Source organism: Mycobacterium sp. E2327, assembly GCF_001672675.1.
Lineage (GTDB): Bacteria > Actinomycetota > Actinomycetes > Mycobacteriales > Mycobacteriaceae > Mycobacterium.
On sequence record NZ_LZKE01000255.1, the window covers coordinates 1 to 48097 of the forward strand.

General features: G+C 68.1%; 50 protein-coding genes. 23 read left to right on the top strand and 27 right to left on the bottom strand.

The features are described 5' to 3' along the window. Positions 1–2250, bottom strand: a 2250-nt coding sequence (gene purL / locus A5712_RS29285; protein WP_068113903.1) for a phosphoribosylformylglycinamidine synthase subunit PurL, incomplete at its 3' end; no start/stop codon positions are given. A gap of 17 nt (positions 2251–2267) precedes the next feature. Further along, positions 2268–3056, bottom strand: coding sequence for a helix-turn-helix domain-containing protein (locus A5712_RS29290; protein ID WP_068113906.1), 789 nt, complete (start codon positions 3054–3056; stop codon positions 2268–2270). A 126-nt stretch (positions 3057–3182) separates the two neighbouring features. Here A5712_RS29290 and A5712_RS29295 point away from each other — a divergent pair, with 126 nt between their 5' ends. Beyond that, positions 3183–3578 carry a nuclear transport factor 2 family protein gene (locus A5712_RS29295; RefSeq protein ID WP_068113909.1) on the top strand — a complete coding sequence of 132 codons (396 nt, stop codon included), beginning with the start codon at positions 3183–3185 and terminating at the stop codon, positions 3576–3578. A 53-nt stretch (positions 3579–3631) separates the two neighbouring features. On the opposite strand, the gene A5712_RS29300 is transcribed toward A5712_RS29295, so the two are convergent. Together A5712_RS29300 and A5712_RS29305 are read right to left on the bottom strand one after the other, a co-directional pair. Next, on the bottom strand, positions 3632–3979 hold the full coding sequence (locus A5712_RS29300) for a VOC family protein (protein WP_068113912.1): 348 nt from the start codon (positions 3977–3979) through the stop codon (positions 3632–3634). A 14-nt stretch (positions 3980–3993) separates the two neighbouring features. Then, the gene (locus tag A5712_RS29305; RefSeq protein ID WP_197519532.1) at positions 3994–5250 is read right to left on the bottom strand and encodes a M18 family aminopeptidase; all 1257 of its coding nucleotides are present in this window, start codon (positions 5248–5250) and stop codon (positions 3994–3996) included. Positions 5251–5301: 51 nt separating this feature from the next. Here A5712_RS29305 and A5712_RS29310 point away from each other — a divergent pair, with 51 nt between their 5' ends. Together A5712_RS29310 and A5712_RS29315 are read left to right on the top strand one after the other, a co-directional pair. Further along, positions 5302–6321 carry a Dyp-type peroxidase gene (locus A5712_RS29310; protein ID WP_068113915.1) on the top strand — a complete coding sequence of 340 codons (1020 nt, stop codon included), beginning with the start codon at positions 5302–5304 and terminating at the stop codon, positions 6319–6321. Beyond that, the gene (locus A5712_RS29315; protein ID WP_068113919.1) at positions 6318–7115 is read left to right on the top strand and encodes a family 1 encapsulin nanocompartment shell protein; all 798 of its coding nucleotides are present in this window, start codon (positions 6318–6320) and stop codon (positions 7113–7115) included. Before A5712_RS29310 ends, A5712_RS29315 begins: the two co-directional genes overlap by 4 nt. A 3-nt stretch (positions 7116–7118) precedes the next feature. Here A5712_RS29315 and A5712_RS29320 read toward each other — a convergent pair whose 3' ends face one another. Then, positions 7119–8819: an MOSC and FAD-binding oxidoreductase domain-containing protein gene (locus A5712_RS29320; protein WP_068113920.1), complete on the bottom strand. Its 1701-nt coding sequence runs from the start codon at positions 8817–8819 to the stop codon at positions 7119–7121. Positions 8820–8969: 150 nt separating this feature from the next. Between A5712_RS29320 and A5712_RS29325 the strand changes: the two genes are divergently transcribed. From A5712_RS29325 to A5712_RS29355, 7 genes are all read left to right on the top strand, one after another. Next, positions 8970–9842, top strand: coding sequence for an alpha/beta fold hydrolase (locus A5712_RS29325; protein ID WP_068113922.1), 873 nt, complete (start codon positions 8970–8972; stop codon positions 9840–9842). Positions 9843–9917: 75 nt separating this feature from the next. Then, positions 9918–10610 carry a TetR/AcrR family transcriptional regulator gene (locus A5712_RS32265; protein WP_068113925.1) on the top strand — a complete coding sequence of 231 codons (693 nt, stop codon included), beginning with the start codon at positions 9918–9920 and terminating at the stop codon, positions 10608–10610. Beyond that, positions 10607–11257, top strand: a complete 651-nt coding sequence (locus A5712_RS32270; protein ID WP_231982276.1) for a TetR/AcrR family transcriptional regulator — start codon at positions 10607–10609, stop codon at positions 11255–11257. The genes A5712_RS32265 and A5712_RS32270 overlap by 4 nt, the downstream gene beginning before the upstream one ends. 159 nt (positions 11258–11416) lie before the next feature. Next, positions 11417–12463 (top strand): zinc-binding dehydrogenase, encoded by a 1047-nt coding sequence (locus A5712_RS29340; protein ID WP_068113928.1) that lies wholly within the window; start codon positions 11417–11419, stop codon positions 12461–12463. Positions 12464–12503: 40 nt separating this feature from the next. Then, the gene (locus A5712_RS29345; protein WP_068113932.1) at positions 12504–13196 is read left to right on the top strand and encodes a haloacid dehalogenase type II; all 693 of its coding nucleotides are present in this window, start codon (positions 12504–12506) and stop codon (positions 13194–13196) included. 3 nt (positions 13197–13199) lie between these two features. Further along, a complete protein-coding gene (locus A5712_RS29350) occupies positions 13200–14654 on the top strand; it encodes an NAD(P)/FAD-dependent oxidoreductase (RefSeq protein ID WP_068113934.1) in 1455 nt (484 codons plus the stop codon). Positions 14655–14657: 3 nt separating this feature from the next. Beyond that, the gene (locus A5712_RS29355; protein WP_068113937.1) at positions 14658–15125 is read left to right on the top strand and encodes a cupin domain-containing protein; all 468 of its coding nucleotides are present in this window, start codon (positions 14658–14660) and stop codon (positions 15123–15125) included. Here A5712_RS29355 and A5712_RS29360 read toward each other — a convergent pair. Next, complete coding sequence (locus A5712_RS29360; RefSeq protein ID WP_068113939.1) at positions 15119–15517, bottom strand: VOC family protein; 399 nt, start codon at positions 15515–15517, stop codon at positions 15119–15121. The genes A5712_RS29355 and A5712_RS29360 overlap by 7 nt on opposite strands. Before the next feature lie 2 nt (positions 15518–15519). Then, entirely contained in the window at positions 15520–16107 is a 588-nt protein-coding gene (locus A5712_RS29365; protein WP_068113944.1) for a TetR/AcrR family transcriptional regulator, read from the bottom strand. Between the two features lie 57 nt (positions 16108–16164). Between A5712_RS29365 and A5712_RS29370 the strand changes: the two genes are divergently transcribed. The 3 genes from A5712_RS29370 to A5712_RS29380 all read left to right on the top strand — a co-directional run bounded on the left by A5712_RS29370 (position 16165) and on the right by A5712_RS29380 (position 18061). Continuing rightward, complete coding sequence (locus tag A5712_RS29370) at positions 16165–16566, top strand: nitroreductase/quinone reductase family protein (RefSeq protein ID WP_068113946.1); 402 nt, start codon at positions 16165–16167, stop codon at positions 16564–16566. A gap of 101 nt (positions 16567–16667) precedes the next feature. After that, entirely contained in the window at positions 16668–17138 is a 471-nt protein-coding gene (locus tag A5712_RS29375) for a YbjN domain-containing protein (RefSeq protein ID WP_068113950.1), read from the top strand. Positions 17139–17245: 107 nt separating this feature from the next. Next, positions 17246–18061 (top strand): lysophospholipid acyltransferase family protein, encoded by an 816-nt coding sequence (locus A5712_RS29380; protein ID WP_068113953.1) that lies wholly within the window; start codon positions 17246–17248, stop codon positions 18059–18061. Between the two features lie 22 nt (positions 18062–18083). Here the strand turns inward: A5712_RS29380 and purQ are convergent, their stop codons facing one another. From purQ to A5712_RS29395, 3 genes are read right to left on the bottom strand one after another with little or no spacing between them, the layout of a single operon-like run. After that, positions 18084–18758, bottom strand: coding sequence for a phosphoribosylformylglycinamidine synthase subunit PurQ (purQ, locus tag A5712_RS29385; RefSeq protein ID WP_068113956.1), 675 nt, complete (start codon positions 18756–18758; stop codon positions 18084–18086). After that, entirely contained in the window at positions 18755–18994 is a 240-nt protein-coding gene (gene purS, locus A5712_RS29390) for a phosphoribosylformylglycinamidine synthase subunit PurS (RefSeq protein ID WP_068113959.1), read from the bottom strand. Before purS ends, purQ begins: the two co-directional genes overlap by 4 nt. A 37-nt stretch (positions 18995–19031) precedes the next feature. After that, positions 19032–19763 (bottom strand): ATPase, encoded by a 732-nt coding sequence (locus A5712_RS29395; protein ID WP_068114045.1) that lies wholly within the window; start codon positions 19761–19763, stop codon positions 19032–19034. Here A5712_RS29395 and A5712_RS29400 point away from each other — a divergent pair. After that, positions 19740–20378, top strand: a complete 639-nt coding sequence (locus A5712_RS29400; protein ID WP_068113963.1) for an MBL fold metallo-hydrolase — start codon at positions 19740–19742, stop codon at positions 20376–20378. The two genes, A5712_RS29395 and A5712_RS29400, sit on opposite strands and share 24 nt — an antisense overlap. 71 nt (positions 20379–20449) lie before the next feature. Here the strand turns inward: A5712_RS29400 and A5712_RS29405 are convergent, their stop codons facing one another. After that, positions 20450–22126: an FAD-binding dehydrogenase gene (locus A5712_RS29405; protein WP_068113966.1), complete on the bottom strand. Its 1677-nt coding sequence runs from the start codon at positions 22124–22126 to the stop codon at positions 20450–20452. A gap of 48 nt (positions 22127–22174) precedes the next feature. Further along, positions 22175–22879: a DUF2334 domain-containing protein gene (locus A5712_RS29410; RefSeq protein ID WP_068113970.1), complete on the bottom strand. Its 705-nt coding sequence runs from the start codon at positions 22877–22879 to the stop codon at positions 22175–22177. A gap of 183 nt (positions 22880–23062) precedes the next feature. Between A5712_RS29410 and A5712_RS29415 the strand changes: the two genes are divergently transcribed. Next, positions 23063–24685, top strand: coding sequence for a DHA2 family efflux MFS transporter permease subunit (locus A5712_RS29415; protein WP_068113973.1), 1623 nt, complete (start codon positions 23063–23065; stop codon positions 24683–24685). Here the strand turns inward: A5712_RS29415 and A5712_RS29420 are convergent. Then, complete coding sequence (locus A5712_RS29420) at positions 24682–25245, bottom strand: TetR/AcrR family transcriptional regulator (protein WP_068113976.1); 564 nt, start codon at positions 25243–25245, stop codon at positions 24682–24684. The genes A5712_RS29415 and A5712_RS29420 overlap by 4 nt on opposite strands. 91 nt (positions 25246–25336) lie before the next feature. Here A5712_RS29420 and A5712_RS29425 point away from each other — a divergent pair, with 91 nt between their 5' ends. Then, entirely contained in the window at positions 25337–25783 is a 447-nt protein-coding gene (locus A5712_RS29425; protein WP_068113981.1) for a DoxX family protein, read from the top strand. Here A5712_RS29425 and A5712_RS29430 read toward each other — a convergent pair. Both A5712_RS29430 and A5712_RS29435 read right to left on the bottom strand, forming a co-directional pair. After that, on the bottom strand, positions 25712–27874 hold the full coding sequence (locus A5712_RS29430; RefSeq protein WP_068113984.1) for a S9 family peptidase: 2163 nt from the start codon (positions 27872–27874) through the stop codon (positions 25712–25714). The two genes, A5712_RS29425 and A5712_RS29430, sit on opposite strands and share 72 nt — an antisense overlap. Then, a complete protein-coding gene (locus A5712_RS29435) occupies positions 27871–28764 on the bottom strand; it encodes a phosphoribosylaminoimidazolesuccinocarboxamide synthase (RefSeq protein ID WP_068113988.1) in 894 nt (297 codons plus the stop codon). The genes A5712_RS29430 and A5712_RS29435 overlap by 4 nt, the downstream gene beginning before the upstream one ends. 60 nt (positions 28765–28824) lie before the next feature. Between A5712_RS29435 and A5712_RS29440 the strand changes: the two genes are divergently transcribed. After that, positions 28825–29445 carry a hypothetical protein gene (locus A5712_RS29440; RefSeq protein ID WP_068114048.1) on the top strand — a complete coding sequence of 207 codons (621 nt, stop codon included), beginning with the start codon at positions 28825–28827 and terminating at the stop codon, positions 29443–29445. Positions 29446–29450: 5 nt separating this feature from the next. On the opposite strand, the gene A5712_RS29445 is transcribed toward A5712_RS29440, so the two are convergent. The 4 genes from A5712_RS29445 to purB are packed head-to-tail and all read right to left on the bottom strand — an operon-like array spanning position 29451 to position 34114. Then, positions 29451–30407 (bottom strand): alpha/beta hydrolase family protein, encoded by a 957-nt coding sequence (locus A5712_RS29445; protein WP_156766831.1) that lies wholly within the window; start codon positions 30405–30407, stop codon positions 29451–29453. Between the two features lie 55 nt (positions 30408–30462). Continuing rightward, entirely contained in the window at positions 30463–31455 is a 993-nt protein-coding gene (locus tag A5712_RS29450; protein ID WP_068113990.1) for a tellurite resistance/C4-dicarboxylate transporter family protein, read from the bottom strand. Beyond that, positions 31452–32699, bottom strand: coding sequence for a cytochrome P450 (locus A5712_RS29455; RefSeq protein ID WP_068113993.1), 1248 nt, complete (start codon positions 32697–32699; stop codon positions 31452–31454). The genes A5712_RS29450 and A5712_RS29455 overlap by 4 nt, the downstream gene beginning before the upstream one ends. Next, positions 32696–34114, bottom strand: a complete 1419-nt coding sequence (gene purB, locus A5712_RS29460) for an adenylosuccinate lyase (protein ID WP_068113996.1) — start codon at positions 34112–34114, stop codon at positions 32696–32698. Before purB ends, A5712_RS29455 begins: the two co-directional genes overlap by 4 nt. Before the next feature lie 104 nt (positions 34115–34218). Between purB and A5712_RS29465 the strand changes: the two genes are divergently transcribed. Then, the gene (locus A5712_RS29465; RefSeq protein WP_068114000.1) at positions 34219–34947 is read left to right on the top strand and encodes a DUF429 domain-containing protein; all 729 of its coding nucleotides are present in this window, start codon (positions 34219–34221) and stop codon (positions 34945–34947) included. A 4-nt stretch (positions 34948–34951) separates the two neighbouring features. Here the strand turns inward: A5712_RS29465 and A5712_RS29470 are convergent, their stop codons facing one another. Next, positions 34952–35569, bottom strand: a complete 618-nt coding sequence (locus A5712_RS29470) for a TetR/AcrR family transcriptional regulator (RefSeq protein WP_068114004.1) — start codon at positions 35567–35569, stop codon at positions 34952–34954. A gap of 61 nt (positions 35570–35630) precedes the next feature. Here A5712_RS29470 and A5712_RS29475 point away from each other — a divergent pair, with 61 nt between their 5' ends. Both A5712_RS29475 and A5712_RS29480 read left to right on the top strand, forming a co-directional pair. Further along, complete coding sequence (locus A5712_RS29475; protein ID WP_068114007.1) at positions 35631–36530, top strand: esterase; 900 nt, start codon at positions 35631–35633, stop codon at positions 36528–36530. Positions 36531–36672: 142 nt separating this feature from the next. Then, positions 36673–38256: a gamma-glutamyltransferase family protein gene (locus A5712_RS29480; RefSeq protein ID WP_068114009.1), complete on the top strand. Its 1584-nt coding sequence runs from the start codon at positions 36673–36675 to the stop codon at positions 38254–38256. Here A5712_RS29480 and purD read toward each other — a convergent pair. Both purD and A5712_RS29490 read right to left on the bottom strand, forming a co-directional pair. Continuing rightward, positions 38253–39521, bottom strand: coding sequence for a phosphoribosylamine--glycine ligase (gene purD, locus A5712_RS29485; protein WP_068114012.1), 1269 nt, complete (start codon positions 39519–39521; stop codon positions 38253–38255). The two genes, A5712_RS29480 and purD, sit on opposite strands and share 4 nt — an antisense overlap. 24 nt (positions 39522–39545) lie before the next feature. Further along, complete coding sequence (locus A5712_RS29490) at positions 39546–39953, bottom strand: MarR family winged helix-turn-helix transcriptional regulator (protein ID WP_068114017.1); 408 nt, start codon at positions 39951–39953, stop codon at positions 39546–39548. 93 nt (positions 39954–40046) lie between these two features. Here A5712_RS29490 and A5712_RS29495 point away from each other — a divergent pair, with 93 nt between their 5' ends. Further along, a complete protein-coding gene (locus A5712_RS29495) occupies positions 40047–41132 on the top strand; it encodes an aldo/keto reductase (RefSeq protein ID WP_068114019.1) in 1086 nt (361 codons plus the stop codon). Positions 41133–41184: 52 nt separating this feature from the next. Here A5712_RS29495 and A5712_RS29500 read toward each other — a convergent pair whose 3' ends face one another. The 5 genes from A5712_RS29500 to A5712_RS29520 form a co-directional block, all read right to left on the bottom strand. Further along, a complete protein-coding gene (locus A5712_RS29500; RefSeq protein ID WP_231982278.1) occupies positions 41185–42372 on the bottom strand; it encodes an IS30 family transposase in 1188 nt (395 codons plus the stop codon). A 144-nt stretch (positions 42373–42516) separates the two neighbouring features. Next, positions 42517–42954: a carboxymuconolactone decarboxylase family protein gene (locus A5712_RS29505; RefSeq protein WP_068114025.1), complete on the bottom strand. Its 438-nt coding sequence runs from the start codon at positions 42952–42954 to the stop codon at positions 42517–42519. An 11-nt stretch (positions 42955–42965) separates the two neighbouring features. Then, on the bottom strand, positions 42966–43820 hold the full coding sequence (locus A5712_RS29510; protein ID WP_068114028.1) for an NAD(P)-dependent oxidoreductase: 855 nt from the start codon (positions 43818–43820) through the stop codon (positions 42966–42968). Between the two features lie 75 nt (positions 43821–43895). Beyond that, a complete protein-coding gene (locus A5712_RS29515) occupies positions 43896–44645 on the bottom strand; it encodes an SDR family oxidoreductase (protein ID WP_068114030.1) in 750 nt (249 codons plus the stop codon). 9 nt (positions 44646–44654) lie between these two features. Further along, positions 44655–46124, bottom strand: a complete 1470-nt coding sequence (locus A5712_RS29520; RefSeq protein WP_068114033.1) for an aldehyde dehydrogenase — start codon at positions 46122–46124, stop codon at positions 44655–44657. A gap of 184 nt (positions 46125–46308) precedes the next feature. On the opposite strand from A5712_RS29520, the gene A5712_RS29525 reads away from it, so the two are divergent. After that, the gene (locus A5712_RS29525; protein ID WP_068114036.1) at positions 46309–46929 is read left to right on the top strand and encodes a TetR/AcrR family transcriptional regulator; all 621 of its coding nucleotides are present in this window, start codon (positions 46309–46311) and stop codon (positions 46927–46929) included. Further along, on the top strand, positions 46926–48097 hold a 1172-nt coding region (locus A5712_RS29530), incomplete at its 3' end, for a cytochrome P450 (protein ID WP_068114039.1). The genes A5712_RS29525 and A5712_RS29530, both read left to right, overlap by 4 nt.

Sequence of the window (48097 nt, forward strand, 5' to 3'; positions counted from 1 at the left end):
CTCGCGCAGTTCCGCCAGCGACACGGTGAACAGGCCCTGAACCTCGACGGCGTCCGAGGCCTGATCGACGACGCCGATTCGGGTCGCGGGCAGGCCCCGCGCCTCGCACATCGACCGGAATCGGCTCTCCTCGGTGCGCGGGACCGCGACCAACACCCGGCCGGCCGACTCGGAGAACAACATCACGAACGGGTCGGCGTCGTCGGGAAGCACGATGCGGCAACCGGTTTCACCCGCCAGCGCGGATTCCACGATGGCCTGGGCGAGGCCGCCTTCGGAGAGGTCGTGCGCCGCGGACACCAGCCCGTCGCGTGACGCCGACGTCAGCACCTCGGCCAGGAGTTTTTCGCGCGCCAGGTCCACCGCGGGCGGCAACCCACCGAGGTGGTCGGCGGTCACCTGCGCCCACACCGAACCGTCGAGCTCGTCGCGGGTGTCGCCCAGCAGCAGCAGGGTCTCCCCCGGCTCGGCGCCCAGGCCGGTCGGGATTCGCCGCGCCACGTCGTCGATCACGCCGAGCACGCCGACCACCGGCGTGGGCAGGATCGCCGCCGACCCGGTCTGGTTGTAGAAGCTGACGTTGCCGCCGGTTACCGGAATCCCAAGGGCCGCACAGCCATCCGCGAGGCCGTGGACGGCCTGCGAGAACTGCCACATCACCCCGGGGTCCTCGGGGGAACCGAAGTTCAGGCAGTTCGTCACCGCCACCGGAGTCGCGCCCGTGACGGCGACGTTGCGGTACGCCTCGGCCAGCGCGAGTTGGGCGCCGGCGTAGGGATCCAGCAGCGTGTAGCGGCCCGACGCGTCGGTGGACACCGCGATGCCCCGCCCGGTCGACTCGTCGACGCGCAGCACGCCGCCGTCGGCGTGCTCGGCGAGCACCGTGTTGCCGCGCACGTAACGGTCGTACTGCTCGGTGATGAACGCGCGGCTGCACAGGTGCGGACTGCCAAGCAGCGCAAGCAAAGTCGCGCGCAGCTCGTCGCCGGTGGCCGGCCGGGGCAGGCCCGTCGAACGGTCCGCGTTCAGCGCGTCCTGCGATTCGGGGCGCGCGACGGGACGCTGATACACCGGGCCCTCGTGGGCCACGGTTCGCGGGGGCACGTCGACGACCGTCTCGCCGCCCCAGGTGATCCGCAACCGGTCGCCGTCGGTGACCTCGCCGATGACGGTGGCCAGCACCTCCCACTTGCGGCACACCGCCATGAAGGCGTCGACGTTCTCCGGCGCGACCACCGCGCACATGCGCTCTTGCGACTCGCTGCACAAAATCTCGGCGGGCGTCATCTCCTTGGCCCGCAGCGGGACGTTGTCGAGCTGAATCGCCATCCCACCGTCCCCGGCCGAGGCCAATTCCGATGTGGCACAAGATAATCCGGCGCCACCGAGGTCCTGGATGCCGATCACCAGTCCGCCCGCGTAGAGCTCGAGGCAGCACTCGATGAGCACCTTTTCCATGAATGGGTCGCCCACCTGAACCGACGGCAGCTTCTTGCGCGAATTTTCGGCGTCGAACGTGTCCGAGGCCAGCACCGACACCCCGCCGATGCCGTCCAGCCCGGTGCGCGCGCCGAACAGGATGATCTTGTTGCCCGCACCCGACGCGAACGCCAAATGCAGGTCCTCCTGGCGCAGTACGCCGATGCACATTGCGTTGACCAACGGGTTGCCCGCGTAGCACGCGTCGAACACCGTCTCGCCGCCGATGTTGGGCAGGCCGAGCGAGTTGCCGTAGCCGCCGATGCCGCGGACCACGCCGTCGACGACGCGGCGGGTGTCGGGCGCGTCGGCGGCGCCGAACCGAAGCTGATCCATCACGGCGACCGGGCGCGCACCCATGGCCATGATGTCGCGGACGATGCCGCCCACACCGGTGGCCGCGCCCTGGTAGGGCTCGACGTAGGACGGGTGGTTGTGCGACTCGACCTTGAAGGTGACGGCCCAGCCGTCGCCGATGTCGACGACGCCGGCGTTCTCGCCGATGCCGGCCAGCATGCCGGCGCGCATCTCGTCGGTGGTGGTCTCACCGAAGTAGCGCAGGTGGACCTTCGACGATTTGTACGAGCAGTGCTCGCTCCACATCACCGAGTACATCGCCAGCTCGGTGTCGGTGGGCCGCCGGCCCAGGATCTCGCGGATCCGCTGGTATTCGTCGTCTTTGAGCCCGAGTTCGTGAAACGGTTGCGGCTGGTCAGGGGTGTTCGCGGCGTGTTCGACGGTGTCGATGACCTGGGTGCGCGCGGTTGTCACGGGAACAGTCTAGAGAGCTAGTCCCCGCGCAGCAGGCGGGCGCTTTCGGCGTCGGCCGGATAGAACAGCTCGACGGCGAGCTCGGCGAGGGTGACGTCGAGCGGGGTCCCGAAGGTGGTGAGCGTCGTGAACATCGACAGCTTTTGTCCGCCACCGGCATCGAGTTCGAACGGCACCAGCAGGGCCGCGTTGTCCTGGGGCGAGCTCCACGCCCTGGCGGCCGACGCGACTCCCGGGTACCCGCGCACCTCCGCGTCGATCGCCCGCAATGCCGGGTCGCCGGTGAGCGCGATGGTGCGCCGCAGCTGGCCCAGCAGGTAGCCGGCCCATTCGGGGAAGTTCAGGGTCCGCGCGGCCAGCCCGTCGGGGTGCAGGGACAACCGGTACACGTTGGCCGGCGGCCCGCGCAGGTCGTCGGGCAGACCCGCGGTCAGGGCGGACGCCGCGGCGTTGGCCCCGACGATGTTCCAGCAGCGGTCGATGACGATGCCCGGGTAGGGGTCGTGTGCGTCGAGCAGGCGCTGCACCGCGTCGCGCGCCGGGGAGAGCGCGCCGTCCTCGAGCGGGCGCGACTGGTAGCGCGGGGCGAACCCGGCGGCGAGCAGCAGCGTGTTGCGCTCGCGCAGCGGAATGTCGAGCCCCTCGGCGAGGGCGAGCACCATCTCGGGGCTGGGCCGGGCGCGTCCCGTCTCGATGAAGCTCAGGTGCCGCGCCGACACCCCCACGCTGAGCGACAGGTCGAGCTGGCTCACCCGTCGGCGCGCCCGCCAGTCGCGCAACAGGACACCCACCGTCGCCTGGCTCACGAAGCCACGGTAACCACGCGCGGGTACCCGTCGCGATGACCTCGGAGGTAATTGTGCCGCCGCAGGCGTCCCGCCCAGGCTTGAGATGACGCGCTCGACAGGGAGCGCCCGAGTCAAGGAGGAACGATGACCGACGTCCAATCCGCCCCGAAGTTCAGCGCCGAGGTGTTCGCCGCGTACTGGGCCGCGCCCACCATGTCGCGCGGCTTCGACATCCTGGCCGACGACATCGTCGGCTACTGGCCGGGCGACGCCGAGCCGGTGCGCGGCATCGAGGCATACACGGCGAAGATCGGCGAATTGTTAGACGCTGCACCGGATTTGACGCTCGACGTGGTGGACAGCGCGACGGTTCCCGGCGCCGCCGAGGGCGAGGAGCTGGTGTTCTTGCACTATGTGGGTCGGGGCACCGGCCCGGACGGGCCGTTCCAGATCCGGGGGATCGACCGGGTGCGCACTCGCGACGGAATTGTCGTGGAGAACGTCATCCGCTACGACCCGCTGATCCTCACCCAGGGCTGAGCGCCGGGGCTGAGCGCTTGGGCTGAGCGTGCGCCCAGTGCGCACACCCAGCGCTACTGCTTGACGATGCAGAAGACGTTGCCCTCGGGGTCGGCCAGCACCACCCATCGGAACGTGTCGCCGAATTGGTGCCGGCCGACCTCGCTGGCCCCGGCCGCCGTCAGCCGCGCCACTTCGCCGTCGACGTCGGCCGCGCTCAGGTCGAGGTGCACCCGGTTCTTTCCCGGCGTCGGATCGGGCACCTTCTGAAACCCGAGCCGCAGCCCCTCCGGGAACGTCACCGCGGTGAACTCGTCGGCGAGGATGACGTGCGTCTTGCCGCCGAACTGCTCGGCCCACCAGCCGGCCAGCCCCGCCGGATCGCCGCAGTCGAACGTCACCATTTCCACGTTTAGCGCCATGGCCGGATCGTAGGTCAGCGGGGCGACAGAAACGCTTGCAGTGCCGCCGAATAGGCCGCCACGTCGCGCGCGCCCATCAATTCCCGCGCGGAGTGCATCGCGAGCTGCGGGGCGCCGACGTCGACGGTCGGGATGCCGGTGCGGGCGGAGGCCAGCGGCCCGATCGTCGAACCACACGGCAGGTCGGCGCGGTGCTCGTAACGCTGCAACTGAACCCCGGCCTGCCGGCAGGCGAGCTCGAAGGCCGCGGCGGTGCGCCCGTCGGTGGCGTACCGTAGGTTCGGGTGCACCTTGAGCACCGGTCCGGCGTTGACGTCGATCAGGTGGCCGGGCTCGTGCCGCTCCGGGTAGTTGGGGTGGGTGGCGTGGGCCATGTCGGCCGAGGCCAGCAGCGACGCCGGCAGCCGGCGCAGGAAGTCTTCGCGGGCGCCACCGGCCGCGAGCACGATCCGCTCGAGGACGGTGCTGAGCAGGTTGGACTGCGCGCCGCGGTCGGAGGTCGATCCGACCTCTTCGTGATCGAAGAGCACCAGCACCGGCACGAAGTCGCTCGGTTCGGCGGCGACCAACGCCTGCGTCCCCGCGTAGCAGCTGGCCTGGTTGTCCAGCCGGGGCGCGCTGATGAGGCTGGCGTCGGCGCCGATCACCGTCGACGGCGTCAGGTCGTGTGTCATCAGGTCGGCGCTCAGCACATCCGTCGCCGCCACCCCGGCTCGCTCGGCGACGTAGTCGAGGAACGAACCCCGTTGTTCCCCAACGCCCCAGACCGCGTTGACGTGTCGCTGCGGGTCCAGCGTCACCGACTTGCGATCCTCGGCCAGGTGGATCGCCAGCTGCGGCACCCGCAGGATCGGGTCGTCGATCCGGACGAGCCGCTGGCCGACCCGGGCACCGTCCCGCACCGATAGCCGCCCGCTGATGCCCAGGTCTCGGTCCAGCCAGGAGTTGAGCCAGGCGCCGCCGTACGGCTCGAGCGTCACCACCCGCCACCCGGCGACCAGCCGGTCGGGGCGCTGCTTCACTCGCAGGTTGGGACTGTCGGTGTGGGCGCCGATGATCCGGAACGGCCCGTCGGATCCGCTGGAGTTCCAGGCGACGAGCGAGCCGGCCCGTACCACGAAGTAGCGGCCCGGTCGGTCCGGCCAGCGGTCGGTTTCGTCGAGTTCGGCGTAGCCGGCCTCGACCAGGCGAGCGGACACCGTCGCGCAGGCGTGAAACGGCGACGGTGATGCGTCGATGAATTCGCAGAGGCCTGCGGCGCTGGCCGGCATGGTGACCATCATGGCTGTCGGCCTCTCCGTCGCCACGATAGGGTCGGCAGCGTGCCTCCGGTACAGCCCCAGCCCATTCTCCAGCCGCTGACACCGGCTGCGATCTTCCTCGTGGTCACCATCGGCGCCGGCGGGGAGGCGACGGTGCACGACGCGCTCCCCGGAATCTCCGGGCTGGTGCGCGCGATCGGTTTCCGTGAGCCGCCGAAGCGGCTGTCGGCGATCGCCTCGATTGGCTCCGACGCGTGGGATCGCCTGTTTTCCGGGCCGCGTCCCGCCGAACTGCATCCGTTCATCGCGCTGAAGGGCCCGCGGCACACCGCCCCAGCCACACCGGGGGATCTGTTGTTCCACATTCGGGCCGAGAGCCTGGACGTCTGCTTCGAGTTGGCCGACCGCATCCTGCGATCGATGGCCGGCGCGGTCACCGTGGTCGACGAGGTGCACGGGTTCCGGTACTTCGACAACCGCGACCTGCTGGGCTTCGTCGACGGCACCGAAAACCCCGACGGCCCAATCGCCGTCAGCGCCACCGCGATCGGCGATGAGGATCCCGACTTCGCCGGTTCGTGTTACGTGCACGTGCAGAAGTACGTGCACGACATGTCGTCGTGGAACTCGCTGTCGGTCACCGAGCAAGAACTGGTAATCGGCCGGACCAAACTGGAAGACATCGAACTCGACGACGACGAAAAGCCCGACAACGCTCACATCGCCCTCAACGTCATCACCGACGACGACGGCACCGAGTTGAAGATCGTCCGGCACAACATGCCGTTCGGCGAGTTGGGGAAGGCCGAGTACGGCACCTACTTCATCGGGTACTCGCGGACGCCGACGGTCACCGAGCGGATGCTGGAAAACATGTTCCTCGGCGACCCGCCGGGCAACACCGACCGCATTCTTGATTTCTCCACCGCCGTCACCGGCGGACTGTTCTTCTCCCCCACCGTCGACTTCCTCGACGACCCACCGCCCCTCCCGGCACCCCTGGCCACGGCGCGGCCAGCCGCTCCCGCCTCCACCGACGGTTCACTCGCGATCGGCAGCCTGAAAGGAACCTCTCGATGAACAACCTCTACCGCGACCTGGCACCCGTCACCGAAGTCGCCTGGGCGGAGATCGAATTGGAGGCCACCCGCACGTTCAAGCGCCATATCGCGGGGCGGCGCGTCGTCGACGTCAGCGAGCCCGGCGGACCGGTCACCGCGGCGGTCAGCACCGGCCGGCTCCTCGATGCCGACGCGCCCACCGACGGCGTGGTGGCGCACTTGCGAGAGAGCAAACCCCTTGTCCGCCTCCGCGTTCCGTTTACCCTGTCGCGCTATGAGATCGACAACGTCGAGCGCGGCGCGAACGACTCCGACTGGGACCCGGTCAAAGAGGCGGCCAAGAAGCTGGCGTTCGTCGAGGACCGCGCCATCTTCGAGGGCTACGCGGCCGGGTCGATCGACGGCATCCGCACGTGCAGCTCCAACCCGACGTTGAAGTTGCCCGAGGATCCACGTGACATGCCCGACGCCATTTCCCAGGCGTTGACCGGGCTTCGGCTGGCCGGCGTCGACGGCCCGTATTCGGTGCTGCTGGCCGCCGATGTCTACACCAAGGTCAGCGAGACCACCGAACACGGCTATCCCATCCGCGAGCACCTGAACCGTCTGGTGGACGGGGACATCATCTGGGCGCCGGCCATCGACGGCGCCTTCGTGCTGACCACCCGCGGCGGCGATTTCGATTTGCAGCTGGGCACCGACGTCGCGATCGGCTACCTCAGCCACGACGCCGACACCGTGCAGCTGTATCTGCAGGAGACGCTGACGTTCTTGTGCTACACCGCCGAAGCGTCGGTCTGCCTGGCCCCCTAGCCGCTATAGGTCCAAAACGAGGTCGCCGTCCGGCGCCGCCGAGCAGATCAGCACTTCGCCCGCGCCGGGCTCCTCCAACGGTGGCTGGACGTACGTCGTCGCCCCGGCGACGACGCCGGTGACACACACGTGGCACACCCCGCTTCGGCACGAAAAACGGGTCGGCACGTCGCAGGCTTCGGCGAGGTCGAGGATGCTCGCGTAATCGGGCGACCAGTTCACGGTCAGCCCGCTGCGCGAGAACGTGACCGGCGGTCCGGTGCCCGGTGTCCCGGCCGGCGGGTGGGGCGGCCTGTGGTCACCCGTCTCGACGACGCCCGGGTTGATCGCCGGTAGCGCACCGAACAGTTCGCTGTGAATGCGGTTGGGGTCGAGTCCGAGGATGGTGAGGTGGTTGCGCATGTCGGCCATGAATTGCGTTGGGCCGCAGAGGTAAACGGTGGCATCGGACGGGAGGCCGAGGGCAGCGATTGAGTCCCGGTTAAGACGCCCCTGCGTCTCGGTGTAGAAGACCCGCTGCCGAGCGTGCGGCAAGGACTCGACGAGGGCCGCCACTTCGGCCGCGAACGCCTGGGTTTGGGGATTTCGGGTGGTGTGGACCCACCAGATGTCGCGGCCGCTGCCGGCGGCCGAGAGCGCATGCAGCATCGCCAGCACGGGCGTAGCACCGATGCCCGCCGAAATGAGGACGACGGGATTGCCTTCCTCGATGAGATAGAAGTCACCGCGTGGCGCGGCCGCGTCTATCACCGCGCCCGGCTGGATGTGGGCGTGCAGCCAGGCGCTCACCAGGCCATGATCTTCGCGTTTGACGCTGATCCGGTAAACCCCCTCGGTGGGATCACCGGAAAGCGAGTAGCTGCGCAGGGGCGCCGGCTCCCCCGCCCCGGCGAGTCGCACCGGCAGGTACTGGCCGGGCAACGCAGGTGGCAACGGGGAATGGTCCTCGGACTCGAGGAGGATGGACAGCACCTCAGGGCTTTCCCTGCGTATCTGGCTGACCCGCAACGGACGAAACCCGCCCCACGCCGGTTCGGCGCCGGCTTGTGTTGCCGCGCCGGCCGGTTCGGCCAGCATGCCACGGAAGGACTGTTGCCAGCCGGGGCTGAGCGCCGGGACCTCGACGACCTTCCGGAGTAGCTCGATGTCGCGGTTGGGCAGATACAACAGCGCGTCGACGTCGGCGACGCTGAGCTCGTGATGGCCGCGCCGGGTCCGCACGATGGCATCGCCCGCGCAAACCCTGCCCTCGCTGATCACCCGGAAATAGAAGCCTGGGCGATGCTGGGACACAAGCAGATTGGGCATCTTCGGTTCGTTCAGTCGCATGCCGACCCGGAAGCAGGTGACGCGCGGCTGGGTGACCTCGAATTCCGCCTCACCGATGCGATAGCGATCACCGATGCAGACCTCGTCGTCGGGGAGCCCGCTGATCGTGAAATTCTCGCCGAATTGACCCGTTTCCAGGTCGTCACGACCGAGGTGGGTCCGCCAAAAGTCATACGACTCAACCTGATAAACCATGACCGCGCGTTGCTCGCCGCCGTGCCCACCGAGGTCGCCCTGACCGTCACCGTCGATGTTGAGGCGGCGCACCATGACCGGCCCGTCGACCGGTGTCTTCCATATCCCCGTGTATACGGTTTGGTCACGCCATTGGACGTCCTTGGGCATGCCCACATTGACCGAAACAAGTGTGCCCACCGTGTCACCGCCCGCAGCGTGGTCAGTCTGGGATGATCGGCCCACACTATGCCCGCACGACGCGCAGGGCAACTCGTGACCAGCCTGTTGCGAGCCACCGCTCCTGGTGCATACTGGGTTGTGCGACCCAGAATGCGGGAGGAAATACCTATGGCGACTGTTCATCATCGCTACATCACGGTTGACGGTCACCGGCTGTTCTTCCGCGAGGCCGGCGACGCGGGTGCTCCCGCTCTGGTTCTGTTGCACGGCTTTCCCACCAGCTCCTACATGTTCCGCGGCCTGATCCCGGCGCTGGCCGACCGCTACCACGTGATCGCGCCCGACCACCTGGGCTTCGGCCTCTCCGACGCGCCCTTCGTGGACGAGTTCGACTACACATTCGACTCGCTCACCGACCTGACCGCGGGCCTGCTGCGCACGCTCGGCATCGACCGATACGCCATCTACGTGCAGGACTACGGGGCCCCGATCGGCTGGCGCCTGGCCCTGCGCGATCCCTCCGCCGTCACCGCGATCATCACCCAGAACGGCAACGGCTACGACGCGGGATTCGTCGAAAGCTTCTGGAAAGTGGTGTGGGCCTATCAAACTGAGCCCACGCCCGTCACCGAGGCTCCGGTGCGGCAGTTCCTCACGCTGGACGCCACCCGGTGGCAGTACGTCACCGGCGTCCGCGATGAGACCCTGGTGGACCCGGAATCCTGGTATCACGACTACGCGCTGATCTCTCGTCCCGGCAACGACGAGGTGCAGCTGAAGCTGCTGCGCGACTACGCCACCAATGCGCCGCTCTACCCGCGCCTGCACGAGTACTTCCGCGCGACCCGGGTGCCGTTGCTGGCGGTGTGGGGCCGGGGTGACGAGATCTTCGGCCCGGCCGGCGCGCAGGCGTTCGCCGACGACCTGCCCGACGCCGAGATCCACCTGCTCGACGGCGGGCACTTCCTGCTCGAGTCCGCACTCGACGAAGTCACCGAGCTCATCCGCAACTTCCTCGCGAAGGTCCTCGTGGCCGCCTGACGGGCCGGCGGGCGCCGCGGCATCAATGGGTTGAATGTCCCATAGTCCGCGGCGCCCGCGGGTTAGCCTGACGCGATGGCCCATCCCGATGTTCACGTCGAACAACGGTTGACCGCCAAGGGGCGCGCCACCCGCGACAGGATCGTGGAGGCGGCCGCCCACCTCATCGTCACCGAGGGCCTGTCCGCGGCGAACATGGAGAACGTGCGCGGGGCGGCATCGGTCAGCGGATCCCAGCTCGCGCATTATTTCGCCGACAAGGGCGCATTGATCCGCGCGGTCATCAAGCGCCAGATCGGCGTGGTTTTGGACTTTCACCGGCAGCCCAGGCTTGGCGGCCTGCGGTCGTTCGACGACTTCGAGCGGTGGGTCGACCTCAACATGCGCTACCTGCGGCGCATCGGATACTTCGGCACGCCCACCTACCACGCCCTCGCCGCGCAGTTGGCGAAGTCGGACGATGTGACGCGGGGGACGCTGGGCGAGGGCTATTGGCAGTGGATCGAGCTCCTCGAGGAATCGATCCGGCACATGAAGGACGACGGCCTCCTGGTCGGGGATGCGGACCCTCGACGCATAGCGCTGGTCATCGTCAGCGCTCATCAGGGCGGCGGCACCCTGGCCTTCACCTATCGGGCCGAGTGGCCGCACGCCGAAGCGGTCCGTTTCGCGGTGAACTATCTGCGCATGTTCGCCACCGATGCCGCGGAACGGGTGCCGCGGCCCGCCCGCCGTGCCCGGGGCCGACGCAGGACGGCAGCGACGTGAGCGACGCCGGCGAATCGCGGTTGACCCGCAAGGGAATTGCGACCCGGGCGCGAATCATCGACGCCGCGGCGCGGCTGATGTTCGAGCGGGGCGTCGCCAACACCAGCATCGAACAAGTGCGGCGCCGCGCCGGCGTGGGGGGGTCGCAGATCTCGCACTACTTCAGCGACAAGCGGGACCTGACCCGGCACGTCATCGCCGCGCGGCGCGACGACGTGCGGGCCTTTCACACTCGACCGTCGTTGGGGGCGCTCGACAGTTTCGATGCGCTGCAGGCGTGGGCCGACGCCGTCGCGGCCGACATCGACACCGTCTACCGGGTCGGCGGTTGTGTCTACGGCTCGTTGGCCGGTGAGCTGATCGACGCCGACGACGAAATGCACGACGACCTGTCCGCCGGCTACGACCTGTGGATCGGACTGTTTCAGGCCGGGCTCACGGCGATGCGGGACCGCGGCGAGCTGCGCCCCGACGCCGACCCCCGGCACCTGGCCACGTCGCTGGTCGTCGCACATCAGGGTGGTGCGACGGTGACCTATGCCACCGGCGATCCGGAGCCGATGCGCGCCGCCGTCTTTGCCGCCGTCGACTATGTGCGTTCCTTCGCGCCGCCGCCCCGCAAGACACGCCGCAAAGCCAAATCCTGACCCGACGAACGCAGACCCCCTAGACAGACTGGGTCTCATGACCCATAATATTGGGTTAGATAGCCCATTCACCATGGCTGGCGGACGGGGATGATCGCTTCGGTTCGGCGCCGCATAGCCATATCCAAAGGGCGCCAACAGATCTAGGAAGAGGCAGCAATGTCCGTCAGCACTTCACCCCAGCTGCCCACCGCGCCCGCCGTGGTTCGAGAACAGCCCGGCGGCGCCACCATGCGGGCGATCATCCTGACGGGATTCGGCGGCCTCGACAGGCTGGTCTATACCGACATCCCCAAGCCGTTGCCCCGGGACGGCGAAGTGGTAATCGAGGTCAAGGGATTCGGCATCAACCACGCCGAGATCCACATGCGCCGGGGGGAATGGGCGGAAGCCGCAGAAGTCAGCGGCATCGAATGCGTGGGCATCGTCGACTCGTGCCCGGGAGGTGAGTTCCCCGTCGGCGCCAAGGTGGCGGCCCTGATGGGCGGCCTGGGACGGACGATCAACGGCAGCTATGCCGAGTTCACCCGCGTCCGCGCGGCCAACGTCGTCCTCATCGAGTCCGACCTGCCGTGGTCAGCGCTGGCCGCGCTCCCGGAAACCTACGCGACCGCTTGGACATGCCTATTCCGTAACCTCGAATTGACCGCAGGACAAACGCTGGTGATTCGCGGCGCGACGTCGGCGTTGGGGCAGGCGGCACTGAAAATGGCGGTGGCCACCGGTGCGAACGTCATTGCCACCGCACGCAGCCGCGATCGTTTTCCCTTGCTCGAGAACATCGGAGCCGTCCGCGTCGAGTTGGAGCGCACCGACCTTGCCGCCCACATCGCCGAAGCCAAGAACATCGACGCCGTCCTCGATTTCGTCGGCAACAGCACCATCCTGGACTCGCTTGACATGCTGCGCCGCGGCGGTTCCGCCTGTCTGGCCGGGTGGCTCGGCGGACTTGCGCCCATCGGCGATTTCAACCCGCTCGCGCGGATGGCCAGCGGTGTGAACTTCACGTTCTTCGCCAGCCCCGTCTTTGGCAATCCCGGCTTCCCGGTGTCGGACGTGCCGCTGAGTGACATCGCACGGCAGGTGGCGGAGGGCAAACTCGATGCAAAGCCGGCACGCGTCTTTTCGTTCGACCAGATTCACGAGGCCCACCGAGTGGCGGAGTCCGGAGAGGCTGGCGGCAAGGTGGTCGTCGTGATGGACTGAGGCCGGAGATTCACACACCGAGGGATGCCAAAGGTTAGCCATGCCGACTACCACGCCGTCCGTGCTCGTTTTCGACGTGAACGAGACGCTCATCGATATCCATTCGCTGGCACCGCTTTTCGCTGAGAAGTTCGGCGACGAGCGGGTGCTGCGCGAGTGGTTCGCGCAGCTGATCATGTACTCGATGGCCGTCACGCTGGCCGATAGTTACGTGAATTTCCCAACGCTCGCCCAGGGCGTGCTGCGCATGCTCGGCGACATCTACGGCGTAGCCGTCACGGACGACGACCTGCAGCGCCTCAAGACCGGCCTGCTGACGATGCCGGCGCACCCGGACGCGGCCGCGGGGCTTGCCGCTTTGCGCGACAACGGATTCCGCCTGGTCACCCTGACCAACTCGCCGCCCAACCCGGACGGGCCGACGGCGCTGCAGAATTCGGGGCTCGCCGAGTACTTCGAGCACCAGTTGAGCGTCGATTCCTGCCGCGCCTTCAAGCCCGCTCGGTCGGTGTACCGGCACGCGTGCGAGACGCTCGGGGTGGCACCCGCCGATTGCATGATGGTGGCCGCGCACGCGTGGGACACCCTGGGCGCGCAACGCGTCGGCTACAGCTCCGCTCTCATCACCCGGCCCGGCAATCCACCGCTGGCGGTCGACGGGTTGCCGCAACCGGACCTCGTGGTGAGCGACATCCGCGAGCTCGCCGAGCGACTCGTCGAGTGGAGGCGCTGACGGATGGGAGCAGATATCGAACGGGGCTACGACGTCATCGTGCTCGGCGCCGGGCCGATCGGTCAGAACGCCGCGGAACGTGCGCGGGCGGCGGGTCTCAGCGTCGCGGTGGTCGAGCGCGAGCTCGTCGGTGGCGAATGCTCGTATTGGGCGTGTGTGCCCAGTAAAGCGTTGCTGCGCCCGGTGATTGCCGTTGCGGACGCGCGGCGGGTCGACGGCGCCCGCGAGGCGATCAGCGGTTCCATCAACACCGAGGGGGTCTTCGGCCGCCGCAACCGCTACGTCACCGACTGGGACGACAGCGGCCAGGCCGACTGGGTGGCTGGCATCGGTGCCACGCTGATACGCGGGCACGGGCGGTTGGACGGTCCGCGACGAGTCGCCGTGAGTACGCCCGCCGGCGATCAACCGGTGCTGAGCGCGCGGCACGCGGTGGTGGTCTGCACCGGCAGCCGGCCCGCGCTGCCAGATTTGCCCGGCATGGCCGAGGCCAGACCCTGGACCAACCGTCAGGCCACCGACAGCAGCTACGTCCCGGAGCGGCTCGCCGTCGTCGGCGCCGGCGGCGTCGGCGTCGAAATGGCCACCGCCTGGCAAGGATTGGGCGCACGGGTGACCCTCCTCGCTCGCGGTTCTGGCCTGCTGCCGCGCATGGAGCCCTTCGTGGGCGAGCTGATCGGCCGCGGACTCGCCGAGGCGGGCGTGGACGTGCGCATGGGGGTGTCGGTCCGAGCGCTGCGCCGGCCCGACGGCGCCCGTGTCGTCCTCGAATTGGACGACGGATCCGAATTGGAAGTCGACGAGGTGCTTTTCGCGACCGGGCGGGCCCCGCTCACCGGCGACATCGGCCTGGACACGGTGGGGCTGACGCCGGGCAGCTGGCTCGACGTCGACGACACCTGCCGGGTGCGAGCCGTCGAGGACGGCTGGCTCTACGCGGCGGGCGACGTCAACCACCGCGCCCTGCTGACCCATCAAGGCAAATACCAGGGACGCGTCGCCGGCGCGGCCATCGGCGCCCGGGCGGCGGGAAAGCCGCTGGATACCGCGCCATGGGGCGTGCACGCGACCACCGCCGACCATTACGCCGTGCCGCAGGCCTTCTTCACCGACCCGGAAGCCGCCGCCGTCGGCCTGACCGCCCGGCAGGCCCAGGTAGCCGGACACCGCGCGCGGACCGTCGACGTGGAAATCGGCGAAGCCGTGATGGGGGCCAAGCTCTACGCCGACGGCTACACCGGTCGAGCCCGGATGGTGGTCGATGCGGATCGCGGCCACCTGCTCGGCGTCACACTGGTCGGACCCGGGGTCACCGAGATGCTGCACTCCGCGACCATCGCCGTCGCCGGCCAAGTTCCCATCGACCGGTTGTGGCACGCCGTGCCGTGCTTCCCGACTATCAGCGAAGTGTGGCTGAGGTTGCTCGAGGCCCACCGAGACGCCGCGGCCGATAATTGACTCATGGCGACTTCAGACGGATTCCACCCCGACTTCGACGACGCGGCCCCCGAGGTGGCCCGCAACCGCGTGCACCACGTCAAGGCCTCGGACATCAGTTCCGACACCGCACAATCGGAGGGCCTGCGCCGGTTCGCCGCCCTGTCCGGCAAGTCGGTGGGCGCCGAGAAGCTGTGGATGGGTGAGACGCACGCGTCACCGGCAACCGCCTCGTCGAACCACCATCACGGCGAATCGGAGACCGCGATCTACGTCCGAAGCGGCAACCCGGAGTTCGTCTTTCACGACGGCGTCCACGAGGTGCGCATCGCCACCGCGCCCGGCGATTACGTCTTCATCCCGCCGTATCTGCCGCACCGGGAGGAAAACCCCGACCCCGACTCCACCGCTGAGGTTGTGATCGCGCGCAGCACCCAAGAGGCCATCGTCGTCAATCTGCCCGAGCTGTATCCGCTGATCGAGGATCAGTAGACCGCGATTTCGACGAGGTTCCCGTCGACGTCGCGGCAGTAGTGCGAGGTCATCGGCCCCAAGGCGCCGGTCTTGGTCACCGGCCCGGAGACGATGTCGACCCCGCAGGCGGCGAGGTGGGCGCGAACGTCGTCCGGCGTCGCCTGTGTGACGAAGCACAAGTCCGCGGAGCCGGCCGCTTCGACGGTACCGGTCGTCCAGTCCGGATCGTCGGCCAGCGCCCCGACCGGTCGCAGGTTGATCTTCTGGTTCCCGAACGTCACCGCGGTTCGCCCCGACGGCCCGAACGTCTCTCGCCTCATGCCCAGCACCCGCTCATACCAAGCCGCGGTGGCCTCAATATCGTTGCAGTTCAACACGATATGGTCGATGCGTTCCACCGCGAAGCCCACTGTCACCCCTCCTCATCCGCGCGCAGCTGCGTCGCGAGCGCGGCCGCCAGCTGGTCGGCGGCACTCTCGTCGAGCGCCTCGTGAGCGAAAATCATTCTGTACCAGAGTAATCCAAACACCTGATCGACAACGGTCGCCGGCGGTTCGGCGGCGGAGATCTGGCCGCGGGCTCGCGCGCGGGCGAGGATTCCAGCCAACTCGTCCCGCCTCGCGGCGGTGAATGCCGCGAGCCGATCCATGGTGGCGTCATCGGCAAGCGCCTCCCGCAATACCCCGAGGAGCAGGCTGCGGTTATCGGGCGCGGCGGTGAAAGTGGCGCGCAAAAACAGGCGTAGGTCGGAGTGCAGGTCGCCGCCGTCCGGTGCCGGCGCGACCTGCCGCGCCCGGTGGATCATCGCGTCCAGCAGCACCGCGCTCTTGGAAGGCCACCAGCGATAGATGGTCTGCTTGCCGACGCCCGCCCGCTCGGCGATGGCGTCGACACTGATCGGCCCACCGCCGTCGGCAAGCAACTCGGCCGCCGCCTGCAGGATCGCCCGCTCCGCCGCGTCGTTACGTCGGTTACCGGTGTGCGGCCGTCGGGGCGTCACAGCCTGAAGGCTAGCGTTCCTGTTGACGAGACCGCTAGTCTCGACAATGCTTGCGCCATGACCACCTCAACCCGCGAACGCAAACGTCGCCGCATCGGCTTCTTCCATCGACGCATCGCCAACCCCGTCACCCGGCGGCTGCCCACCCAGGTGCTGCTGGAGACCATCGGCCGCAACAGCGGGCGACCCCGACGAACGCCGATCGGCGGGCGACTCGACGGCGCCACGTTCTGGCTGGTGGCCGACCACGGTGAGGCGTCCGACTACGTGCGGAATATCAAGGCGAACAACAGGGTTCGGATTCGTCTCCGTGGCCGCTGGCGGGCCGGGTCCGCCACGCTGCTGCCCGACGACGACCCACACGCCCGCTTGGCAACGCTACCGCGATTCAACAGCGCGATGGTGCGCGCGTTGGGCACCGACCTGCTGACCATGCGGGTCGACCTGGATCCGACGTAGGCGGGCGGAATCCGGTCGCTCAGCAAATTCTCAACAATTTCTTCGCTTCCCGCTAGCTCGGCACAAAGGATCCGCCAAGCCACCGGCCTCAGTATCGACTCATGACGAACGAGCCGCTCTGCGCAGAGCTGGTCGAGCGGTACCTGTGCACCCGCGGCAGCCGGTATTTCCGGGGCCGGCACGACGGCGAGTTTTTCTACGTCGCCAACACCCGACCGCGGCGGCTGCACGTCCACCTCGAGGCCTGCCCGACGCAAAGCGACGTGCTGATCATCCGGGTGACGCCCGCGTGCTTCTTTCCCGCTGCCGAGCGTCCCTGGCTGGTGCACTTCGCCGACACGTGGAACGCGCAGGACCGCGGCGTCGTCGCGGTCGTGCACGGCTCGTCCGACCCGCAGCGCATCGGCGTGGTGGCGCGCAGGTCGCAATGGATCCGCGAGGGCGTCTCCTTCGAGGACTTTGCCGCCTTCGTCGACGCCGCCATCGCGGACGCGATCGACCTGTTCGGTCAGCTGGCGCCCGTCGACGAGTTACCGCCGACGACGCCCCCGTTGCTCTGTGACGCCGGCTGAGGGGAGGCCGAGCGTAACGCCACGGCGAAATTCTGGGCGGTATTTCGCGGTGGCGTTACGCTCGCGCCGATGTTTAGGGCCTGCGTCACATCGGCAATCCGTTGCGAATGGCAGGCATCAAACAGCCGGCGGCCCAGAATCACGAGACGGCGAAATGGGACCCGCAGTTCACCCGACAGGTCGCTAAGGCCGTCGGGCCCCTGGTCAAGCGGTGGTATCGCGCGGAGGTGCGAAACGTCGAGAACGTCCCGTCGACCGGTGGGGCGCTCGTGGTGTCCAACCACTCGGGCGGCATGTTCACGCCGGACGTGTTCATCTTCTCGCCCGCCTTCTACGACAAGTTCGGCTACGACCGGCCCGTCTATACCCTGGCCCACTACGGCCTGTTCATGGGCCCGCTGGACGGCTGGCTGCGCCGCCTCGGCGTGATCGAGGCGAAGCGGGAAAACGCCGCGGCGGCGTTGCATTCAGGCGCTGTAGTTTTGGTCTTTCCGGGCGGCGACTACGACGCCTACCGGTCGACCTTCAGCGCCAACACCATCGACTTCGACGGGCGCACCGGCTACGTCAAGACCGCCATCGAGGCCGGGGTGCCGATCGTGCCCGCCGTGTCCATCGGCGCCCAGGAGACGCAGCTGTTCCTGACCCGCGGCAACTGGCTGGCGCGCACATTGCGACTCACGAAGGCCCGGATCAACATCCTGCCGGTCAGCTTCGGCTTCCCGTTCGGCCTCAGCGTGGTCTTCCCGCCCAACCTGCCGCTGCCGGCCAAGATCGTCACCGAGGTCCTCGAACCCATCGACATCGCCGCGCGCTTCGGCGAAGACCCCGACGTCGACGAGGTCGATGCGCACGTGCGCGCGGTGATGGAGGCGGCGCTGAAGCGGCTGGCGGCCGAACGCCGATTCCCCGTCCTTGGCTGAATCCCGTTGTGCTGCTGAGGGTTTAGGCGGCGAGCACGGCATCCAGCGCCGAATAGAACAGGCCCAGCCCGTCGTCGGAGGGTCCCGTCAGCGCCTCGATGGCGTGCTCGGGATGCGGCATCAGCCCGACGACGCGACCGTTGGCCGAGCTGATGCCGGCGATGTCACGCTGCGAACCGTTGGGGTTGTCGTGGTAACGGAAAACCACCCGGCCCTCGCCCTCCAGCTCGTCGAGCACGTTCGCGGGCGCGACGTAGCGACCCTCGCCTGACTTCAGCGGCACCAGCAGGTCCGCGTCTGGCTCGAAACGCGAGGTCCACGCCGTCGAGGTCGACGTCACCCGGAGCCACACGTCGCGGCACACGAAGTGCAAGCCCGCGTTGCGGGTCAGCGCCCCGGGCAACAGCCCGGCCTCGCAGATCACCTGAAAACCGTTGCAGATTCCCAACACCGGCATTCCGCGTCCGGCGGCGTCGACCACTTCGGCCATCACCGGGGCGAATCTGGCGATCGCGCCGGCGCGCAGGTAGTCGCCGTAGGAGAAACCGCCGGGGACCACCACGGCGTCGACCCCCTTGAGATCGGCGTCGGCGTGCCATAGCGCGACCGCTTCGGCGCCGACGCGACGCGCCGCCCGGGCGGCGTCCACGTCATCAAGCGTCCCGGGGAAGGTGATGACTCCGATCCGCGCCGTCACTGCGTCTCCCGGCTGATCGTCCAGTCCTCGATCACGGTGTTGGCCAACAGCGACTCGGCGATCTCGGCGAGCGTGGCGTCGTCGACGGACTCGTCGACCTCGAGCTCAAATCTCTTGCCCTGCCGTACATCCGAGATCCCAGGGTGGCCGAGCCGACCCAGTGCGCCGACAATTGCCTGACCCTGCGGGTCCAGAATCTCCGCTTTGGGCATTACATGAACGACCACCCGGCTCACCGGCGCTCCTCCTCAGGGTTCATCTCGGCACCCAACTCTACGGGCACGAGGCGATATAGGCGTCGCACAGGGGCGCGACCATGGAGTTCAGCACGGAGTCGTCCGCCATCGCCGGCCAGGACACCTGCGGCGGCCCCTGCGACCACAGCGTGAGCTCGCTGACCGTGCTGCTCGCCACGTGGGCCACCAGGTAGGTGTGCATGATCATCGGGCCGCTGACCACCGCGGCCATCCGGTTCGGCTCGTCGCTGGTGATCGACGGCGACTGCGCCGGGACGCGTTGCTGGCAGCCGCGCAGGGCGGCGACGGCGGTGCTGAACACCCCGGCCGCGATGGAGCCGCCGCGGGCGGTGTCCCCGCGCCAGTGCAGTATTTCGGCCTGCAACTGCCACTGACCGTCCGGGTGGGTGACCGTCACGCGGGCCGCGACCGCCGAGGCGCGGGCGTCCTGCAACGCCTCCGGCGAGGCACACAGGTCCTCGAAGCGAAATCTCGCCGTCCCGGTGCCCGTCAACGGAACCGATGAACCGGCCAGCGCCGGCCAGTGGTAGACCGAATCCAGCGGCACCGCACGCTGCTGAATCCAGGCGCTGTTGGGGATCTGGTCGCACACCGGCGGGCAGGTCTCCGGGTCCGCATGGGCGGGTACCACCACGATCAGAGCCACCGCGAAGCCGCCGGCAGCCAGCATCGCCGCCAGGATCACCCGCATCGGCATCACCCCCGTCAGGGCACAATCGTAGATATGCAACTTACGCACTTCGGCCATTCCTGCCTACTCGCCGAGTTCGACAACACGCGTGTGCTTTTTGATCCCGGTTCCTTCGCGCACGGCTTCGAGGGAATCACCGGCCTGTCCGCCATCCTGATCACCCACCAGCACCCCGACCACGTCGACGTGAGCCGGCTGCCCGCGCTGCTCGAGGGCAACCCCGACGCGGCGCTCTACGCCGATCCGCAGACCACCGAGCAGCTGGGCGCGCCCTGCCGGGCGGTGCACGTCGGCGACGAGCTGCAGATCGGCGAGCTGACCGTCCGCGCCGTTGGCGGCCGGCACGCCGTGATCCACCCGGAAATCCCTGTGATAGAGAACATTTCGTTTCTGATCGGCGACGGCGGCCACGCGGCGCGACTCATGCACCCCGGTGACGCGCTGTTCGTGCCCGACGAGCCGGTGGACGTGCTGGCCGCTCCGGCGGCGGCCCCGTGGATGAAGATCGCCGAGGCCGTCGACTACCTGCGCGCGGTGGCGCCGGCGCGGGCGGTGCCGATCCATCAGGGGATCATCGCCCCCGACGCGCGGGGGATTTACTACGGCCGGCTCACCGAGATGACCACCACCGACTTTCAGGTGCTGCCCGAAGAAAGCGCGGTCACCTTCTAACCGCGAGCAGACGCAGAATCGCACGATTTCAGGCCGGACGATGCGATTCTGCGTCTGCTCGGCGGTCAGTCCTAGGTGATGTCGTCGGCGGCGCCGCGGCCGGCGGCGCGCCCGGAGAAAATGCAGCCGCCCAGAAACGTGCCCTCCAGCGCCCGGTAGCCGTGCACGCCGCCGCCACCGAAGCCGGCCACCTCCCCGGCCGCGTACAGGCCGGTCAGCGGCGTGCCGTCGGCCGTCAGCACCCGCCCGGCCAGGTCGGTCTCGATGCCGCCCAACGTCTTTCGGGTCAGGATGTGCAGCTTGACGGCGATCAGCGGCCCGGCCTTCGGGTCGGTCAGCCGGTGCGGCGCCACCACCCGGCCCAGCCGGTCGCCCAGGTAGCCGCGCGCGGCGCGGATCGCGGTGATCTGGCCGTCCTTGCTGAACCGGTTGGCCACCTCGCGGTCCCGCGCGGTCACCTCGGCCTCCACCGTGGCGTAGTCCAGCGGCTCCACATCGGGCAGCTTGTTCATCGCCCTCACCAGCTCGCGAAGCGAGTCCGCGCTGACGAAGTCCACGCCCCGGTCGATGAAGGCCTGCACCGGTGCCGGCGGCCCGGAGCTGGCCCGATTGCGCACCAGCTCACGCACGCTCTGACCGGTCAGGTCGGGGTTCTGCTCCTGACCGGAGAGCGCGAACTCCTTCTCAATGATCTTGGCGTTCAACACAAACCAGGTGTAGTCATGGCCGGACTTGGTGATGTGCTCGAGCGTGCCGAGGGTGTCGAAGCCGGGATACAGGGGCACCGGCAACCGCTTGCCGGACGCATCAAGCCACAACGACGACGGGCCCGGGATGATGCGGATGCCGTGCAGCGGCCAGATCGGGTCGTAGTTGGTGATGCCCTCGGTGTAATGCCACATCCGGTCGGGGTTGATGACCCGCGCGCCGGCCCGCTGGGAGATGCCGATCATCCTGCCGTCGACGTGCGCGGGCACGCCGCTGAGCAACTGCTCGGGCACGCGGCCCATCCGCCTGGGCCAATTCTTGCGCACCAGCTCGTGATTGCCGCCGATGCCGCCGCTGGTGACGATCACCGCTGAGGCCCGGAACTCGAACTCCCCCACCGCGGTTCGCGACGACGCCACGCCGCGCGCCTCAGCCGAGGGCTCCAGCACCGTGCCGCGGACGCCGGTCACCGCGCCACCCGCGCTGCCCTCTAGGATCAGCTCGTCGACCCGGTGGCGGTGCGCGAAGCGCACCGACGAGCGATCCCGCAACCGGCGCGCGAAGATCTCGACCAGCGCCGGCCCGGTGCCCCAGGTGATGTGGAAGCGGGGAACCGAATTGCCATGTCCCTGCGCGCCGTAACCGCCGCGCTCGGCCCAACCCACCAACGGAAAAATCTTGAGGCCCCGGGCGCGCAGCCAACTGCGTTTCTCCCCGGCCGCGAAATCGACGTAGGCATGCGCCCATTGGCGTGGCCAGTAGTCCTCGGGCCGGTCGAACGCCGCTGTGCCGAGCCAATCTTGGAGGGCCAACTCGTGGCTGTCGCGGATGCCGAGCCGGCGTTGCTCCGGGCTGTCGACGAAGAAGAGACCGCCGAACGACCAGAAGGCCTGCCCGCCCAGATTGGCGCTGTTCTCCTGGTCGAGGATCAGCACCCGCAGGCCGCGCTCGACCAACTCGCAGGCGGCCACCAGACCCGAAAGACCGGCACCGACGATGATCGCGTCAGCGGCGAACCCCGCGACCGAAGAATCGCTCATGTGGCAACAGGGTAATGCCCGCGGCCGGCGGGCCAATCAGCCGCTCGGTCAGGCGGCGTCGAGGACCGCGCTGTGGGCCCGCCACTTGTAGACGGTCGGGTTGCAGCCGTGCATCGACGCCAGGTCGACGGCGTCCAGCATCGCCTGCAGCGGCCCGGGCTTGCGCAGTTGGTGCGCGGCGACGGCGACCCGCACGATGCCGCCGCGGCGCGCGATGCGTTCGGCGGACAGCACGACCATGCGGCACCACCACGGCTCGGTCAGGAAACCCTCGCCGATGCCCAGCACCCGGGTGCGGACCGTGCTGTGCCGGACCAGGTCGGTGATCCCGTGCAGATCGGCGAGCAGCCGAAAGCCGTTCTGCGGCAAGGCCTTGACCACGCCCGGGGACACCACCCAGCCCGGTGCCGCGAAGAGGCGGGTGCGCAGCCCGAGGTGCTCGAGCACCCGGTCGGCGCCCATCAGTCGCAGGTTGGCCTCGTGCGCGCGCAGCACCGCGAATTCGCCGCGACGCTTCTTGGTTGCGGGGTCGTCGTAGCCGTGCAGCACGATGGCGTCGCCGCCGGCCCGACGGGCCGTCAGCCACTCCACGGTGCGCGGGTCGCGGTCGAGCCGGTAGTCGCCCTTGAGCCGGGGAGCAACCAGCAACGAGACCGGGACCTTGCGGGCATCCATTTGTGCGCAGAACGCCTCGACGTCGCCCAGGGTCCGCTCGCCGATCCCGGACACCGAGACGATCAATTTTCCAGACACACCTGCAGTTTGACGATTCCAGGTGTCGGGACGGTGAAGGACACGCAGACGGCAGGCGTATATCGGCCCAGGCGGAAATTCGGCCGGGCAGGCCCGCAAGCAGCGAATCTGCGCGCGCCCGGGCGCCCGAACGGCCCCCGACAGCAAACGCGTCCCACCGTCGGCGGACGCAATCGATTCGATATGCTAAGCAACGCCATGGATAAGGCCCGTTCAGCAGCGGCCGACACCTCGCCGCCCACCGCTCCGCCTCAGCATCCGGGCGCCCATGTCTACCCCGACAAGCTGGACGCCAGGCTGTTACGGGTCTCCGGGGTGTGCCTGCTGGCCACCGTGATGGCAATCCTGGACGTCACCGTCGTCGCCGTCGCGCAACGCACCTTCATTGACCAATTCGGGTCGTCGCAGGCCATCGTCGCCTGGACGATGACCGGCTACACGCTGGCGCTGGCGACCGTGATCCCGTTGACGGGCTGGGCCGCCGACCGGTTCGGCACCAAACGGCTTTTCATGGGATCGGTGGTGGCGTTCGCGCTGGGCTCGTTGCTGTGCGCGGTCGCGTCAACGATCCTGCAGCTCATCGTGTTTCGAGTGGTGCAGGGGATCGGCGGCGGCATGCTGATGCCGCTGGGATTCGTGATCATGACCCGCGAGGCCGGCCCCGGCCGCCTCGGCCGCCTGATGTCGATCCTGAGCATCCCCATGCTGCTCGCCCCGATCGGGGGGCCGATCCTGGGCGGCTGGCTCATCGACACCTCCAGCTGGAGGTGGATCTTCCTGATCAACCTGCCGATTGGGCTCTTGACGCTGGTTCTGGCGGCAGTGGTGTTCCCCAGGGATCACCCCACGCGCTCGGAGACGTTCGACGTCGTCGGCGGGCTGCTGCTGTCGCCGGGCCTGGCGACGTTCCTGTTCGCGGTGTCCTCCGTCCCGCGCTGCGGGACGGTTGCCGATCGCCGCGTCCTGATACCGGCGGCCGTCGGCCTGCTGTTGATCGCCGCGTTCGTCCTCCACGCGCGGCGCCGTACCGACCACCCGTTGATCGACCTGCGGTTGTTCCAGAACAAGGTGATCAGCCAGGCCAACGTGACGATGGTGCTGTTCGCCATCGCGTTTTTCGGGGCGGGCCTGTTGCTCCCGAGCTACTTCCAGCAGGTGTTGCACCAGACGCCGATGCAGGCCGGCGTGCACATGATCCCGCAGGGGCTGGGCGCCATGCTCACCATGCGGCTGACCGGGCCGCTGGTGGACAGGCAGGGCCCGGGCAAGATCGTGTTGATCGGCATCGCGCTGATCACCGCGGGCCTGGGGGCCTTCGCTTTCGGTGTGGCCCGGCAGGCGGCGTACCTGCCCACGCTGTTGATCGCCCTGGCGGTCATGGGGCTGGGCATGGGGTGCACGATGATGCCGCTCTCGGTGGCGTCCGTGCAGGCCCTGTCACCCCACCAGATCGCCTGCGGCACAACGCTGATGAGCGTCAGCCATCAGATCGGCGGCTCGATGGGAACCGCGCTGATGTCGATGATCATCACCAACCAGTTCAACCGCAGCGAGAACATCGCGGCGGCAAACAAACTCGCCGCCCTCCAACAGAAAGCCGCCGCCACCGGGACACCGGTCGACCCGTCGGCCGTCCCACCGAAGGCGCTCGCCCCCGGCTTTGCCGACAACGTCCTGCACGACCTTTCCCACGCGTACACAACGGTATTCGTGATCGCGGTCGTGCTGGTGACACTGACCGTCATCCCGGCGATGTTCCTGCCGAAGCAGCCCGCGATCGTAACGGCGGGCGAGGACCTCGACTAACTCTCGAACAGCATGGTGGCGATCCGCAGCACGGTGTCCATCGGATCGGCCTGTTTGACGGCGGCGTTGACCGCGTCGTTGAGCCACAGCGTCGAAAACCCGTGGACCAGTGACCAGGCCGCCAGCTGAGCGGCGGCAGGATCGGCCCGCGCGTTGGGATCCCGCAACGTCGCGACGCCCCGGGATAGCTCGGCCCCGGCGGCGGCCTCGGCGGCGGCCAGTTCGGCGTCCGCGGCGTCCAGGAGCGACCGGTTGAACATCACCTGGTAGTGGCCGGGGTGCTCGAGGGCGAACCGCACGTAGGCCAGGGCGGCGTCGGTGAAGCGGCCCCGCGCGCGGGTCAGCGTCTCGGCCAACAGCCGGAAGCCCTCGGTGGCCAGCGCGGTGAACAACCCGCGCCGATCGGTGAAGTGGTGGGCGGGGGCGGCGTGCGACACGCCCGCGCCGCGGGCCAGCTCGCGCAACGAGATCCCGTCGGCGCCGCGCTCGGCCACCTGGCGCGCGGCCTCGGCGAGGATCACCGCGCGCAGGTCGCCGTGGTGGTAGTTGGGACGGGCCATCAGGCCAGCATAGCGACCAAACTTGACAGTGACTAGATAGGGGTTTACCTTCTGGTGCTAGGATCTTGTCATTGTCTAGATTGGAATCGAAATGGCCCCGTTGATCACGTTGCTAGTGGCCACCATCACCGCGCGGAGCATCGGCTGGCTCGGCGTCCCGTACGCCAACAACTGGACGGCCGCGCTCGCCGTCGGGCTGGCGGCGATGTTCTTGCTGACCGGGTTTTCACACTTCGCCCCGCCGCTGCGGCGCGACCTCATCGCGATCGTGCCGCCGCGCCTGCCCGCCCCCGGCTACCTGGTCACCATCACCGGATTGCTGGAGCTGCTCGGGGCCGTGGGCCTGCTCATTCCGGTGACCCGGGTGGCGGCGGCCGTCTGCCTGCTGGTGCTGATGCTGGCCATGTTCCCAGCCAACGTCTACGCCTCCCGGATGCCCGATCCCCCCAAGTCGATGACGACCCGGCTACCCCTGCGCACCGCGATCCAGGCCGTTTTCCTGGCCGCCGCCGTAGCGGTCGCGGTCGGCAGCGGCTAGCAGCCACGCGTACTGGAACGCGGTTTCCTGCCAGGCCTTGTAGCGACCGCTGACGCCGCCGTGTCCCGCCTTCATCTGGGTCTTCAACAGGATCGCGTTACCGTCGGTGTTGGCGTGCCGCAGCGCTGCAACCCATTTGGCGGGCTCGACGTAGTAGACCCGGGTGTCGTTCAGCGACGTCATCGCCAGGATGGCCGGGTACTGCCTGGCTTCGACGTTCTCGTAGGGCGAATACGACTTCATGTAGGCGTAGACATCGCTGTCGCTCAACGGGTTTCCCCATTCGTCCCATTCGGTGACGGTCAGCGGCAACGAGGGATCGAGGATGGTGGTCAGCGGGTCGACGAAGGGGACCTGTGCGAGGATGCCGGCGAAGAGGTCCGGCGCCAGGTTGGCCACCGCACCCACCAAGAGGCCCCCCGCACTACCGCCCAGCGCGACCAGCTGCTGCGGCCGGGTCAGGCCCGTATCCACCAAATGCCTTGCCACCGCGACAAAATCGGTGAAGGTGTTCTTCTTCTCCAACAGCTTGCCGTGCTCGTACCACAGCCGGCCCATCTCACCACCGCCGCGGACATGGGCGATGGCGAACACCATGCCCCGGTCCAGCAACGACAGCCGGGCAATGGAAAAGCTTGGGTCGGTGCATATCTCGTAGGCGCCGTAACCGTAGAGCAGTGCCGGCGCGGGAAACTCAACGTCGGCGCGGTGCACGATCGACACCGGGATTCGGGTCCCGTCGTCCGCGCGCGCCCAGTCCCGCCGCTCCACGTAGTCGGCGGGCCGGTAGCCGCCGAGGACGGGCTGCTCGCGCAGCAACGTGCGCTCACCGGTGGCGAGGTCGATGTCGTAAACCTGCGCCGGGGTGACCAACGATCCCGCACGGATCCGCAGCTTGGGCGAGTCCCAGGTGGGGTTGCCGCCAAGACCGCTCGACATCAGCTCCGAGTCGAAGGAGATTTCCTCGGGCTCACCGTATTCCCCGTCGGAACCGATGGGCCACAACTGAATCCGGGGCAACGCCTCGCGGCGGTAGCTCACGACGAGGTGGCGGGCGAAGGCGTCCATTCCGTCGAGCCGGACGTCGTCGCGGTGCGGGATCAGGGTGCGCTGTCGTGTCGGATCGCTGACGGGCGCCTCGGTGAGCGTGAAGTTCACCGCACCGTCGTTGTGCAGGATCAGGAACCGGTCCTCCCCGCCGACCACCGCGTGCTCGACCGAGTACTCGACGCCTTCGCGCCGCGGCAGCACGACGGTGAACGCTGCCCGCGGATCGGCGGCGTCCGCATACAGCATCTCCGAGGTGATCGACGAACCCGCCGCGATGAACACGTACTTCTCGCTTCGGGTGAGCCCGACGCCCAGCCAATACCGTTCGTCGGCTTCGTGATACACCAGCTCCGAAGGTTCGCCGGAGCCGAGCCGGTAGCGCCAGACCTTGTCGGGGCGGTGAGCCGGGTCCAGGGTCAGGTAGTACACCGTGCGGTTGTCGGCCGCCCAGGTGGCTCCCGCGGCGATGTCCGCGATCTCGTCGGGGTACTGCTCGCCCGTGCGTAAGTCCTTAAACCGCAGGGTATAACGTTCGTCGCCGACCGTATCGACGGAGTACGCCAGCAGGTTGCTGTCCAGGCTGACCGTGGCGGCGCCCAACGCGAAGAATTCGTGGCCTTCGGCTTCGGCGTTCGAGTCGAGTAGGACTTGCTCGCCGGGGATTTCGGTGTTCTCGTCGAGGATCGGCGGGTCCCAGTCATCGGGGTCGGCGACGGGGCACCGGCATTGGACGCGGTACTGCTTTCCCTCGAAGGTGCGGGCGTAGTACCACCAGTCGCCCTGCCGGGTGGGTACCGACAGATCCGTCTCCTTGGTGCGCGACTTGATCTCGTCGAAGATCTTCTGCCGCAACGGTTCCAGGTGAGCCGTCATCGCATCGACGTAGTCGTTCTCGGCCTCCAGGTAGCCGATGACCTCGGGGTCGGCCTTGTCGCGCAACCACTCGTACGGATCGATGAACACGTCACCGTGGAATTCCCGCCGGGTCTCCACCCGCTTCGCGACGGGCGGCGTGGGCGCGTCCAGTGCGGCGTCCGTCATGCGCCCGGGCCGATCCAGTCGTCGAAGCTCAGACCCGAAATGCGCTCGTACGCCTCGATGTAACGGCTTCGGGTCGCGTCGATGATGTCGTCGGGAAGCGGTGGCGGGGGCTGCGACCCGTGGCGATCCCAACCGGACTCGGGGCCGGTCAGCCAGTTGCGGACGAACTGCTTGTCGAAACTGGTCTGGACCACACCGGGCCGGTAATCGCGGGCCGGCCAGTACCGCGAGGAATCGGGTGTGAAGATCTCGTCGGCCAGCAGCAGGTTGCCACCCGCGTCGGTGCCGAATTCAAATTTGGTGTCGGCGATGATGATTCCCCTCGTGAGTGCGTGGTCGGCGGCCTGAACGTAGATCTGCAGGGTGCGGTCGCGCAGCTGGTTGGCCCGCACCCCACCGACCAGCTCGATCACCCGGGCGAATGAAATGTTCTCGTCGTGGTCGCCCAGCGCCGCCTTCGTCGCCGGGGTGAACAGCGGGTTGGCGAACTTGCTGGCTTCCACCAGGCCCGGCGGCAGCGCGATGCCGCAGACCTTGCCGGTCGCCTGGTAGTCCAGCAGCCCGGAGCCGGTCAGGTACCCGCGGGCCACGCATTCCACCGGAAGCATCTCGAGCCGTCGCACCACCAGCGCACGGCCGAGCACCTCATCGGGGATGCGGGGGTCGTCCGGCGGACCGGCCAGATGGTTGGGCGCGTCGACGAGTCCGAAGAAGAAGACGCTCATCGCGGTCAGGATGCGCCCCTTGTCCGGGATCGTGCTGTCCAGGACGTAGTCGTACGCGGAGATCCGGTCGCTCGCCACCAGCAGCAGGTGCTCGTGGTCGACGCGGTAGATCTCGCGGACCTTGCCGCTGGCCAGATGCTCGTACTCGGGCAGTGCAGGGCGCATCGAGCCAGCCTATCGGGCGCCGAACGCCCGGCCCTGTGCTGGTATTGCGCTATGACATCGCTGCCCTCGCGGGTTCTGCCCTATGCCACCACCCCCGGCCGGCTGGCCGTCCAACTGTTCAGCGACTTCGCCATCTTCCTGTGGACGGCGCTGTGGCTGGTCGTCGGCACGGCCGTCTACGACGCCATCTCGACCATCGCCGAGGCCGGCCGACAGGTCGAGATCGGCGCGAATGGCGTCGCGGGCAACCTGGCGTCGGCCGGCCAGGGCGCGCACAACATCCCGGTGCTCGGCGATGCGGTCAGCAAGCCACTCGCGTCGGCCAGCGCCGCCGCCCTCGACATCGCGGCGGCGGGGCACAGCCTGGAGACCACCGCGGGTTGGCTCGCGGTGCTGGCGGCGCTGGCCGTAGTCGCCGTGCCGCTGCTCATCGTGGTCGTCCCGTGGCTGTTGCTGCGGCTGCGCTTCTTCCGGCGCAAGTGGACCGTCAGCGGCCTGGCGGCGACCCCGGCCGGCGAACAGCTGCTGGCGCTGCGGGCCCTGACGAACCGGGCGCCGCGCAAGCTGGCCGCGATCAGCGCGGACCCGGTCGGCGGATGGCGGCGCGAGGATCCGGTCACCATCCGGGCGCTGGCCGCGCTGGAATTACGGTCGGCCGGAATCGCGCTGCGCGCCCGCTAACCGCGCTATGCGCCGAGCGCCGGTCCGACGGTGGTGTTCCAGGACTCCTGCATCTCCGACTCGAAGAGGCCCCAGGTGTGCGAGCCCTCGGGGCGAACGATGTAGGTGATCCGCAGCCCGGCGGCGTTCGCGGCATCGGCGAACCGCTTGGTGCTGTCGGCGGTGATGCGTTCGATGAGCCCGCCGGCGACGTTCGGCCCGAAGCCCGCGGGCAGCCGGTCGACGTCGCCCACGCCGCCGCTGCCGGACGCGGCAGCGTAAACCGCTACGCCCCTCAACTTTCCGGCGTTCTTCGACGGGTCGTGGGCCACCCATTCGGGGCCGCCGAGGGGTCCCCACATGTTCTCGGCGCTTTGGCCGCCACTGGCCAAAGTCAGCGAGACCTGTTGCGCCTCATCCGGGTCGGAAACGGACGGAAAACCGCTGTAGGAAGCGACGGCCCGGAAGACTCCCGGCGCCTGGACGGCGTAGTCGATGGCGGTGCCGCCGGTGCTCGAGAGTCCGCCGACGGCGTTCTTGCCGTTGGCGTGGTACTGCGCGTTGATCACCGGGGGCAGTTCCCTGGTCATGTAGGTCTGGTATTGCTTGCCGCCATCGTTGACCCAGTTGGTCCACCAACTGAAGGGACCGCCGAGCGGGGAGACGACGTTGACGTTCTTGTTGGCGAAGAAGCCTTGGATGTCGGTCATGCCGAACCAAGCTCTGTCGTCGCCGCCGTCGATGCCGGGTAGTAGGTAGAAGACGGGTGCGCCAGCGTTGGGGGCCTTGTAGACATCGTTAACGATGACGGTGTTCATCGAGGGTGAGTAGACGGAAACCTTGTCCCACCGGTCGTTGACGTGCTGGATGTCGGTGATGTGTGCACCCTGCGGCGGGTCGGCGGCGGCGACCGGAATCGCCAGCATCGGCAACGCAGCGAGCAGTGCAACAACGAACGAGCGAACACGAGAGGTATTGGTCACCGGGAGATTATGCAGGTTCGGCGAGAACTCTTCAGTCCGAGGCGTTAATTTGCGCTTACGGGCGGTCAGCCACCGGCCGTGACACGCGCAGTAACCCGGCGAGGACCACAATCAGCCACGCCGCCAACGCGTCCCAGAAGAAGACCAGCGAAACCGTGGTCAGCGAACGTTGACCGATTTCGCCTGCCATGGCGTAGCTGGCGGCGGAGTACATGCCCAGCGGGAACACCAGCGCCCACCACACACCGGCGAACCGCAGCGAATCGGGTCGATGGTTGATCCGGCGCAGGCCGAAGTAGATCAGCGGCGGTATCCACAGGGTGGCGGCCACCCACGTCACCACGGTGACCACCCGCACCGGCCCGGCCAGCCCGTCGGGTGCCAGGGCGTGGATGTCGTCGCCGGCCAGGGTGGCGATGGCCAGGCCACCCATCAGGATCCAGCTGTCCGGCTCGAACCCGTCACGATCCTGGCGCTCGGCGATCGCGCGCCACAGGATCAGCCAGGTCATCAGGCCGTAGATGCAGATCGCCGCCGCCCACATCGGCAGGGCAACGGTCAGCCACCAGCGATGGCCGGTGCGGTGCGCCAGCTGAGCCATCACGATCGCCAGACCGGATGTCCCGACACTGGCCAGTTCCCACGCGCCGCTGGCGTGGTCACGCAGCGCGGTCCGGCTGGGCGCCAACATGTTTCGCGCGCTGAGCGCGATCAGCACGAGCCAGGCCGACAGCCCGATCGCACCGAGCACCCGCAGCACCCACACGTTGGACGACAGCCGTGCGTCGATCACCGCGCACGCGGCCACGAAGGTGAACAGCCTCAGGGTGACGTCGGGATCCGTGAGGTCCCAGCGGAGGTTGCGACGCGCGGCGGCGATGACCGTGACGGCGACCAGGACAGCCAGAGCGACGGTGGCCAGGACGCCGAGCGCGTCGCTGGCCCACCGGTATCCGTGGTCGCGCGCGCCGATCGACAAGATTCCGGTCGCCATCACCGCGGCGAACACATCGGGTGACGGCTCGGCATCGGCGAGGCGGATCGTCACTGTTCCTCGCGCAGCTCCACGACCAGGTGCCGGATGCCGGTGTGCCGATTGCTGCGCGTCCATTCGACGGGCCGGGCGACCCGCACGGCGCCGAAGCGCGTCAGCAGTTCCTCGAACAGCACCCGCAGCTCCAGGCGGGCCAGATTGGCGCCCAGGCAATAGTGGATTCCCTGACCGAAGCCCAAGTGCGGGTTCGGCTTCCGGTTGATGTCGAATTCGTCGGCCCGGTCGAACACGTCGGCGTCGCGGTTGGCCGAGCCCTCCCAGATCTGGACCTTCTGTCCCGCCTGAATGGACTGCCCGCCGAGCGTGACGTCGCGGGTGGCGGTGCGCCGCTTCGACGGCGACGGCGACGTCCACCGCACCATCTCCTCGACCGCCGTCGGCAGCAAGCCGAAATCCGAACGCAGCGCCTGCAGTTGGTCGGGGTGCTCGGCCAGCGCCAGCAGGCCGCCGGCGACCGCGTTGCGCGTCGTCTCCGCGCCCGCGCTGAACAGCAGGCTGAAGAACAGGTACAGCTCGAGATCGGAGAGCGCCGGGGCGTCCTCGTCGTCGACCGTGGCGTTCGCGACGATCGACAGCATGTCGTCGGTGGGCTCGGCGCGCTTGGACGCGATGAGCTCCTGGCCGTAGGCGTACATCCGCGACCCGGCCTCCGCCTCGGACAGTTGCGAAAGGGCGGCCTTGCGCGAGCCGCCGAAGTCGAACTGTGGTTCGATGGCCTGAAACAGCCAATGTCGTTCGGATTCAGGCACTCCCAGCAGGATGCAGATCATCTGCATCGGCAGTTCGGCGGCGACGTCGACCAGGAAGTCGAACGGTTCGCCCGGCACCACCGAGTCGAGCAGCCGGCGCGCCCGGGTGCGCAGGTCGTCCTCGACGCGGCCGATCATGCGCGGCGTCAGCCCGGAGCTGACGAGCCGCCGGATCTGGGTGTGGCGCGGATCGTCCATCATGTTGAGCACCTGGCCCGCGATGGCCAGGTCCTGCAGCAGCGTGCCCCCGTATGGCCGCTGCCCACCGGTGACTGACGAGTAGGTGGCCGGGTCCTTCAGCACCTCAAGGGTTTCCGCGTACGTTGCGACGGACCAAAAGCCCTCGCCGTCGGGGGTGTTGTCGGTCGGCTCGTGCCAATAGACCGGCGCCTCTCGCCGATGCACGGCGAACAGCTCGTGCGGGAACCCGCCGGCGAAGTTGTCGAGATCGGTGAAGTCGATCCCCGAGAGCGCGCCCGCGAGAGTCACAGGATTGCGCCCGGAGTGTATTTGGCCGCGTCCGGGTAGCGACTGACCAAGGCGTCCACCGCCGCGACCACCTCGTCCACCTGGTCACCGGCGGCACCGGTGAACGCCTTCTTGTCGGCCAGCGCGGCCTCCAGCGCAGCGCGGTCCAGCGGGAGTCGCTCGTCGGCGGCCAAGCGGTCGAGCAGGTCGGGCTCGGCGCCGCGTTCCCGCATGGCCAGGGCCGTCGCCACCGCGTGTTCCCGGATCACGTGGTGGGCCGCCTCGCGACCCATGCCGGCGCGCACGGCGGCCATGAGCACCTTGGTGGTGGCCAGGAACGGCAGGTAGCGATCCAGCTCGTGGGCGATCACCGCCGGGTAGGCGCCGAACTCGTCGAGCACGGTCAGGAACGTCTCGATCTGTCCGTCGATGGCGAAGAAGCTGTCCGGCAATGCGATTCGGCGCACCACCGAGCAGAACACGTCGCCCTCGTTCCACTGCGCGCCGGCCAGCTCGGCGGCCATGGCGGCGTAGCCGCGCAGCACCACCTGCAACCCGTTGACCCGTTCGCAACTGCGGGTGTTCATCTTGTGCGGCATCGCCGACGAGCCGACCTGCCCTTCGGCGAACCCTTCGGTGACGAGCTCGTGCCCGGCCATCAGCCGGATGGTGTGCGCCATCGACGACGGCCCGGCGCCGAGCTGCACCAGCGCGGAGATCACGTCGTGATCCAGCGATCGCGGGTAGATTTGCCCGACGCTGGTCAAAACCGTTGCGAAGCCCAGAAAGTCGGCGACGCGTCCCTCGAGTTCGGTCAGCTTGGCCGTGTCGCCGCCGAGCAGGTCCAGCATGTCCTGCGCGGTGCCCATCGGGCCCTTGATGCCGCGCAGCGGGTAACGGTCGATCAGCTCCCCCATGCGGTCCAACGCGATCAGCGTCTCCTGGGCCGCCGAGGCGAACCGCTTGCCCAACGTGGTGGCCTGCGCGGCGACGTTGTGGCTGCGTCCGGCCATCACCAGGTCGCGATAGGTCACCGCCCGCTCGGCGAGCCGGGCCGCCACCGCAACACCGTGCGAGAAGACCAATTCCAGCGACCGCCGGATCTGCAACTGCTCGACGTTCTCGGTCAGGTCGCGGCTCGTCATCCCCTTGTGCACGTGCTCATGGCCGGCCAACGCGTTGAATTCCTCGATGCGGGCCTTGACGTCGTGGCGCAGCGCGCGTTCGCGGTTGGCGATCGAGGCCAGGTCGACGTCCTCGAGCACCCGCTCGTAGTCGGCGATCGCCTCGGGGGGAACGTCCACTCCCAGCTCGGCCTGGGCCCGCAGCACCGCCAGCCACAGCCGCCGCTCCGCGACGACCTTGGCCTCCGGCGACCAGATCGCGACCATCTCGGCGCTGGCGTACCGGGTGGCCAGCACGTTCGGAATGCTCACAAGCACACAGCTTACGGTGGGTCGAATTCCGCGAGAGTGCAACTGGCGACGCATCCGCCGAGTGGCGATGTCGGTAGTTGCACTTTCGCGGCACAATATGCGCGGTGTACTTCGTCGGCGTGGACCTGGCCTGGGGCGGTCGCAAGCCGACCGGCGTCGCCGTGGTCGACGCCGACGGCCACCTCGTGCACCTCGGCGCCGCGCGCGACGACGCCGACGTGCTCGCCGCCGTGTCTCCCTATGTCGGGGGCGACTGCGTGGTGGCGTTCGACGCGCCGCTGGTGGTGACCAATCCCAGCGGCCAGCGGCCCGCCGAGGCGGCGCTCAACCGCGATTTCCGCAGGTTCGAGGCGGGCGCGCATCCATGTAATACCGCCAAACCGGAGTTCGCCGAAACGCCGCGCGCGGCGCGGCTGGCCGAGACGCTGGGCCTCGACATGGACCCGCGGTCGCCGGCCGCTCGGCGCGCCATCGAGGTCTACCCCCATTCGGCGACCGTCGTGCTGTTCCGGCTCGAGCGCACCCTCAAGTACAAGGCCAAGCCGGGCCGCGACGTCGCGCGCCTCAAATCGGAACTGCTGCTCCTGATGGACGGCATCGAAAAGCTTGCGCACGCCGCGGTGCCGCTGCGCGTCGACGGCCACGACGGCTGGGCGCGGCTACGGCGGGAAGTCGTCGCCGCGCAACGCAAAAGCGAGCTGCGCCGCGCCGAAGATCCGGTCGATGCCGTCGTCTGCGCCTACGTCGCGTTGTACGCGCAGCGCCGCCCGGCCGACGTCACGATCTACGGCGATGTAGCCACCGGGGCCATCGTGACGCCGTCGCTGCCGTGACGGCTCAGATCTGCACCGGACGCGGGTCGATCGGGGCGAGCACGTCGACCAGCTCGACCACGGTGCCCAGCGCGGCGGCGGCGGGATCGCCACCCTCGACCAGAGCGGAGACCACCGAGCCGTCGACCGCGCAGATCAGCGTGCACACCAGCTCGATGCGAACCGATCGGCCGGATCGCTCCAGCGCCTCGGCCACTGCCTCGGCGCGCTGGCGCAGGCTGCGGCGCATGGTCTCGCGCAGGGCGGGCAGGCGCGTGCAGGCGATGTGCCGCTCGTAGCGCGAGATCAGTTGCTCGGTGAGCGCCGGGTCGGACAGGTCGCCCACCAGCAGGTCCGCCAGTACCTCGGCGGTGGTCTCGGGTCCGCGTCGCCGCCGGGACAACGCGTTGACCCGGGAGCGCAGCTGCGCGATCTCGATCATTCCGATGTGCTCGACGGCGCGCGCGATCAGGTCGTCAAGCGATGAGAAGTAGTAGGTGGTGGACGCCAGGGGCAGGCCGGCGCGCCGGGCGACCGCCCGGTGCCGCACCGCCTCGAACCCACCCTCGGCGAGCAGCTCGGCGGCGGCGCTCACCAGCGCATACCGTCGACGTTCTCCCTTTGGAGTAACTGCTGCAGTCACGAGTAGCCATCGTGCCAGCAAAAGTGGTACTGCATTGCCATTTCGGCCAAACGGTCATGGCATGATGGCCCGCATGCCCGACCTGAGCCGCCGAACCCTGCTCGGTCTCGGCGCCGGCGCGGCCATCGGTGCTACGGGAGCATACGCCCTGTTCCAGCCCCGAACGTCACACGCCACGCCGGTGTCTTGGGGCGGCGACCGCCCGCCCGCGGCACCCGCACCGCTCGAGCCCGCGGCGCCGGCCCAGGCTGCGCCGACGATGGTGACGGGCTCCTTCGTGTCGGCGGCGCGCGGCGGGGTCAGCACCAACTGGGCGATCGCCCGGCCGCCCGGGCAGACCAAGGCGCTGCGGCCGGTGATCGCGCTGCACGGTAAGGGCAGCGACGCCGCCACCGTGATGGCCGGCGGTGTCGAACAGGGCCTCGCGCAGGCCGTCAACGCCGGGTTGCCGCCGTTTGCGGTGGTCGCCGTGGACGGCGGTGGTGGCTATTGGCACAAGAGGGCCTCGGGCGAGGACGCCGGGGCGATGGTGCTCAACGAGCTCATCCCGATGCTGGGAAGCCAAGACCTGGACACCTCGCGCGTCGCATTCCTGGGCTGGTCGATGGGTGGATACGGCGCGTTGCTGCTCGGCGGGCGGCTGGGGGCCGGGCGCACCGCCGCGATCTGTGCGGTGAGCCCGGCGTTGTGGCTGTCCTCCGGGGCGGCCGCGCCCGGCGCGTTCGACGGGCCCGACGACTTCGCGGCGAACTCGGTGTTCGGAATGCCGGCGCTGGCGTCGATCCCGATCCGGATCGATTGCGGCGACAGCGACCCGTTCTACGGGGCGACGAAGCAGTTCATCGCGCAACTGCCCAACCCACCCGCCGGCGGCTTCTCGCCCGGCGGGCACAACGGCGAATTCTGGAGCTCGCATCTGCCGGCCGAGCTGACCTGGATGGCGCCGCTGCTGACGGCCTGAGTTGGCAGCCACGCGGTCTGAAGAGCCGGCTCTCCTTGGGGATATCGAGTCCCGAATCCGATAGCACATGCGCTATCAAGTTTGAGAACAGTCGTATGGCCCCCACAGAGGGTTCACAGGGCGCCCGTGCGACGATCCGACCGTGACCACACCGTTCGGTTGGAGCCTCCCCTACGCCTGGCCGCGAAAGCCCGTCGTGGCGGCGAACGTCGTCTGCACATCGCAACCCCTCGCGGCCCAGGCTGGTCTGCGCATGTTGGCCGAGGGCGGCAGCGCGGTGGACGCCGCGATCGCGACCGCCGTCACCCTGACGCTGGTGGAGCCGGTGTCGAACGGTATCGGCTCGGACGCGTTCGCCATCGTCTGGGACGGGCAGCGCTTGCACGGCCTGAACGCGTCCGGTCGCTCCCCCGCCGGCTGGACGCCGGAATACTTCGGCGGCAACGCCGTTCCCGCGGCCGGCTGGAATTCGGTGACGGTGCCCGGGGCCGTGTCCGCGTGGGCGGAGCTCCACGCAAAATTCGGCAAACTTCCGTTCGAGAAGCTCTTCGAACCCGCGATCTCCTACGGCCGCAACGGTTTCCTGGTCTCGCCGACCGTCGCGGAGCAATGGGCCGCCCAGGTGCCGCTGTTCAGGGACCAGCCCGGGTTTGCCGAGGCTTTCCTGCCCGCGGGCCGGGCACCGAAACCCGGTGAGCTGTTTAGGTTTCCCGCTCATGCGGCCACGCTCGAACGGATCGCGGCGACCAACGGCGAGGCGTTCTACCGCGGAGACATTGCCGCCGAACTCGAGGCGCACGCGTCGGCCAACGGCGGCGTGATGCGGGCCAGCGACCTCGCCGCGCACCGCGCCGACTGGGTCGGCACGATCGATGCCGGTTACCGCGGATACACCGTGCACGAGATACCGCCCAATGGTCAGGGGATCGTGGCGCTGATCGCGCTGGGCATCCTGGAGCACTTCGACATGTCCTCATTGCCGGCGGATTCCGCCGACAGCGTGCACCTGCAGATCGAAGCGGTGAAGCTCGCTTTCGCCGACGCGCACGCCTATGTCGCCGACATCGACCACATGGCCCTGGCTCCCGATCGCCTGCTGGACAAGGATTACCTTCGCGAGCGCGCGGCCCTGATCGATCGAACACGAGCCAAACCGGCATCGGCCGGCACCCCGCGTGGGGGCACCGTGTATCTGACCGCCGCCGATGCCAGCGGGATCATGGTGTCGATGATCCAGTCCAACTACATGGGGTTCGGCTCGGGTGTGGTGGTGCCGGGCACCGGGGTCTCCCTTCAGAACAGGGGCGCGGATTTCGTTGTGGCGGAGGGTCATCCGAACCGGGTCGCGCCGGGCAAACGTCCCTACCACACGATCATCCCGGGATTCGTCACCAAGGACGGCGCCCCGGTGATGAGCTTCGGGGTGATGGGCGGCACCATGCAGCCCCAGGGCCACGTGCAGGTGATGGTGCGCATCGCCGACCACGGGCAGAATCCGCAGGCCGCGTGCGACGGCCCGCGATTTCGCTGGGTGCAGGGAACACAGGTCAGCTGCGAGAACGGCTTTCCGCAGTCGACGCTGGACGAGCTGCAGCGGCGGGGTCACGACCTGGTCGCCGTCGACGACTACAACCAGTTCGGCAGCTGCCAGGCGATCTGGCGCCTCGACGACGGGTACCTGGCGGCGAGCGATCCGCGCCGCGACGGGCAAGCCGCGGCGTTCTAGACGCTGATCTTGCCCTCCGCCGCAGCGAGGGCGATGTCACTGCGGAAATGACCGCCGGGCAATCGAATCGAACTCAGGATGTCGTACGCGTTCGCGCGGGCGGCGGACAGGTCCGCGCCGGTGCCCACCACCGACAGCACCCGACCGCCCGACGAGACGACCGCGCCGTCGTCGCGGCGCGCCGTTCCCGCGTGCAGCACCCCGTCGGCTTCGGATCCGACGATGACGTCGCCGACGCGGGGGCGCCCCGGGTAGTTTTCGGCGGCCAGCACCACCGTCACCGCGGCGCCGTCCCGCCAGCGCAACTCCCCGAACTCGGCGAGCGCGCCGGTGCCCGCGGCGTGGAGCAGCTGGCCGAGCGGCGACTCCAGCAGCGCCAGCACGGCCTGGGTCTCGGGATCCCCGAAGCGGCAGTTGAATTCGACCACCGCGGGTCCCTTCGCGGTGATCGCCAGGCCGACGTAGAGCAATCCGGAAAACGGGCTGCCCCGCTTAACCAGTTCGGCCGCAACGGGTTCGACGATTCCGCTGACGATTTCGCGGTAGACGTCCTCGGGCAGCCACGGCAGCGGCGCGTACGCGCCCATGCCGCCGGTGTTGGGTCCGCTATCACCCTCACCGACCCGCTTGAAGTCCTGCGCCGGCAACAGCGGCACCACGGTGGCGCCGTCGACAACGCAGAACAGCGACACCTCGGGGCCCTCGAGAAAGGACTCCAGCAGCACCGGGTGCCCCGACTCGAGCAGGCTGGCCGCGTGCGCGCGTGCCACATCCCGATCGGGGGTCACCACCACGCCCTTGCCGGCGGCCAGGGCGTCGTCCTTCACCACCCAGGCGGGGTCGCCGGCGGGCGGCCCGAACCGGTCCAGGGCCGCATCCAAACGTGCTGGGCTGTCGACGATTTCGCTGCTCGCGGTGCGCACACCGGCGGCGGCCATGACCTCCTTGGCGAACGCCTTGGAGCCCTCGATGCGGGCGGCGTCCTTGCTGGGCCCGAAGCAGACGATGCCGGCGGCGCGCACGGCGTCGGCCACACCGAGTACCAGCGGCACCTCGGGACCGATGACCACCAGGTCGGCGCGGACCTCGCGCGCCAGCGCGACGACCTCATCACCCGAGGTGATGTCGACGTCGTGCTGCTCGGCGAGCCGACCGGTGCCGGCGTTGCCCGGCGCGACGGCCAGGCCCGTGACCTGCGGATCTTCCCGGAGCGCCAGCAGCAGCGCATGCTCACGGGCACCGGAACCGATCACCAGGACGCGCACGAGACGTCAGACTAGCTCAGCCGTTCAAACGATTCGCTCCAGCAGGCCTTTGAACTCCTTTTGCTGCGCGGCGGTGAGACGACTGAGGCGCTTGTCGAACTCCCCCGAGAGCAGCGCAAGCCCATCCGTACAGACTTTGCGGCCCGCCGAGGTCAGGAGAAGTCGGTGGCGACGCAGATCGGCGGGGTCGATCTCCCGGTGCACGAATCCCGCGGCCTCGAGCCGTTTTAGGTAGACCGTCACCGTCGCCTTGGGCATGCACAACGTCGCCGCGAGTTCGGCCGGATAGGGATGCTCGTCGATCTCGGCGAGCACAAACAGCTCCTTGGACTCGAGCCCGAGCGCGCAGATGTCGGGCTCGGCGCACGAGATGACCGAAACCAGCACCCGGTAATTCAACGACCAGATCTTGGCCGCATCGCCCGATGACATCGACTTGCCAGATCGTTCAGAACTGAACTAGTTTAGAATCGAACAAGATCATAATCGAACAATCTACCAGAAAGCGATCCTATGTCTGCGGAAATGCGACTGGACCAATACGTGACACTCGGACGCTCCGGCTTGCGCGTCAGCCCCCTGTGCTTGGGCGCCATGACATTCGGCGAGGACCTCGGCTGGGGCACCAGTGTGGAAGAGTCCCAACAGATCATCGATCGATACACCGAACTCGGCGGGAACTTCATCGACACCGCCAACTTCTACACCAGGAGCCACTCGGAGAAGATCATCGGCGACCACGTCGGGCGCAACGCCGCCCGCCGCGATCGCTTGGTGATCGCCACCAAGTTCAGCGGCAACCTGTATCCGGGCGATCCCAACGGTGGCGGCTCGGGCCGCAAGTCACTGATCAGCGCGTGCGAAAACTCGCTGCGGCGCCTGCAGACGGACTACATCGACCTGTACTGGCTGCACATCTGGGACTCGAATACTCCCATCGAGGAGACGATGGCGGCGCTCGACGATCTCGTCCGGTCGGGCAAGGTGCGCTACATCGGCGTTTCCGACACCCCGGCGTGGAAGATCGCCCAAGCCAACCTCATCGCCGGCTTCCGCGGCTGGTCGGCGTTCGTCGGGTTGCAGGTCGAGTACTCGCTGCTCGAACGTTCCATCGAACAGGAACTGGTGCCGATGGCGTCGGAATTCGGCCTCGGCATCACGCCGTGGTCTTCGCTCAAGGGCGGCGTCCTCAGCGGCAAGTACACCCGCCGAAACACCGGCCAGCACAACTCCGATCGCGGCGCGATGGTCGATGCCTTCCTCAACGAGCAGACCTACGCGGTGGTCGACGAACTCGAGATCATCGCCAAGGCGCACGAGACGACGGTCGCCAGCGTGGCGCTCGCCTGGGTGCGCGCCCAGCCTGCCGTCTCGTCGATCATCATCGGGGCTCGCCGGCTTTCACAGCTCGACGACAACCTCCGCGCCGTCGACGTCGCCCTCGGCGCCGACGAACTCGCCCGGCTCGACGAGCTGACCAAACCGACGTTCGGATTTCCCAACAACATGCTGGAAATGGCGCCGGGCATCATCAACGGCGGAACGACGGTCAACGGCGTGTCCGGGCCGATATCGGAATACGTGATGCCGCAGGGCGTCCAGCCGTACTGAGGTCCGTCATCAGCGTGAGCAGACGCAAAAGCCCCCTTTTCGGCGGGCGGTTTCAGGCGGTGGTTGCAACAGTGATGGGTTTGGACGGTTCTGAGAGTAGTTCGTCGAGGACTTCTGCTGGCTTTTTCCAGCCCAGTGTTTTGCGTGGTCGGTTGTTGAGCTGAGCGGCAACGTAGTCGAGGTAGTCGGCCGGACACACCGACAGGTCGGTGCCTTTGGCAAAGTATTGGCGCAGCAGGCCATTGGTGTTCTCGTTACTCCCGCGCTGCCACGGCGAGTGGGGATCGCAGAAGTAGATATCGAGTTCGGTGGCCGCGGCGATGGCCGCATGATTGGCCATCTCGCGGCCCTGATCCCAGGTCAGGGTCCGGCGCAGGATTGCCGGCAGTTGAGCCATTTTGGCCACGATCGCTTCCTGCACTGCCAGCGCGCCGTGATCATCGGGCAGGTGCAGAAGCAGCACGAACCGGGTGGCCCGCTCCACCAGGGTGCCGATTGCCGACTTACCGCCAGCGCCCAGAATCAGATCACCTTCCCAGTGTCCGGGCACGGCGCGGTCTTCGACGTCTGGTGGGCGCTCGCTGATGTTGACCATGTCGGGGATGCGGCCCTGGCGTGCATCGGCGCGGCGTTGGGGTTTGCGCAGAGCCCGCCCGGTGCGTAGGCATTGATGCAACTCACGACGCAAACTGCCCCGGCCTTGGACGTAAATCGCCTGGTAGATGGTTTCGTGAGACACCCGCATCTCCGCATCGTCGGGAAAGTCCAGCTGCAGCCGGCGAGCGATCTGCTCGGGGCTGTATTTCTCCAGTAGCCGAGTCTGCACCTCGTCATGCAATGTCTCATTGAGCGCCAACTTGCCGGGCCTAGCTCGACGCGCTCGCTGCTGGGCGCGCGCCTGAGCACCCGTGGCGCTATAGCGAGGCTTGGCGTCGCGGCCACCCTTTTTCGGCGCCCCGAACCGGTACCGTTCCCGATACCGCCCGTAACAGAACGCGTTTCGCTCGATCTCGCGCATGACTGTCGACGCCGCGCGCCCCAACTCCTCAGCGATCTTGCGGATCGATTTACCCATCTTGACACCGACATCGATGATCACCCGTTCGCCCAGGGTCAGCCGCGGCCGCTTACGCGGTCCGCCATCAGGAAATTTCGGTCTCACCCCGCCAGCATCAGCAAACCAGCGCCGCCCGGTATACACCGACACGCCAACGGCTACACCGGCCTCACCCGCTGACATCCCCTCTCGGATGCGATCCCAGAACTGACCAACGACCCAGGGATAAGCCCTCAAAAACACAACAGCCTCCAACTAGACGACTGTTGCGATCACCCATAGAACCCAAGGCGCGAAAATAGGGGCTTTTGCGTCTGCTAGGCGAAGCTAATCGGAAGCGTTGCCCGAGTGCATCTTCAGCGCGGCGTCGACGTTGGCCTTCTTGTCCTCGCCGGCGCCCTTCGCCGCGGCCTTCTTGCGCTTGGCCACGACGGCGTCGACCGCGCCGTTGAGCGCCGAGCCGAGCGGGAACCCGAGGTAGTGGGTCAGGAAGACGGCCATCTCTTTCAGTTCGGTCTCGGACAGTTCCCCGTTGAGCAGCGCGGCGTTGATCTGGATCTCGGCGAGGTCGCGATTTCCGATCGCGGTCACCGCCGTCAGCGTCATGATGCGCTTGTCGCGCATCGACAATCCGGGGCGGGTCCAGATGCTGCCGAACAGATGGTCAACGGTCAGGTCGAAGTAGGGGTCGCCCTCGATGTTGGGCATCTCCCAGCCGTAGACCTCGTTCATCTTCTCGAGGCCCTTGCGGCGCAGCTCGTCCATGAGCCCTCCAATCAGTCCGACGCGGTGTGCGGCAGCCCGAGGCCGGCCGCCAGGTTTTCAAATGCAAGCTGGGCCAGCGGCAGGTCGACCGACAACGCCTCACCCAAACCTAGCGCCAGGCTGAGATCCTTCTCCCCGAGCCCACGCGTGTGCAGGAACGGCTGGTACAGGAAGTTTTCCGGCTCAAGGTCTTTCATGTTCTCGCGCACCATGATCGCCCCCGGACCGCTGGTGAGCGCATCGGTGTGGCGGACCACCCGGCCCAGCGCCTGCAGATCCAGCCCCGCCGCCTCAGCCAGTTTCATGGCCTCGCACGCCGCGGCGTAGGAAGTGAACGTCAACATGTTGCGCGCCAACTTCATTCGCGTCCCCGCGCCGGGCTCACCGGCATGGACGACCATCGCGGCCCAGTGCTTGAACGCCGGCTTGATCCGTTCGTACACCTCACGATCGGCACCCACCATGGTGGCGAGCTCGCCCTTCGCGGCGGCGGCCGCGCCACCGCTGACGGGCGCATCGACGACGTGAATGTCGCGCGGTTTCAGTTCGCGGGCCAACTCGACGGCGGTGGTGTCGCTGATGGTCGAGTGGATCGCGATCACCGTGCCGGGCTTGGCGTGTGCCGCGAGTTCGCCGACGACCTCGCGCACCTGCGCATCGTCCAGGACGGTGACATGGATGATGTCGGCCGCGGCCACGTCGGCGACGGTGTCGGCCAGGTTGGCGCCCTTCTCGGCCAGCGGCGTCATGGCCTCGGTCCGAATGTCGTAGACCGTCACCCCGCCGGGCCATTCCGTCATCTTGGTCGCCATCGGCGCGCCCATGTTGCCAAGGCCGATGTAGCCCAGGCGCAAGTGCTCAGTCATTTGCGCCGCTCCTCTCCCCCGCAAGCGGGAGGTGCCCCCACATCGCTTTTTCGCTCTGTATCGTCGCCGGCGCGGTCATGACCGAATTATCTGCCCGCCGTCGACGTTGAAAACCTGCCCGGTGATCCACGACGCCTCGTCGGACAGCAGGAACAGGCACATCCCGACGACATCGTCGGGAGTTCCCATCCGCGACAGCGGCAGCCCCTTGACGATGTCGGCGACCATCTCTTGCGGCGTGGTGGTCCGGTTGGCCTCGGTGTCGATCGGCCCGGGCGCGATCGCGTTGATCCGGATGTTCTGCCCGCCGAGTTCGCGCGAGAGCTGTTGGGTCAGGCCATTGATGCCGACCTTGGCCAGTGCGTAGAAGTTGGCGTAAAGCCATGCCGCAGTGGAGGACTGGTTGACGATCGCCCCGCCGCCGCGCTTGGCCATCTTCTTGTACACCGCGCGGGTGCACCACAGGGCGCCGTCGAGATTCACGCTCATGAACTTCTTGTAGTACTCGGGGTCGACGGTCAGCAGGAAGTCCAGCTTCATGCCCCCGAATATCGCGGCGTTGTTCACCAGGTAGTCGATGCCGCCGAACTCGGCCAGCGTGCGGTCGGCCATCTCCTTGGCCGACACCGGATCCGACACGTCGACGGGTAGGGCCAGCGCCGTACCGCCGTCGCCCTTGATCCCGTCGGCCACTTTCTCGGCGCCCTGCACGTTGATGTCGGCGACGACGACGGCCGCGCCCTCGCGGGCCAGCGCCTCGGCGTAGGCCTGGCCAATGCCACCGCCCGATCCGGTGACGATGGCAACCTTGTTTTCGAACCGCATGCCGCTCCTCTAGCTAACCGCTGTCGCAATGGTTTTGATTTCCAGGTATTCCTCGAATCCGGCCAGACCCATCTCGCGGCCGTTGCCGGACTGCTTGTACCCGCCGAACGGCGCGTCGGCCGAGTACCATACGCCGCCGTTGACGTTGATGGTGCCCGCCCGGATCCGCGCGGCAACCCCCGCGGCGCGCTCGGGGTCGGCGCCAAAGACGGTGCCCGACAGGCCGTATAGCGAGTCGTTGGCGATGCGCACGGCGTCGTCGTCGCCGTCGTAGGGGATGACCGTGAGCACCGGACCGAAGATCTCCTCCCGGGCGACGCGGGCGTCGTTGCCGAGGCCGGCGATCACGGTGGGCTCGATGAAGAAGCCGACGTCGCGGTCCGCCGGGCGGCCGCCGCCGCACGCGAACGTCCCGCCCTCGGCGACCGCCGAGTCCAGGTAGCCCTGCACCCGATCACGCTGTCGCGCCGAAATCAGTGGCCCGCAAATGGTTCCCGCGTCGGTGGGGTCTCCGGCCTTGATCCCGCCCACCGTGGCGGCCGCGATGGAGACGGCCTCGTCGTAGCGGGCCCGCGGCACCAGCAGCCGGGTGGTGATCGCGCACCCCTGCCCGGCATGCATGCACACGGAGAACCCCGCGACCCCGACGGCGCCGCCGAGGTCGGCGTCGTCGAGCACGATGAACGCCGACTTGCCGCCCAGCTCCAGGAAGACCTTCTTGATGGTGGCAGCGCCGTCAGCCATCACGCTGCGCCCGGTGGCCGTCGACCCGGTGAACGAAACCATGTCCACCCGTGGATCTTTGGCCAGCAGCGCTCCGACGGCGTGATCGCTGGAGGTCACGATGTTGACCACGCCGGGCGGGAAGTCGGTGTGTTCGGCAATGAGTTCGCCCAATACCGCCGCGCACCAGGGCGTGTCGGGCGCGGGCTTCAGGACGACGGTGTTGCCCGCGGCCAGCGCGGGGCCCAGCTTGGCGAGGTTGATCTGGTGGGGGAAGTTCCACGGCGTGATCGCGCCAACGACCCCGACGGCCTCGCGCGCGATCGTGCGCCGGGTGGGGATTCCCATCGGCGACGCCTCACCGAGATCCTGATTCCACACGTAGGACTCGGCCGTGTCGGCCGCGAACGCCAGGTCGTTGACCGGGACCTCGAGCTGGGCGATGGCGGTGAGCATCCGCGGCGCGCCGACCTCGGCGATGGTGATGTCGCGCAGCTCCTCGAGGTGGGCTTGCATGGCGTCGCGTAGCTGGCGCACGCACCGCACCCGCAACTCGGTGTTGCGCGACCAGTCCGTGTCATCGAAGGCCCGCCGCGCCGCATCGATGGCGCGCCCCATGTCGTCGGCGTCGGCGTCGGCGGCGACCCCCAGCACTTCCTCGGTTGCCGGGTTGATCGTCGGGAAGGTGCCGGCGTTGCCCGGCGCCAGTTTGCCGTCGATGAACAATGCGCTCGTGCCGTCGGCCAGTAACGCCATATCTCCCGCTCCCGAATAGTGATGGCAGGTGGACAGTTGTCCGATCGAACCCTAGTCGCCGGGCGGTCTGCGGTGCAAGGGCCGATCTCTTCGGTGGCCGCCGGCCAGTGCGATATACCTCCTTAAGCTGGGGGTTCACAACTCGTGCTTGCTTCCGGTCGCCGACTTCGGCTAGCGTGGACACGTGTCCAGCGATGCCCTGGTTACCGTCGCATCCCAGGCCGACCCTCAGACCGGACAGCCGGTGCGCAACCGCCGCCAGGAAGAGACGTTCCGCAAGGTGCTCGCCGCCGGCATCGAAACCCTGCGCGAGAAGTCCTACGCCGACCTGACGGTCCGGGCGGTGGCGGCGCGGGCCAAGGTCGCCCCGGCCACCGCGTACACCTACTTCTCGTCGAAGAACCACTTGATCGCCGAGGTCTACCTCGACCTGGTGCGGCAAGTCCCGTACTTCACCGACGTCAACGACCCGATGCCGGTCCGGGTGGACAAGGTGTTGCGTCACCTTGCGCTGGTGGTCGCCGACGAACCGGAGGTCGGAGCGGCATGCACGATCGCGTTGCTCGGTGGCGGCGCCGACCCGGCGGTGGGCGCCGCGCGCGACCGGATCGGCGCCGAGATCCACCGACGCATCGCCACCGCGATCGGGCCCGGCGCCGACCCCAACACCGTGTCCGCGCTCGAAATGGCTTTTTTCGGCGCACTGGTGCAAGCCGCCAGCGGCCAGTTCACCTATCACCAGATCGCCGACCGTCTCGGCTATGTCGTCGGCCTCATCCTGCCCCGCCCCGGAGAAGAGCAATGACCGTACAGACCGACAAGCCGGTCTTGGATCCCTACGACTACGACTTCCATGAAGATCCGTACCCGTATTACCAGCGACTGCGCGACGAGGCTCCGCTGTATCGCAACGAGGAGCTGAAGTTCTGGGCGCTGTCGCGGCATCAAGACGTGCTGCAGGGATTCCGCAACAGCACAACGCTTTCCAACAAATACGGTGTCTCGCTGGATCCGGCGTCGCGCGGCCCCCACGCCAGCAAGACGATGTCGTTTCTGGCGATGGACGATCCTGCTCACCTACGTCTGCGCACCCTGGTCTCAAAAGGCTTCACCCCGCGCCGGATCCGCGAACTCGAGCCCCGCGTCACCGAGATCGCCACGGCGCACCTGGACACGATGCTGGAAAAGTCGAAGGACGGCGCGGTCGACTACATCGACGAGTTCGCCGGCAAGCTGCCCATGGACGTCATCTCCGAGCTGATGGGTGTTCCCGAGCCGGATCGCGCACAGGTGCGGGCCTGGGCCGACGGCGTGATGCACCGCGACGAGGGTGTCACCGATGTGCCGCCGGAGGCCGTCGAGGCCTCGATCAACCTCATCGTCTACTACCAGGGAATGGTGGCCGAGCGGCGCAAGAAGCTGACCGACGATCTGACGTCCGCGCTGCTGGAAGCCGAGATCGACGGCGACCGACTCACCGACGACGAGATCCTCGGGTTCATGTTCCTCATGGTGATCGCCGGTAACGAAACGACCACCAAACTCCTTGCGAATGCCGCCTTTTGGGGCCACAAGAACCCCGATCAGCTGGGGCCGGTCTACGACGATCTGTCCCGGGTGCCGCTGTGGGTCGAGGAGACGCTGCGCTACGACACCTCCAGCCAGATCCTGGCCCGCACCGTGTCGGGAGAGCTTACCCTCTACGACACCACGATCCCGGAGGGCGACGTCCTGCTGCTGCTGCCCGGTTCCGGGCATCGTGACGAGCGGGTCTTCGACAAGCCCGACGACTTCCTGATCGGTCGCGAAATCGGGCCCAAGCTACTGAGTTTCGGCAGCGGCGCGCACTTTTGCCTGGGCGCCCACCTCGCCCGGATGGAAGCCCGGGTTGCGCTGACCGAGTTGTTCAAGCGGATCCGCGGACGTTGCTGGAGTGGACGCGGACGGCGTTGGCCTCGTCAACCTCATATCCG

Excerpts from the sequence above, each read along its gene's own strand:
- A5712_RS29400 (WP_068113963.1), top strand. The coding sequence starts at position 19,740 with ATGCAACTTACGCACTTCGGCCATTCCTGCCTACTCGCCGAGTTCGAC.
- A5712_RS29405 (WP_068113966.1), bottom strand. The coding sequence starts at position 22,126 with ATGAGCGATTCTTCGGTCGCGGGGTTCGCCGCTGACGCGATCATCGTC.
- A5712_RS29435 (WP_068113988.1), bottom strand. The coding sequence starts at position 28,764 with ATGCGCCCTGCACTGCCCGAGTACGAGCATCTGGCCAGCGGCAAGGTC.
- A5712_RS29515 (WP_068114030.1), bottom strand. The coding sequence starts at position 44,645 with ATGCGGTTCGAAAACAAGGTTGCCATCGTCACCGGATCGGGCGGTGGC.
- A5712_RS29425 (WP_068113981.1), top strand. The coding sequence starts at position 25,337 with ATGGCCCCGTTGATCACGTTGCTAGTGGCCACCATCACCGCGCGGAGC.
- A5712_RS29305 (WP_197519532.1), bottom strand. The coding sequence starts at position 5,250 with ATGCCGGCCAGCGCCGCAGGCCTCTGCGAATTCATCGACGCATCACCG.
- A5712_RS29420 (WP_068113976.1), bottom strand. The coding sequence starts at position 25,245 with ATGGCCCGTCCCAACTACCACCACGGCGACCTGCGCGCGGTGATCCTC.
- A5712_RS29430 (WP_068113984.1), bottom strand. The coding sequence starts at position 27,874 with ATGACGGACGCCGCACTGGACGCGCCCACGCCGCCCGTCGCGAAGCGG.
- A5712_RS29505 (WP_068114025.1), bottom strand. The coding sequence starts at position 42,954 with ATGGACGAGCTGCGCCGCAAGGGCCTCGAGAAGATGAACGAGGTCTAC.
- A5712_RS29315 (WP_068113919.1), top strand. The coding sequence starts at position 6,318 with ATGAACAACCTCTACCGCGACCTGGCACCCGTCACCGAAGTCGCCTGG.
- A5712_RS29325 (WP_068113922.1), top strand. The coding sequence starts at position 8,970 with ATGGCGACTGTTCATCATCGCTACATCACGGTTGACGGTCACCGGCTG.
- A5712_RS29490 (WP_068114017.1), bottom strand. The coding sequence starts at position 39,953 with ATGTCATCGGGCGATGCGGCCAAGATCTGGTCGTTGAATTACCGGGTG.
- A5712_RS29520 (WP_068114033.1), bottom strand. The coding sequence starts at position 46,124 with ATGGCGTTACTGGCCGACGGCACGAGCGCATTGTTCATCGACGGCAAA.
- A5712_RS29345 (WP_068113932.1), top strand. The coding sequence starts at position 12,504 with ATGCCGACTACCACGCCGTCCGTGCTCGTTTTCGACGTGAACGAGACG.
- A5712_RS29500 (WP_231982278.1), bottom strand. The coding sequence starts at position 42,372 with ATGTCAGCGGGTGAGGCCGGTGTAGCCGTTGGCGTGTCGGTGTATACC.
- A5712_RS29380 (WP_068113953.1), top strand. The coding sequence starts at position 17,246 with ATGGCAGGCATCAAACAGCCGGCGGCCCAGAATCACGAGACGGCGAAA.
- A5712_RS29415 (WP_068113973.1), top strand. The coding sequence starts at position 23,063 with ATGCTAAGCAACGCCATGGATAAGGCCCGTTCAGCAGCGGCCGACACC.
- A5712_RS29375 (WP_068113950.1), top strand. The coding sequence starts at position 16,668 with ATGACGAACGAGCCGCTCTGCGCAGAGCTGGTCGAGCGGTACCTGTGC.
- A5712_RS29350 (WP_068113934.1), top strand. The coding sequence starts at position 13,200 with ATGGGAGCAGATATCGAACGGGGCTACGACGTCATCGTGCTCGGCGCC.
- A5712_RS29340 (WP_068113928.1), top strand. The coding sequence starts at position 11,417 with ATGTCCGTCAGCACTTCACCCCAGCTGCCCACCGCGCCCGCCGTGGTT.
- A5712_RS29510 (WP_068114028.1), bottom strand. The coding sequence starts at position 43,820 with ATGACTGAGCACTTGCGCCTGGGCTACATCGGCCTTGGCAACATGGGC.
- A5712_RS29300 (WP_068113912.1), bottom strand. The coding sequence starts at position 3,979 with ATGGCGCTAAACGTGGAAATGGTGACGTTCGACTGCGGCGATCCGGCG.
- A5712_RS29370 (WP_068113946.1), top strand. The coding sequence starts at position 16,165 with ATGACCACCTCAACCCGCGAACGCAAACGTCGCCGCATCGGCTTCTTC.
- A5712_RS29295 (WP_068113909.1), top strand. The coding sequence starts at position 3,183 with ATGACCGACGTCCAATCCGCCCCGAAGTTCAGCGCCGAGGTGTTCGCC.
- A5712_RS32265 (WP_068113925.1), top strand. The coding sequence starts at position 9,918 with ATGGCCCATCCCGATGTTCACGTCGAACAACGGTTGACCGCCAAGGGG.
- A5712_RS29495 (WP_068114019.1), top strand. The coding sequence starts at position 40,047 with ATGCGACTGGACCAATACGTGACACTCGGACGCTCCGGCTTGCGCGTC.
- A5712_RS29475 (WP_068114007.1), top strand. The coding sequence starts at position 35,631 with ATGATGGCCCGCATGCCCGACCTGAGCCGCCGAACCCTGCTCGGTCTC.
- A5712_RS29355 (WP_068113937.1), top strand. The coding sequence starts at position 14,658 with ATGGCGACTTCAGACGGATTCCACCCCGACTTCGACGACGCGGCCCCC.
- A5712_RS29395 (WP_068114045.1), bottom strand. The coding sequence starts at position 19,763 with ATGGCCGAAGTGCGTAAGTTGCATATCTACGATTGTGCCCTGACGGGG.